Source organism: Thermosynechococcus sp. M3746_W2019_013, from assembly GCF_015296045.1.
In the GTDB taxonomy this organism is placed as follows: domain Bacteria; phylum Cyanobacteriota; class Cyanobacteriia; order Thermosynechococcales; family Thermosynechococcaceae; genus Thermosynechococcus.
The window spans coordinates 1-56,181 of record NZ_DVDW01000012.1 but is presented as its reverse complement, the minus strand read 5'-3'; the positions used below and the strand labels follow the sequence as shown (position 1 = coordinate 56,181).

The following is a 56,181-nucleotide window of genomic DNA, read 5'->3' as shown; positions in this document are numbered from 1 at the left end:
AATAGTTCAGTATTGGATATTACAATTTGCCAATTCTGACTCCTAGGGTCTCTTCAGCCAAACGAGGATGTTATGGTTCAATCCCTTCAATACTCCATTGAACTCGTCAAAGATGAAGCACGACGATTGGTGGCCAAAGGTGTGGTCAGTCGGCAGCAGCCCATTTACACCCTCTGCCAGTTTGTGCCCGTTCGGGAGTGGCCCCTCATTGAGGCAGAGTTAGAGCGCTGTGATTTTATGCTGCGCGATCGCATTGGCGACCTCATTGGTCGTGAGTGCTGGGACAACGATTAAAACGATTAAAGAACAATCATTGAGGGCACCTCCTTCCCCTAATGCGCAAATCCTAGGACGTGGGTGCGTCTAAGTCCTGCTGTAGGTCTTGGCGAAGGGCTCGCAGGGTTTCCAAAAGCGTCTGAATATCTGCGGCCAAGTCGGCACTTTCGCGAGCAGCAGGCTCAGGGGTTGAAGGGGATTGCCGCTGCTGAGCAATAAAGGCTTGAATTAGTTCCCGGGCCTGGGCTTCAGTGAGTCGGCCTTTCTCAGCGCAGACCGTGGCCAGGTGCCGGGCATCCACTCGCAGCTGCGTCAGGTATTCTTGGCGCTTGGCTTCATCCTGTAGCGATTCAATGGCGGCAGCCGCAGCTCCAATACCGGTGTAGTAGAGTTGCTGGACGATTTCGAGGGGATTGCGATCCATAGAGTTCATCCCGAAGCAGACTATCCCTTTTACTCTACGGGAAATCTCTCTTGCTCTTCAAGGTTGAGGAAAGCGGCTGCGGTAGAGGTGGACAATTTTACTCACTACCTCATCGATCCCCAAGTTGTCAGTGCAAACTTCTATCGCATCGGCCGCTTTACGAAAGGGGGCGTAGGTGCGTTGCTGATCCGCTGTGTCGCGAGCGGTCATCTGAGCAAGCAATTCTTCATAGGAGAGGTCGCATTGTCCCTGCTGTTGTAATTCCTGCCAGCGGCGCTGGGCACGCTCTTGGGGGGAGGCCGTTAGGAAAATTTTCAAGCCCGCCTCTGGAAAGACATGGGTGCCAATATCACGACCTTCAGCAGCGATTCCCCCATTGGCTCCGATCGCCCGCTGTTGTTGTACCATTAGCCGCCGCACACCGCGCAGGGCGGCAATCTGGGATACCCGCTGCGTCACCTCTAGGGAGCGAATCGCTTGGCTGACCTCGCGATTGTTGATCCACACTCGCGTTGGTTGATGGGGATCACGGCTCTCAAGATGCAACTGACAATGGGCGATCGCCTCTACGATCGCTGGCTCATCGTGGAAATCTATATTATTTTCCAAGCACCACCAAGTTACCGCCCGATACATGGCACCGGTGTCAAGATACTGCAACCCTAGGGCTTGGGCAGCCAGTCGCGTCACGGTTGACTTCCCAGCACCGGCAGGACCATCCACCGCCAGAATCGGCAGGCGGCGATCCAGTAGACAATTGTCAATGAGGCGCGTTTGCCCCACCCAGCCAGCGATCGCCAACAGACCCACGGTCTCAATGCGTTCCAAGGGCACAAGGGTCTGGGGATGCACCAATTCGGCATAGTCGAGGCGCAACTGGGGAAACTGGCGCAGATGATCTTGCACTTGGGCTAGAAGCAGACTCGCTTCCAAGCAGCCCTGACGGAATGCAGCCTGAGCCACCTCTAGGCTTTGGCTTAAGGCAAGGGCAGTGGCGCGCTCCTCAGCATTCAGGTATTGATTGCGGGAACTCAGGGCAAGGCCGTCGGCATCGCGGACAATCGGGCAGCCAATGATCTCCACCTCCAGATTCAAGTCCGCTACACAGCGGCGAATAATCGCTAACTGCTGGGCATCCTTTTGCCCAAAGTAGGCGCGATCGGGCTGGACTAGATGCAACAGCTTCAGCACAATTGTTGCTACCCCGCGAAAATGGCCGGGGCGCGATCGCCCACAGAGGTGTTCCGTTAACTCCCTTGGCGGCTCCACCACGGTCAAGTGCTTCATCCCCGTTGGGTAAAGCTCAGCCACACTGGGCACAAAGAGCAGATCCACCCCTAACTGCTGACAGAGGGCAGTATCGGCCTCAAGGGCACGGGGATAGCGCTCCAGATCCTCTTGGGGACCAAACTGCAGTGGATTGACAAAAATACTGACAACAACCACATCACACTCTTGCCGTGCCCGCTGAATCAAGGCAGCATGCCCCCCATGGAGTGCCCCCATTGTCGGCACAAAACCAACCGTGGTTGCCGGAGAGAATGTGCCAAGGGCAGTCTGTAAACCCGCCGTGGTGGTTAAACGGTAAAACTTACCCATAAAGTGCTTCGGGGGCAATGGATGGAGTTTTGGTACAATCTGTCATATTACAGCCCTTTTCCCACGGCGAGAAGCCACTCAAGCTTGCGAAAACCAGGATTCAGATCAGAGAGATTTTTTAGGGTATCCCCATTGTAGAAAGGCTCTGTTTAGTGCCCGGGCCTGCTTTTTTTGACCAAAGTTTGTACATTTGTTGCAAAAGCTTTAATCTTGCGGGCAGGTTCTCTAAAATTCAAGTACTTTCGTTTTTCTATACTTGCAAACCCTGTAACACAGCTCCCACTTTCACCCCGCCTTAGTCAAAAGCTTGTTTTTTAACTGGAACTGTTGAGCATACGCCGCGAGGATAGCCCCTATGGCCAATGAACTACAAAACAGTTTACAAAAATACCGTTTCGTCTGCACCCTCACCTTCGGGGATATTTATGGCCAAGTCATTGTTTGGCTAATTGTGATCTTTATTGGTTTGGCCGCCTCCCTCACCCTCTACAACAATCCAGTGCAGGCGTTTCTGGTCGGGGGGCTAATTTTGGTCTTAACCTTGCCCTTTTTGCTTTTTGCCTTTGTCACGACCCTGCTCAACCATATTGAAATGCGACCTGTAACAGTGACAGAGAAGAAAAAACGTAAAGATGCCGCCGTGGCCTCAACCACCGAAGTGGCTGCTGCAAATTAAAAACCCTTAGAAACCCTTAAAAACAGCGAGCCATCGCTCCCCACACCGAAATTACCGCGCCGGCCTATAATGCTTTAGGTTCGCCAAGCCCTTGCCCCCAACCGGGGGTGATTGGCAATGCCAAAATTTATGCTTTGCCAATGGCGGCAGCACCGCTGATTTTAATAAACTGCTCCTGTTCACCAGTGGGTTGGCCCTGGTGAATGCCCTTTTTGAGGAGGGGAAACCTGGCCAATTGTTAGCCCAAATTAAATCCCTTCTCCAAGACAGCACGTCCAACTCCTAAAAGGCGACTGCATACCCCTAGCTGCAGGAATGGATAACTCTTCAGTAGGGCGGGGGGGCGGAGGCATGCATAGAGGATTTATTGAATTCGTCTCTATTTTCAAAGTTCATAGAGCTTTGTCAATAAGGAAAATATAAAAGAAAGATTAAGAACCGCTAAAGGTCAGTGTTAGTATTCTGCCGAACAGATTTAGAAATGTTAAGATTCTTAATATATGTAATCTAGCTTTGCAAAAGCTGTTAAAGCACCGTTGGCTTGGCCGCGATCTTTAGCAGGGGCGATCGCCCATCCTATAGAGAAAACGATATTCCTAGGCTTTGGACGAATCACTGCTGTCAACCTTGAGAACGAGCGATAGGGACTATGGATACCTCAAAAGATTTAGTGCGCACTTACCTACGGGAGATTGGCCGTGTGCCATTGCTCACCCATGAACAGGAAGTGATCTACGGAAAACAAGTGCAGCAGCTCGCCGCCATGAACGAGATTCGCGAAAAGCTGGCGGCAGAACTCAACCGTGAACCCACCCGTGCTGAATGGGCTGCCGCCGCCAACATCAGTGAAGCAGAGTTGGAGACAATTATCGAGAATGGCGAGCGCGCCAAACGGAAAATGGTGGAAGCCAACCTACGGCTAGTGGTTTCGGTGGCCAAAAAGTACATCAAGCGCAATGTGGATTTGCTCGATCTCATTCAAGAGGGAACCATCGGGATGCAGCGAGGGGTAGAAAAATTTGACCCCACTAAGGGGTATCGCTTCTCTACCTATGCCTACTGGTGGATTCGCCAGGCCATCACACGGGCGATCGCTGAAAAGGGGCGGACGATTCGCCTCCCTATCCACATCACCGAAAAGCTGAACAAAATTAAAAAAGCCCAGCGACAACTGTCCCAACGCCTGGGTCGCGCTGCCACGATTAACGAACTGGCCGCAGAACTGGAGTTAACCCCCGCCCAAGTGCGGGAATACCTCGAACGGGCACGGCAGCCCCTCTCCCTTGATGTCCGTGTCGGCGATAATCAGGATACAGAGTTGGGGGAATTGTTGGAGGATTCCTCCATTTCACCCGAGGAGTTTGCAACTCAATCCTCATTGCGCAGTGACCTCGAACGGTTGATGGCGGATCTGACCCCACAGCAACGCCACGTCCTCTCCCTACGCTTTGGTCTAGAGAATGGTCAACCCCTCACCCTTGCCAAAGTGGGAGAACTGCTCAACATTAGTCGTGAGCGGGTACGGCAAATTGAGCGGGAAGCCCTCAGCAAACTCCGCAAACGCCGGGGCGATATTCACGAGTACCTTGCCAGCTAGCCCATGCTCACTGACGAACAGCACCGCCAAAAAATGCAGCAGCGCAAAGCCGTGCAGGCCCAACGCCTCGCGGAGCGCACCCGTGAAAAAGGTCTCATTATTGTCCATACAGGCAACGGTAAGGGCAAAACCACAGCGGCCCTTGGTATGGTGCTGCGTTCCCTAGGGCATGGCTACCGAGTGGCAATTATTCAGTTCATTAAGGGGGCGTGGGAGCCAGCGGAAAAAACCGTCCTTAGCCATTGGTCAGACCAATTGGCCTTCCATGCAATGGGGGAGGGCTTTACGTGGGAAACCCAAGACCGGCAGCGGGATATTGCCTGTGCCCAAGCCGCTTGGGAGCTGGCCCTCAGCTACATCACAAACCCCGCGTACCGCCTGGTGCTGCTGGATGAAATTAACGTTGCCCTCAAGCTAGACTACTTAAATGTGGCAGAGGTGCTCGAGGGGCTTGCCCGCAAGCCAGAAATGACCCATGTGATTCTCACCGGGCGCGGTGCTCCCCAGGCCCTGATTGAGACCGCGGATTTGGTGACAGAAATGACCCTTGTCAAGCATCCCTTTCGTGAGCAGGGGGTCAGGGCACAGCCGGGGATCGAATTCTAAAGCAGGAGTTCCCCGGCGAAGATGGTAACCGCCTGACCCAATAGCAGCAGGCGATCGCCCCCTTGGGGTTGCATTTTAATCACGCCGCCCCGTGCTGAAGCTTGATAGGCCACCAGTTCCCGTTGACCGAGCTTGGCTTGCCAGTAGGGATAAAGACTACAGTGGGCAGAGCCCGTGACGGCATCCTCTGGGATGCCCAATTGGGGGGCAAAAAAGCGAGAAATAATGTCATATCCATATTTCTCGCCACGGGCAGTTACAATCAGTCCCCGGCAGGGCAGGCGGGCAATCTGGTCAAAATCGGGTTTCAACTGGGCTACGGCATCGGCAGCGGCCAGCTCCACCAGCAGATCACTCCCTGCTTGTCCCATAAACAGGGGCGTTGTTCCCAGTGCTGTAATGATTGAAGCTTGCACCTGCTGATCCTCAAGGGGGGTTACGGGCTGCTGCGGAAAATCAAGGGCGATCCAATCCCCAAGGCGCTGGGCACGCAGGAGACCACTGTGGGTATGAAATTCTAGGTCCTCCACCACCCCCTGGTGTTGCCAGAGGACGTGGGCCGTTGCGAGGGTGGCATGACCACACAGAGCCACTTCCGCCACAGGGGTAAACCAGCGCAGGTGAAAGCCACTGGCCAGCGGTACGACAAAAGCCGTTTCTGAAAGGTTCATTTCACGGGCGATCGCCCTTAAGGTCTCATCCCCAGGAAATGCTTCTAGGACACAAACCGCCGCTGGGTTACCCTGAAAGGGTTCTTGAGTAAAAGCATCAACTTGGTACAGTGGTAGCGGCATCCGACCCCCGAAAACCGTAAGATCAATCCTGTAGATCGAGCAGAGGACATACTGCGTGGAACGGACATTTCTAGCCATTAAGCCCGATGGTGTGCAACGTGGGCTAGTGGGGACGATTATCCAACGATTTGAACAAAAAGGCTACACCCTGGTCGGCCTCAAACTCATGCGCGTCAGCCGCGAACTTGCGGAGCAGCACTACGGCGAACACAAAGACAAGCCCTTCTTTCCGGGGCTCGTGAATTTCATTACCTCTGGGCCAGTGGTGGCCATGGTCTGGGAAGGACGGGGGGTGATTGCCAGTGCCCGCAAACTCATTGGTGCCACCAACCCTCTCAATGCTGAACCAGGAACGCTGCGGGGCGATTTTGCCGTAGATGTGGGACGGAATGTGATTCACGGCTCCGACAGTCCCGAAAATGCGGAGCGGGAAATCAATCTCTGGTTCCAAACCCAGGAACTCGTGCCTTGGGAGCCGGCCCTTACCTCTTGGGTGTATGAGATGTAGGCTCATGGGTTGATTTGGAGAGGGTTGGGGGAGTGTCTGGCTCCTCCACCTCCCGCTTGGAAAAGCCCCACGTAAAGCAAAGGGCAATCAGGCTAATCATCACCCAGTCAGAGGGGACGAGTTGCGGATTGATGACACGAATCAGCAGCCGCAGGCCCACTAGCGTCACTGTGAAATAGCCCGCATCCTCAAGCCGAGAAAATTCTTTGAGCCAACGAATAAATAGCTCCGCCATAAAGCGCAGCATAATCACCCCAATCGTGCCGCCGAGTAATACCAGCCAACGCTCATCCGACAGGGCGATCGCTGTGGTCACGCTATCGAGGGAAAAGGCCAAATCCGCTAAGGCCAGCAGGGGGACTGCCTGCCAAAAAGAACGAATCACCCGCTCGTGTTCATGCTCTGGCTCAGTCGTAAAGAAAAAGTACTTTGCCGATAACCACAGCAGATAAAGGGCCCCCGCCAACTCAAACTGCCAGAACTGCAGGACCCAAGTGGCTGTGAGGATAAGCCCAATCCGAAAAACATAGGAAATGGCGAGTCCCAGATTGAGTGCCCGCCGCTGTTGATCTAAATCTTCGATGCCGCGCACCAAAGCTGCTAGGGCGATCGCATTGTCCGCTGAGAGAACTGCTTCCAATGCCAACAACACCACAAGTAACAACAGGGTATCTAGTCCCCAGTTGGGCGAGAGTTCCAGTAGTTCATCAATCATTGGGCGAGGGAAGTTCTCCAGATTTTTGGCTGCTTATCCTTATCGTCGCACACTAGCGGTACAGCCTTTTTCCCAAGGATGGCACCCCTGACGTCAGTATTGGATTCCGTATTGGAAACCCAAGGAGTTCCTTTGTCGGAGCGAGTACCCTAGCCCTGAGGTAGGATACGGCGGCTAAACTGCTGAATCTCCTCGCGAATGCCTCGTGGCAATTGGTTTTGTTTGGCAAGGGCCTGCTGGAAGTATTGCTGCGCCTGCGATCGCTTGCCACTAGCGGCTAAAATTTGGGCTTTCAGATAAAACAGTTCTGGATTGTTGGGCGCAAGTGCCAAGGCTTGATCAACGGCGTTTAAGGCTTGGGGCCATTGCTTGCGATCGCGATAGGCCAAGGCTAACCCCCGATATCTCAGGTAATCAGGAGCAGCGTAGGTTTGCAGGGTTTGAATCGCCCGATCCATGCTGACAAAGCTGACATTACTAGCAATGCCCCACTCCATAAAGCCACGGATAAGATTCAATTCCGGATCGCGAGGATTGACAGCTTCGGCGCGGCCCACATGATCGAGAACCCGCTGTACCCGCAACAGAGCGGCTGGCGTACCCATTACAGGACCGGATCCCGCATCGGAGATTTCATAGCCAGCCATCAAGAAGTGACCGACTGCTTGGTAAAGGTTACCCCGCAGGGGATCGCGGCGCGTGAGGGCTTGGGCAGCGCGGAGGGTTGCCTCAGCATAGCGTTTGTACTCTGCCCAGTCTTCATTGAGATAGGCAATGGCGGCAGCCAACGTCAGCGTTAGGGGTTCTTGGCGATCGCGCTCTAGGGCAGCGGGCAGTAACTCCTTACCTTTGACATAGTCACCATCGCGAAAGAGGGCAACAAAGACGGCTTCCGTTGCATCCGAAATGGGTCGCGCCTGGGGGCCTTTCCGGAAAGGATCTCCAGCAAGGGCAGCCGTACTCAGTACCCAGGGAGCGATCGCTCCACTAAGATAGAGAGCAAAGTATTGCCATAGGCGCCATTGACGTCTTTGCACAGTCGTTACCTCCGGAGTCTGCATCTTGTTTTCGGTTCGCCATCTCAGCTACCATCCCGCCGCCACCCCTCAACCCATTTTGCGGGACATTAATTTAGACTTGGGTATGGCTGAACTGGGATTGATTATCGGACCCAGTGGATGCGGCAAGACCACCCTACTGGAAATTTTAGCGGGCTTGGCCACCCCTAGTCGGGGAATCATTCGATGGCAGGATCAGGTTCTCACACCGGATCATTTACAACAGTTGGCCGGATTGGTCTTTCAGTTCCCAGATCGCTACTTCTGCGGCAGCACCATTCTTGAAGAGTTGCGCTTTGGCCACCCAGAAATTCCCTACGAAAATTTTTACCGTGCTCTTGCCGATGTTGGCCTCGATCACCTGCCTTTGCACACCCGCCCTGAATCCCTCAGTGGTGGGCAGCAGCGTCGCCTTGCTCTCGCTGTGCAACTGGTGCGTCAACCCTACCTGCTCTTGCTCGATGAACCCACAGCGGGTCTGGATTGGTCCATGCGCCGCCAATTGGTACAGCTACTGGGCCGCCTCAAGGAACACTGGAGTCTTCTTGTGGTGACCCATGAGGCCACCGAACTGCAGGAGATGAGCGATCGCAGGTGGCGATTGGAAAACGGTTGTCTAGTACCACTGACTTCCCCTCAGTCAAGTCCTGTAATAAGTTTTAATACTTAGGTAGCAAAACTTTGCAATTTGTTACCGCAGGGACGCAAAGTCGCTCTACAGCTTGATTTTCTGCTACAACCACAAGAGGTACAGCCCTTCTTGCAAGGATGGAAAACCCGCAGCACTGTGAAGGCCCGTGGGGGATAGTACCTCCTCGATGTGCTCCATGGTTTTAGCAAAAGGGCGTATATCCCCCACTTGGGGTTTGGTCTCGATCGTTACAAGGAGTTTGAACGCATGTTCACCCACGTCAAGTCCACAATTCGGCATATCGCGCCAGCGGCGTTAAATGGGCGATCGCTGTTGCGAGTGGTGTATGTGGTACTTGAAGCCCAATACCAGAGCGCGCTGTCGGCAGCGGTTCGCAGCATTAACGATACCCATCCACAGGTGGCCATTGAAATCAGTGGCTATCTCCTTGAGGAACTGCGCAATCCTGAAAACTATGCCGCCTTCTGTGAAGATGTGGCACGGGCGAATGTGTTTATTGCCTCCCTCATTTTTATTGAGGACTTGGCGGATAAGGTGGTCGAGGCCGTTCAGCCCTATCGCGATCGCCTCGATGTAGCGGTTGTCTTCCCCTCACTGCCGCAGGTGATGCGCCTCAACAAAATGGGCAGCTTTTCCTTAGCTCAGATTGGCCAATCTAAGAGCGTGATTGCCAATTTCATGAAAAAGCGCAAGGAGAAGTCAGGGGCCGGCTTCCAAGATGCCATGCTCAAACTCCTGCGAACCCTGCCCCAAGTCCTGAAGTACCTCCCCATTGACAAGGCACAGGATGCCCGCAACTTCATGCTCAGCTTCCAGTACTGGCTGGGGGGCTCGCCGGAGAACCTAGAAAACTTTCTCCTGATGCTGGCCGATCGCTATGTCTTCAAGGGGCAATACAGCAGCAATCTCAAGTACCAAGAACCCGTCACCTACCCCGACACGGGCATTTGGCATCCCCTAGCCCCTCAAATGTTTGAGGATCTCAAAGAGTACCTCAACTGGTTCAACAGTCGTCGCGATATTGGCGCCGATCTCAAAGATCCTCTGGTGCCGACCATTGGCCTGCTGTTGCAGCGCACCCACCTTGTCACAGGTGACGATGCCCACTATGTCGCCATTGTGCAAGAGTTTGAATCCCAAGGGGCGCGAGTAATTCCCGTCTTCTCCGGCGGTCTGGACTTCTCAACGCCCCTGGAAAAATTTTTCTACGATCCCCTGCACACCGATAAACCCCTTGTGGATGTGGTGGTTTCCCTAACAGGCTTTGCCCTTGTGGGCGGCCCCGCCAAGCAGGATCATCCCAAAGCCGTGGCGGCACTGAAAAAGCTCAACCGTCCCTACATGGTGGCACTGCCCTTGGTGTTTCAAACCACCGAAGAATGGGAGGAGAGTGATCTGGGGTTGCACCCGATTCAAGTGGCACTGCAAATTGCCCTACCGGAACTGGATGGCGCCATTGAGCCAATTATTCTTTCGGGTCGCGATGGCATGACTGGTAAGGCGATCGCCCTCCAAGATCGCGTCGAAATGATTGTGCAGCGAGCCTTGAAGTGGGCCAATCTGCGCCGCAAACCCAAGGTAGAAAAGAAAGTTGCCATCACCATCTTTAGCTTCCCACCCGACAAGGGCAACATTGGTACAGCTGCCTACTTGGATGTCTTTGGCTCCATCTACAAAGTCATGGAAGCCCTGAAAAACAATGGCTATGATGTGCAGGACATGCCGGAGAGTCCTGAAGCTCTGATGCAGGAAATTCTCCACGACGCCCGCGCCCAAGTGGGCAGTCCTGAACTCAACATTGCCTACCGCATGAGCGTGCCCGAATACGAGCGCCTCACCCCCTATGCCAAGCGCCTTGAAGAAAACTGGGGCAAACCCCCGGGACACCTCAACAGCGACGGCCAAAACCTGCTTATCTACGGCAAAATCTACGGCAACGTCTTTATCGGCGTGCAGCCCACCTTTGGCTACGAGGGGGATCCGATGCGGCTACTCTTTTCTCGCTCCGCCAGTCCCCACCATGGTTTTGCTGCCTACTACACCTTCCTCAACCATATTTGGCAGGCGGACGCGGTCCTTCACTTTGGCACCCATGGCTCCTTGGAGTTTATGCCCGGCAAACAGATGGGGATGTCCGGCGATTGTTACCCCGATAATCTCATTGGTTGTATTCCCAACCTTTACTACTACGCCGCCAACAACCCCTCCGAGGCCACTATTGCCAAGCGCCGCAGCTACGCCAACACAATTAGCTACCTCACACCGCCGGCGGAAAATGCCGGCCTTTACAAAGGGCTACGGGAACTCAGCGATCTCATTGGTTCCTACCAAAGCCTCAAAGATAGCGGTCGGGGTGTCCAGATTGTCAACACGATCATGGACAAGTGCCGTATGGTCAATCTCGATCAAGATGTCGCTCTCCCCGACAAGGACGCCGCGGATCTCAGTGCCGAGGAGCGCGATACCCTCGTGGGCAAGGTCTACATCAAGCTGATGGAGATTGAAAGCCGCCTCCTGCCCTGTGGTCTGCACGTGATTGGTAAACCACCAACAACGGAAGAAGCAGTGGCCACCTTGGTGAATATTGCCAGCTTGGATCGCGCTGAGGACGGTATTAAGAGTCTGCCGCGCCTGATTGCCGAAAGCTTAGGCCGGGACATTGACGACATTTATCAGCAGAGCGATCGCGGCGTACTGGCGGATGTCGAATTGCTACGCCAGATTAACGAAGCCACCCGCGCCGCCGTCAGTGCCCTCGTCCAAGCCCAAGCTGATGCCGACGGTCGTGTGTCGCGGGTCTCGAAGCTGAATTTCTTTAACATGGGGCGCAAAGAGCCGTGGATTGAATCTCTCCATGGTGCAGGCTATACCCAAGTGGATGCCGCTGCCCTCAAGCCCCTCATGGAATATCTCGAATTCTGTTTGCAGCAGATTGTCGCTGACAATGAACTGGGGGCACTGTTGCAAGCCCTTGAGGGCGAGTACATTCTCCCGGGTCCCGGTGGCGATCCAATTCGCAATCCTGAGGTCCTGCCGACCGGCAAAAATATCCACGCCCTAGATCCCCAAGCCATTCCTACAGCCGCTGCGGTGCAGTCTGCCAAAGTTGTGGTCGATCGCCTCCTCGCGCGGCAAAAAGCAGAAAATAACAACCAGTGGCCAGAAACCATTGCCATGGTGCTCTGGGGCACAGATAATATCAAAACCTATGGCGAGTCCCTGGCCCAAGTGCTGTGGCTAGTGGGGGCACGTCCTTTACCCGACTCCTTGGGGCGCGTCAACAAGGTGGAACTCATCCCCCTCGAGGAGCTGGGGCGGCCACGCATTGATGTGGTCGTCAACTGTTCGGGCGTCTTCCGCGATCTCTTTATTAACCAGATGGCGCTTATTGACCGTGCCATCAAAATGGCTGCCGAAGCCCATGAGCCCCTTGAGCTAAACTTTATCCGCAAGCACGCCTTGCAACAGGCCTCAGAACTAGGGATTGACCTGCGCCAAGCGGCCACACGAGTCTTTACCAATGCCTCTGGTTCCTACGCCGCCAATGTCAACCTAGCGGTGGAAAATAGCTCCTGGGAACAGGAGTCGGAACTTCAAGATATGTATCTCTCCCGTAAGTCCTTTGCCTTCTCGGCGGATTCTCCGGGGACGATGCAGCAGGCCCGGGAACTCTTTGAAACGGCGCTCAAAACCGTGGATGTGACATTCCAAAACCTCGACTCCTCAGAAATTAGCCTCACGGATGTCAGCCACTACTTTGACTCGGATCCGACCAAGCTGGTGGCAGCACTGCGGGGGGATGGCAAGCAACCCAAGGCCTATATTGCCGATACCACCACCGCCAATGCCCAAGTGCGAACCCTCTCGGAAACCGTTCGCCTCGACAGCCGTACCAAACTCCTGAATCCCAAGTGGTACGAAGGAATGCTCGCCCACGGCTACGAAGGGGTGCGCGAAATCTCGAAGCGGCTCGTGAACACGATGGGCTGGTCGGCCACCGCCGGGGCCGTGGATAACTGGGTCTATGAAGAAGCGAATGCCACGTTTATTCTCGATGAGCAGATGCGGCAGCGGCTTTTGAATACCAACCCTCACTCGTTCCGTAAGATGGTCAGCACCTTCCTAGAGCTCCACGGACGTGGCTACTGGGAGACCAGTGAGGCCAATCTGGAACTGCTACGGCAACTCTATCAAGAAGTGGAGGACAAGATTGAGGGAGTTGAGTAAACAACGTTAACAGAATCGGGGGAAACTCTCCCCCTTTTTATTTGGGCGCAGGTGTGGTGGAACCCTCCCTATAGATTGAGCATCAGACCCCGCAGGACGTTTTTTCTGTGGCGGAGTTGAGGATGTTGACAACACTCCAAGTAGTTGGCCTATCTTCCTTGACTGGTTTGACCATCCTTTCCTTTGCGGATACAACCACCCCTTAATTGCCCTTAATTGAATGTCAATGTGGAGCTCGGTGGTTGCCGTCAGCTGGTGTATGTGGTGCCCATTCCTCAGACGCAACCCGTGTATGGGCTACCGCTAAGAGGGGTCAGTGTTCCGCCAACCTCCTGGCGATCGCGCCATCACCGAAAACGCCCCATCGCAATCAACCGCAATGAGTGATTCCCACCCATCCTAGACAGGTGCTGATCACGTTTTAAGCATTTCAGCTAGAATCACCCCCCTTCTGCTAAGATGGATTTGCATATCGGTATTCCGATCGATTTATGGTAGATTAACGGTAGAATGGTGAGTTGGCGGCGTTTTAGGATTGGGTTAAGCTTATTCTTACTAGCGGTAGGCCTCAGTGGTCTCACCGCTGCCTGTCAATTTCAAGCCACCTTACCGGATGGTCGTCCTGCCCAGGTCAACTTGACCTTGGTGTCCTTTGCGTTGACTAGGAAAGCCCACGAGGCAATTATTCCCCTATTTGCCGCTCAGTGGAAACGGGAACATCAACAAGAAGTCCGCTTTCGCACCAGCTATGGTGCCTCTGGGAGTCAAGCCCGAGCAGTCATTGATGGCCTAGAGGCCGATATTGTGCATTTATCCCTTGGCTTAGATGTGGATCGCATTGCCCAGGCAGGTTTAATCCGCCCCGATTGGGCGCGTCAGGCCCCCCACAACAGTACTGTCACCACCTCTGTCTGTACCCTGATCACCCGTGAGGGTAACCCGAAAAACTTACAGACCTGGCAGGATTTAACCCGTGAGGGCGTGACCTTTGTGACGGCCAATCCCAAAATCTCTGGAGCCGCCCGCTGGAACTTCCTTGCCCTGTGGGGATCAGTAACGCAGACGGGGGGAACCCCTCAGGAAGCCAAAGCCTTTGTTACTGAGGTCTTTCGCCACGTAGCGGCTCTCCCCCGCGATGGCCGTGAGGCCACCGATGCCTTTTTGACGCAGGGACAGGGGGATGCTCTGATCAACTATGAAAGTGAAGTGATTTTGGCCCGCAAGCAGGGGAAGCGCCTCTCCTATCACATTCCTAAGGTAAATATCCTCATTGAAAACCCAGTTGCGATTGTGGACAAATACGCCGATCAGCACGGTACTCGTGAGGTTGCCCAAGCCTACCTTCAGTTTCTTTACACACCTCAGGCTCAAGAAGTTTTTGCTCAATATGGCTTTCGGCCAGTGGATGGGACAGTTCTGGCTGCCCATGCCCAAGAATTTCCACGGGTACCCACTCTGTTTACCGTTAGGGATCTCGGGGGATGGGAGAGGGTGCAGGCTCAATTTTTTGCCCAGGGTGCCCTGTTTGATCAAATTCAGCGGGAGAATCAAGCCTGATGAGTGCTACCCCCCCCATTTCTCAGAAACGGCGCTGGCGGTTCCCTTGGGTTTGGAAAATCACTGTCTTTTACTTGCTGGTGATGCTGGTTGTGCCCGTAGCTGCCCTCTTTAGTCGCGCCAGCAGTGCCGGGCCATTGCATTTTTGGCAGGTAGCGACGCGGCCGATCGCCCTATCGGCCTATGAGGTAACCTTTGTAACTGCCCTAGTGACAGCTCTGATCAATGGCCTCTTTGGGACCCTGATTGCTTGGGTGCTGGTGCGCTACTCCTTTCCGGGGAAGCGCTTTTTTGATGCCGTGGTGGATCTGCCCTTTGCTCTGCCAACGGCGGTGGCAGGTTTGACCTTGGCAACGGTCTACAGTGAAAACGGCTGGATTGGCAGTTTACTGGCCCCCTGGGGAGTGAAAATTGCCTTTACCCGCTGGGGAGTTGCGGTGGCCATGCTCTTTATTTCCCTGCCCTTTGTCATTCGCACGGTTCAGCCTGTCCTCACGGAAATGGAAAAGGATGTAGAGGAGGCTGCATGGTCCCTGGGTGCCACCCATGGGCAGACCTTTTGGCGAGTCATTTTGCCGCCTTTGATGCCCGCGATTCTCACAGGCGTTGCCCTGGGTTTCTCACGGGCCGTAGGAGAATTTGGCTCAATTGTTATTATTTCCTCCAACACCTCGTTCCGGGACTTGACTGCCTCGGTGCTCATCTTTCAGAGCTTAGAGCAGTACGACTATGAGGCGGCAACCATTATTGGTACGGTGATGCTCTTGGTCTCCTTAGGGATTTTATTTCTGATTAATCTGCTGCAGGCATGGGGGCGGCGCTATGCGGAGCCTTAAACCCTCTCCCACCCAAGAAAAGCCGTGGCTGCATCTCCTTTTAATTGTCATTGCCATCGGCTACTTAGCCCTTGTGCTGCTGATTCCAGCGGCCAATGTTCTTTTCCAAGCGTTTCACAGGGGAGTCATGCCCTTTCTGGAAAATTTGCTGGAGCCCGATTTTCTCCATGCCCTGTGGCTGACGTTTGCCCTTGCCTTGGTGGTGGTGCCCTTAAACACAGTCTTTGGCCTTTGTGCCGCTTGGGCGATCGCCCGCCATCGTTTTCCCGGCCGCACCCTCTTGCTCAGCATTATTGACTTACCTTTTTCCATCTCCCCCGTTGTTGCTGGACTGATGCTGGTACTGGTCTATGGCCGCAATGGCTGGTTCGGGAGCTGGCTGCAAGCGCTGGATATGCGCGTTATTTTCTCCTTTCCGGGGATGGTGCTGGCAACCGCCTTTGTTAGTTTGCCCTTTGTGGCGCGAGAAGTCATTCCTGTGCTGGAAGAAATCGGCACCGAGCAGGAGGAGGCCGCAAAAACCCTTGGAGCCAATGAGTGGCAAACTTTTTGGCGAGTTACTTTACCCAATATCCGCTGGGGGCTGCTCTACGGTGTCTTGTTAACCAATGCCCGCGCCATGGGGGAATTTGGTGCCGTGATGGTGGTCTCTGGCAATGTGGCTGGCCTCACCCAAACCCTGCCCCTCTTTGTGGAGGACGCCTATAAAAATTACAACACCGAGTCTGCTTACGCGGCAGCGGTCATCCTTGGCCTGCTGGCCTTAGTGACACTGGTGGTGAAGGAAATTTTAGAGCGCAAGACAGGCATCAAGCCCAATGCCTAGGACATGCCCAAGACCCGTAAAACAGAGGGCACTGCTTCAATGTCTGCCATTTGCGCAATCTCGGCCATCGCCTGGCGAAACTCGCCCTCGCGCACGTGGTGGGTGACAATCACAATTTCTGCTAGCTCGTTATGGCTGCCAATTTGAACTAAGGATTCCAGGCTGACATGATGCTGACCAAAGCAGGTGCCCAGTTTTCCCAGCACCCCCGGATGATCTTGGGCATGGACACGAGCATAGAAGCGACTATCCACCTCTGCCATCGGTAGCAGCGGCATAAACTGATTGTGCTGGCAGGTGAGCAAAGGATGGCTGGCACGTCCTTGGGGGAGAAGAGCAGCAATGTTAATTAAATCTGCCACGACGGCACTGGCGGTTGCCCCTGCACCGGCACCGGGACCATAGAACATCACCTGTCCTAAGGGCTCTGCCTCTAGGAGAATGGCATTATAGACGCCATTGACACCCGCAAGGGGATGATCGAGGGGCACGAGGGTGGGATGAACGCGCACTTCGAGGGGCTGACCGCTTAGTTGGCGGGCGATCGCCAGCAGTTTAATGCAAAACCCCAGTTTTTCAGCGTAGGCAATATCCACCGCTGTGATCCCACCAATGCCCTCGGCATACACTTCCTCGCGGCGAATTCGTCCTCCAAAGGCAAGGCTGGCCAGAATGGCAATTTTATCCGCTGCATCCCAACCTTCAATGTCGGCACTGGGATCAGCTTCAGCATAGCCTAGGCGCTGGGCATCGGCAAGGATGGGGGCAAGATCCCCCTGCTCCTGCTGCATGCGGGTCAAAATGTAGTTGGTGGTGCCATTGAGAATGCCGCTAACACTGTGGATACGATTGGCCCCTAGGCTCTGTCGCAGGGCTTGAATGACGGGAATGCCACCGGCTACGGCAGCTTCGAGCATCACATAGACCCCTTGGGCATTGGCAGCATCAAAAATTTCGGCACCATGACGGGCAATGACGGCCTTGTTGGCGGTAACAATGTGCTTGCCATGGGCAATGGCCTTGAGGATCAGCGATCGCGCCGGTTCAATACCGCCGAGGACTTCCACCACAATGTCAATGGCTGGGTTGGTGACAATGCTTTCCAAATCCGTTGTCAAAAGTTGCTGATCAAGGGCAACGGCACGGGGCTTATGGGGATCCCGTACCCCCACTTGGGCGATCGCCAGTTCCTTGAGCAGGGGATGGCGCCCCGCTGGATCTACCAAAATTTGCGCCACAGCGCCACCGACCGTGCCTAACCCTAGTAAACCAATGTGATACATCAGACCCGTCCTATTGCTCTGTTCCTATTATCAGTTGCCCTCGTCCTAGTCACACACATGGCGAACGTAGGGCTCCTCCTCAGGCAAAAAGGATTCAAAACTGGCCACTTGGGCAGCAATCAGATCAGGGGTGGCCTCGGCAATATCCCCTTGGCGATCGCTCAAGCGACGGCGCAGTTCCTCCGGGGGGGCACTACAGAAATGAATCTCTAGGGGGACACGCAGTTTCTTGGCTAAGGCAATCACCGGTTGGCGCAGCGCCACGCGATCGTACTTCGCATCCAAAATCACCGTTTGTCCCTGACGCAGCAACAATTCCGCATAGGCCAAGAGCTGATCATAGGTTTTTTGGGTCATGGCATCGGAATAGAGATCCACCTCAGGGAAATCCGTACTGCGGCGATCTAGGGGTAAGCCCGCCAAGTGTTTGCGCACCGCATCGGAGCGAATTTGTATTGCCTGCTCCCCTTGAGCAAGACCTCGTCCCCGCGTACTTTTGCCTGCTCCCGACAGACCAGACATGACATAGAGCTTGGCTTGGCGGGGTTGGGTGTAGCGATAGGCAGCCCCATAGTAGGCCGCAGCAGTGGCTTGCAGCTGTGCCTTTTCGGCCTCGCCAATGGCGGGATCATTGAGGGCTAAGGCATTGACATTGCCCCGAATATAGGCTCTCACACACAGGTACAGGGGCAAGAGCACCGCCCCCTCATAGTCACCACTCCATTCCAAGTAAGTGTTGAGGAAAAGATTGGCCAAGTCGCCGCGCCCGCGAAACTCCAAATCCATCAGCAAAAAGGCGGCGTCATAGATGCCGTCAATATTGCGAAATTCTTCGTTGAACTCAATACAGTCAAAAATTTGGACCCTGCCCCTGTATAGACAGATATTATTCAGGTGCAGATCGCCGTGGCACTCCCGAATTTTGCCCCCTGCCTGCCGCCGCACAAACCACTCTTGATGACGGCTCAAAAAGTCATCGGTAAAGGCATGAATTGCCGCGTACTGCTCTGGGGATTGACACCGACCGACAAACTGGGCAGCCAAGGCATGGCAGTTGTCAATCACTTGGGCGATCGCCCGCGGCGAACCAAATTTAGCAATGTGGGGACTCGTAGCAGCGCTGCGGTGGAAGCGGGCTAGTTCTTTGCCAAGGGATTCAATCAGGTGAGGGGTGACTTGGTTAGCCGCAAAGAGGTGAGAAAACAGTTGCGACTGATCAAATTGGCGCATTTGCACAGCATAGTCAATGACCTCAGCCCCCACGGGTAAGTCTTGGGGATCCGCCACACAATAGCGATCGCCCACCGCCACAATGGGCACCACCCCCAAGTAGAGATCGGGCGCCAAGCGGCGATTAAGCCGCAACTCCTCCTGACAGTAAAACAGCCGCTTTTCTAGAGTTGTAAAGTTCAAAAAACCAAAGTCCGCCGGCTTTTTCACCTTATAGGCATAGTCCCCCGTCAGAAACACATAGGAAATATGCGTTTGCAGCAATTGAATCGGACTGGTGACCGCATGAGGGTAAGCAGCAGGGGTTAATAGGGCTTCAACAAAGGCAGGCAAAGACATGTGTACTATGGGTGAACGACCCCCGACTCTCCTGTTCACTGAATAAACACACCTCAGATGGAGAGCGGACTTCACGTTTCATCGACATCTTTATACAGAGGCCTCAGCCTGCTGCCACTGCAGGACCCAGGGCGCAGACATACTGAGACCCATCAGGGAAACTCTCCAGAGATTCCACATCTGTTTCATCAATCATACCCTATACAGCTCTGACCTCGACACTGAATTTATGTTTGAGTGAACAGAATCCGCAATGGGGGGCTTCCTGCTGATAAAGCTCAATTGACGTTTTCTCTGTTCCTTTAGAGGATGGGGATACAACCCTCTTGAATATGGCCATGGTGCGTCGCCCTGTAACATTACCCCAACTCCAAGAAAAAAAAGCGCTGGGAGAACCCATTACCATGCTCACGGCTTGGGATTATCTGTGGGCCCGCCTGTTGGATGCGGCGGGGGTGGATGTGATCCTTGTGGGGGATTCCCTGGGGATGGTTGCCCTTGGATATCAAACCACGTTGCCTGTGACCCTTGACCAGATGATTCACCATGCCCAAGCAGTGCGCCGAGGCGTTACCCATAGTTTCCTGGTGTGTGATCTGCCCTTTTTGAGCTACCAAGAAAGCCCTGAACAGGCTCTGAGATCGGCGGGGCGCCTAATCAAAGAGGCAGAAGTGCAAGCTGTGAAAATGGAAGGTGCCTCCCCTGTGGTGCAGGCAGCAACGCGGTGCTTAGTGGAGGCTGGAATTCCAGTGCTGGGTCATGTGGGTCTATTGCCCCAACGGGTACATCAGTTGGGGGGATGGCGACAACAGGGGAATACTCCCCAAGGCGCAGAAGCGATTCTAGCGGGTGCCCTTGCCCTTGCTGAAGCCGGTGCCTTTGCGGTGATTTTGGAGCATATTCCTGCGGCTTTGGCGCAGCAGATTACCGCCCAGTTGAAGATTCCCACAATTGGAATTGGCGCCGGCCCCCACTGTGATGGTCAAGTACTGGTGACTGCAGATGTTTTGGGCTTGAGTTTCCAGGTGCCCCCCTTTGCTAAGGTGTATGCCGACTTGGGAACACAGGCGATCGCCGCCATTGAAAATTACTGCCAAGCCGTCAAATCGCGGCAATTTCCCTGACTTAGATCGACTCAGATCGGCCAATGGGCACGGGGATTAAAGGTACGGAGCGATCGCAATTTTTCGTAGAGTTCTTTTTCTTGGGCACTCAGGGATTTGGGGGGCACAATTTGCACCTTGGCCAGGAGATCGCCAGCAATGCCGCCACTACTGCGCCAGCCTTTGCCCCGTAACCGGAGCGATTGCCCCGATCGCGTTCCCGCAGGCACATTCAAAACCACATTCCCCGAGGGTGTTGGCACCGTCACTTGCGCACCCAAAGCAGCTTCATCGGGAGTGATAGGCAAATCAATCACCAGTTGATCATCCTCAAAGCGGAAGAGGGGATGGGGCGCCACCTGTACCGTGAGATATAAATCTCCCCGCTGTTGACTGTAGGGGTTATATTGACCTTTGCCCCGCAGCCGCAACTTCGTCCCCGGCTTAATGCCAGCGGGAATCGTCACGGTTACCTGTTCATTACCAATGGCGAATGATTTTTGGCAGCCCTGAAAGGCCTCTTGAAAGCTAATTTGGATCTCTGCTTCTGCATCGGCACTGCCAAATCCTGAGGTATCAAACCCAACCGTGCTCCAAGTGCGGGTACGCCCTGTGCCTGTGGCAAATCGCCCCAGCAATTCATTGATAAAGTCTTCAAAGTTGGCAAACTGACTAAAATCAGCGCCAAAATCGCCCACATTGACATTAAAGCCACCCGCCTCCGCTGCACTGGCCTGTTGCCAATACTGACCAAATTGATCGTATTTGCGTCGTTTTTGCGGATCTGAAAGAACTTCGTGGGCTTCGTTAATTTCCTTAAAACGAGCTTCTGCCTCTTTATCCCCCGGATTCAAGTCCGGGTGATATTTGCGAGCAAGGCGGCGAAAGGCCTGCCGAATTTCAGCCTCCGTGGCATTTTTGCTGACCCCGAGGATTTGGTAGTAATCTTTGAAGTCGGTACGCGCCATAGGAACATTCGCCTCTACGTAGTCAAAAGATGGAGATTGAGTGTCAGGGCTGACAGCAAATTAGGGCAAAAAGCTCAGTGCTATTATAGTTGAATCCCTTTATACTGTCTTGGCATGGCGACGTTTCTTCGTCCAGAACTGAGCAACTTTCGCGCCTACTCCACCCCCACGAGCGACTCCCTACCGCTAGAACTGGACTACCTCGATACCAATGAGTTTCCCTGGGATTTGCCCACTGCCCTTAAGGAGGCGTTAGCTCAGCAGTACGTCAGCACCCTAGGCAGTCATCGCTATCCCGATAGTCACCACTGGCCGCTGCGGCAGGCGATCGCCCGCTACGTCAGTGAACACAGCCCAACTGAAATTTCCCCACACCAAATTGCGGTTGGCAACGGCTCCGATGAGCTGATTCGCTCCATACTGCTGGCTACGGCGATTGGGGGCTACGGTTCTATCCTAGTGGCAGAACCAACATTTTCCATATACGGGATCCTCGCCCAAACCCTAGGGATTCCCGTCCATCGGGCAACCCGCGATCCTGACACGTTTGCAGTGCAAATTGCCGCCGCCAATACCCTCATTGCCCAAGCGGCGCCACCGGTGCGCGTTCTCTTTATGCTGCAACCCAACTCGCCGACGGGAAACCCCCTAACTGCAGCTGAGGTGGACTGGCTACGGCAGCTTCCTGAGGATATTTTAGTGGTGATTGATGAGGCCTATTTTGAATTTTCCGGCAAGACACTGGTGGGGGACTTGGCAGCCCATCCTAACTGGTTGATCCTGCGGACGTTTTCCAAGGCCTTTCGACTGGCGGCGCATCGGGTCGGCTATGCCATTGGCAATGCAGAGGTGATTGCGGTTTTAGAAAAGGTTCGTCTGCCCTATAACCTGCCTACATTTTCTCAAGTGGCGGCGCAAGTTGCCCTTGACCATCGTCAGGCGCTGCTAGCAGAAATTCCCACGGTGCTAGCGGAGCGAGATCAGCTCTATGCACGGCTTCAGTCATGCCCCCAACTGCAGGTGTGGCCAAGTGTGGCCAATTTCCTCTTTTTCCGCTTGCGCGAACCCCAACACACCCCGCCCCTGTGGGATGCCTTGAGGAGTCAGGGCACCCTTGTGCGGGCGATCGCCGGCGGCATCCGGGTAACCATTGGCACCCCTGCGGAAATGGAGCGCTTTTGGCAACGGCTGCAAGCCTATTTGAACCAACACGATCAATCCGACAACGAATCTGACAACTAATCCGACAACCGGCCATTGGGGAGGACTGTGCCCCGCAGGGTTGCCGTGGCCAAGGAAGTATGGGTGAGTTTAGCACCTCGCAGATTAGCTCGACTAAGATTCGCCTGGCGCAGTTGCACATCCGTGAGTTCAGCATTGATCAGCTGAACCTCAATCAGCTTGGCATCAGTCAAATCTACATTGATGAGTGTGGCATTGCTTAAATCCGAACCACTGAGATTTGCCCCTGCTAAATTCACGTCTTCTAGGGTGATGCCACGCAAATCAAGCCGCCGAAAGTCACGCCGCCCCTTGGCATAGTCCGCCAGCATTTGATCGGCTCTATTTTGATTAATAATGGCCGGGGCGTAGCGACTGAGAAAACCATGCTTATCAAAGGAGTCTGAAGATCGCCCCGAAGAAGCAGACATTACTAAAGAAAGTTAGGATCAAGATTCCAATGATTTTACTATAGCTTAAGCCCAGGGCAGCAAGCGTTTTTGAGACTTGTGGCCAAAGAATCTGAAGAAAGTGGCATACTGCTATAGATAAGGAACCAATAGGGAGATAACGCTGTGGGACTATTTGATCGCGTCAGCCGTGTGGTTCGCAGTTGGCTCAATGCGCTGGTGGGTGCTGCTGAAGATCCCGAAAAAATTCTCGAGCAGACCATGATCGAAATGCAGGACAATCTGGTAACACTGCGGCAAGCCGTTGCCCAAGCGATCGCCTCCCAAAAGCGGTTAGAGCAACAGTTCAACCAAAACCAACAGCAGGCGGCTGAGTGGGAACGCCGTGCCAAAATTGCCCTGCAACATGGGGATGAGCAACTGGCGCTGGAGGCCTTGAGTCGCAAAAAAACAGCACTCAATGCAGCCATGGCCCTCAAAGGGCAACTGGAGCAGTCTGTGACCCAAGTAGAAGCTCTCAAAAAACAAATGCAACAGCTTGAAAGCAAGATTGCTGAAGCGAGAACCCGCAAGGAAATGCTAGTGGCACGGGCACGGGCAGCCAAGGCCTCAGAGCAACTGCAACAAACCTTTAGCAGTATGAACATCAACGCCCCAATGGCCGCCTTTGAGCGCATGGAAGAGCGGGTTCAGGAACTGGAGGCTCGCTCCCAAGCGGTGGCTGAACTCAATAGCGATACCCTCGAAGCCAAGTTTGCTGCCCTAGAAGGGGGCAGTGTGGAGGAGGACTTAGCGCGGCTGAAGGCGGAGTTAGCCAATCCGCAACTGTCCCCCAGTAGCACCCCTGCCTACGATCCAGAATTGGAAGCCCTGCGGCGACAACTGGAGAAAAACTAGCGATTTTCCATGGATTTGCTGCGATCGCTCCCCCTAGGGCTATACCTTGAACAACCCATCACTTGGCTGCACCGCCTTGATCCACGGGTCAAGTTGGCATGGTTGATGACGTTTCTGTTGGCCCCTATTTTAGCGGATGTCTTTTGGCGGTTGGGGCTAGTGGTCAGCTTAATTCTCCTGACGCTCGTAGGGGGCATTCCGGCACGGGTATGGCGGCGGCAACTGCTGTGGCTTCTCCTGGTGGGTAGTTTAATTCTGGTGATCACAGCTTTGATGCCCGATGGGATGGCTGTAACCTATCAACCCCGCCGTCCCTTGGCAGCGACAGTTCCGGCCACGAGTTACCGCTATATCCTGTGGCAATTTCACGCCCAAGTGGGTCAGTTTCCCATTCAGCTGCAAGTCTCCCAGCGATCGCTGGATTTAGGCATCCGCCTGAGTACCCTCCTGTTTACACTCCTGTACAGTACGCATTTGTTTTTGCTCACCACTGCTCCTGAGGAAGTGACCGCTGGCTTAGAAAATCTCATGCAGCCCCTGAAACGCTTTAAGCTGCCGGTGGCCGAAATTGCCCTGACCTTGACGCTTTCACTGCGGTTTATTCCCTTGGTCTTGGAAGAAGTGCAAAACCTGAGCCGCTCGGTGCGGACTCGTGCCATCAATTGGCGACTTGTGGGCATTAAAGGCAGTATCAAGCTGTGGCTCACCTTAGCGGTACGGCTGTTGGAAAATTTACTCCTGCGGGCAGAACAGGTGGCCTGTGCGATGCAAGTGCGGGGCTTTCAAGAACCGGAAACCTACGATAACCCGTGGCACCATCTGCGATTGCAGCGGCGCGATTGGTTAGCCTTGGGGGGTCTGGGGCTATTTTGGTTAATTCGCTTGGGTTGGTTGGGGGTTGAGCACTCGTGATGCGCCCCTGTGAGCCGTGGCTTTGGCGTTGTTTGCCCCTGCGTGGGCGCACGGGTCGCGCTATTTTTCAGCAGTTGTTTTTGAGGGAGCCAATTGCTGTCCTACTGGAAAGTCCAGCCCAAGCCCCCACACCCCAAGCTCGCTATTCCATTTGTGCGGGGTCACCACGGCGCGATCGCCAGTGGGTTTTATCCCTCGGTGAGGTGCTGCCAACATTACAAACATTTCCCCAAGCAACCGCTGTGCCCGAAGAAGTCAGCCATCTGCCCTTTGCAGGAGGGTGGTTGGGATGGCTGGGGTACGAATTGGCATGGGAAATTGAAGCGCTACCCCCGCCCAAGCCCGATCCGCTCCCTTTTCCAGTGGCCTTTTGGTATGAGCCTCAAGCCTTTGCTGTCTTGGATCATCAGGCGGATCGCCTGTATCTGGCGGCTTCGAGTGCGAGTCAACTGGCGGCGCTGCAACAAACTCTTGAAGATCCCGCCCCTGAGCAGTTCCTCTTATTACCGGATCGCCCCGGCAACATTGAACTCGCGGCGGGCTGGCAGTCCGAGACCTACCAAGCAGCCGTTGAGCAAATTCTCCGCCATATCCGCGCTGGCGATATTTTTCAGGCCAATCTGTCGGCGCGCTTTTGCCATGATGGCCGCGTTGATCCGTGGCAACAATACCTGCGGCTACAGCAGATTAACCCCTCTCCCTTTGCCAGCTTTTGGCAAACCCCTTGGGGCTACATTGTCAGTTGCTCACCGGAACGCTTGGTGCAGGTTCAGGGAGATTGGGTGCAAACACGACCCATTGCCGGTACCCGTCCCCGCGGCCAAACCCCTGCGGCCGATCGCGCCCACGCCGAGGAACTCCGCAGCAATACCAAGGAACAGGCAGAACACATTATGCTTGTGGATTTAGAGCGCAACGACTTGGGGCGAATCTGCCAATGGGGCAGTGTGGTGGTGGATGAACTCCTCAGTTTGGAGTACTACAGCCATGTGATGCACCTCGTGAGCAATGTGCGCGGCAAGTTACAGCCGAGGAGATCCCCCGTGGATGTGATCCGTGCCCTCTTTCCCGGTGGCACCATTACCGGCTGTCCCAAGGTGCGCTGCATGGAGATTTTGGCAGCTCTTGAACCCTTTCCCCGCAATTTGTTCTACGGTTCCTGTGGCTACTGGGATCAGCGAGGGCATCTGGACTTGAATATCCTCATCCGTACCCTCTTGGTGGGGCGCGATCGCCAGAAAACCTGGGGACAAGTAGGTGCCGGTATTGTGGCCGACAGCGATCCAGAACGGGAATGGCAAGAATCCCTGAGCAAAGCCCAAGCCCTGCTCCTTGCCCTCGGAACACCAACGCCCATTGCCACCCGTTCCTAAACTTCCGCCATCAGGGCGTGCCACTCAATGACCACAGCGGCAGGAACAGCAATCTCAATCCCCTGCTCCTCTAGGGGTGGACGCAGAACCAAGGGCTCACTCCTCGGCAGTTGCGAGGCAAGGGGCAACAGATCAAACTGTCCTACATTGGCAACGGTGTCTGCCTTGGGAAAGTCATCCGCAGCTGTGAGGGTTTGACCGCTGGACGTGATCAACACCAAGGGATCGGGATGGCGAAAATGGTACTGCTCTGGAAACCCCACCAAGCGCAACTGCAACTGGTCGGGACGCGAAAAGAGAATCACCTGCCACGTAAAGCCATGATTATCGCGCAACGAATGCCGCGACTGCACCACCACTTGGTTGGGAGCCTCTTCAATGGTGCGAATCATGGCATCGCTACTGGGGGACACCGCCAGCCACAGGGGAATGACTAACAGAATCAAAAGTAAACAACGTTCCCAACGGGCCATGGGAGGACCTCCTTAGGGTGAGGTTTGGAGTGCCTGCTGAATTTGCGGAATCGTTACAGCGTAAATGCCCCGCAGATCGCCAACACGGAAGCCATAGGCGCGATCGCTGGGATATTTTTCCTGAATAAAGGCAGGACGGCGATTTTTAGCGCCATGGCAGGCAAGGCAACTGGCTTGGACATCAATGCGACGGAAGTAGTGCACCCCTTCGTTATCGGTTTGCCAAAAGGCTTGCAGTTGGCGGTTGTTATCAAACTGATTGAAGGCTTGCACTTCCAGGGCTGTGCGCGGGGCATGGTTGGGGTTGCGATACTTGAGGGCCACTTGACGCACTTGCCAGCCATTGGCAGCAGCAATTTCCTTGGCTTGCTTGCCCACGGGGGCACAGACGGCCTTAAAGGTGTCAAGGGTCGGTTCGCCAGTACCCCCTTCTAGGGTAGAGGCAAGGCCAATGCGCATTTGATCCAACTGTTCAATGGCTGTGACCACTTTCCCCAGCTCATCAGGATTCACACTGGCCAAGGTGGGCGGGGAAGCCTGGATCCATAGGGACGCCATCAACAGAGCCATGAGAAAGATGCGCACCATAGAAGTTACTCCTTTATTAAATTTTGTCAATGTTTGTCTGTCAAACTTTTATGATGGGTTGCTGCTCTGGAAACACCGTGGGTTGCAGGGGACGCACAAGGGAAAGGCCAAAGAATAGCCGCAGTCCCCACTGTTCAAACCAAGGGACACTCAGTCCCCACCACATTTTCAGCAGGAAGTAGCGTTCAAAGGCGGCCTTGACCCAACTGACCCACAATCCTTGAATGGCGTAGGCCAAGCGGCGGTTCCCCCCAGGGGGTTCCGGAATGACCGGAGCGGCAATATAGGCAATACCGGTATTGCCAAAGTCAGCAAAACATAGGGCATCCAGTGTCGGGACCACAGGGTCAGCCGCTAATTCCCCAAGGGCAACGGCAATGTTGTGGCTCGCAGCGATCGCCATCTCCTCCGTCATTTGACCGGTTTTGGGCACTCCCATAGGCACAGGGGTCACTTCTAAAGGTGGAAAGTGAACACTGATGCCCACCCCATAGATTTCAGGAAAGTTGGGATGCTGTAGGGTGGGCAGCAAGGGCAAAAACCCCTTCTCATTGCCAAGGCCAGAGGCGCGCACAAAGGCCACTCCGCGAAAAGGTGGCAAAATCATGCTGTAGCCAAAGGGGATCACCTGTCCATCCCGCAGCAGGATTCGATGCGGCTCGATAGCAGTTATCTCAGCGTTGGTAATTGTTTCAATGCCCCGTTTCTCTATCAGGTTGCGGGTGAGTTGATCGCCATTGGCCAACCCACCAATTCCCAAGTGGCCAACGTAGGGTTCAGGGGTAATGAAGGTGATCTTGACCTGATCGCGCAATCCATGACGCCGCAGGGCCTGCTCTGCCAAAAAGAGAAATTCATAGGCAGGCCCAAAGCAACTGGCGCCGGGAGCGGCACCCACAACTAAGTCCCCTGGCTCTTTGAGGAATTCTTGCCATGCTCTCTGGGCAGCTACTGCGTGGGCGGGAGTACACACGGAATGGCTGTAAATACCGAGCCCGGGAATCGTATCAAGTGCCAGTTCTGCCCCTGTGGCAATCACCAAATAGTCGTAGTCAAGGGTTTGTTCAGGCAAGTAAATTTTCTTTTCCTCAGGGGCAAGCCGCTGAACTTTCCCTTGCACCCATCTCAGCCGATGGCGCCGGCTGACCCTCTCTAGGGGCACTTGCAGGTGTTCGAGGGAATTGTATCCGAGGGCAACCGCCACTAATCCTGGGATAAACGTAAAGCGATCCACATCAGAGACCAAGATCACTTCATGGCGATCGCCGAAACGATGTTTCAATTCGTAGGCTGTGGGCAATCCACCAATGCCCGCCCCAAGGACAACCACCCGTGCCATGACTGTATCCTCTACAAATTTATTTAATTAACTATATGGTAGTATAAGAAGATACAATTGGCCACAGCCATCTGTGCTGAGAAAAACCCCAGAGTTGCACTGTTCATCTTGTGGCCTTGTTGCGGCAGCCATTGGGACTATACTGGAAAGAACATGAGCTGTTGGAAGCCCACAGATGAATAGTTGCGTCCTCTTTGCGGAAGTGATCCAAGCCCCAGAACTGCGCTACACCCAAGAAAATCAAATGGCAGTGGCGACGATGGTGGTGCAGTTTGCCAGCCTTCGCAGTGAAGAACCACCCATGAGTTTGCGAACAGTTGCTTGGGGGAATTTGGGACAAAAAATGCACGCAGAATGCAAGGTAGGCGATCGCCTGATTTTAGAAGGTCGGCTAAAAATGGACACCATTGACCGCCCCGAGGGCTTCAAAGAAAAACGCGCCGAGTTAGTGGTGAGCCGTTTCTACACAGTTGAGGGCAACATTGTGGACCACCCTGCACAGCCCGCCGCCACCGTACCCGTGACACCCAGGGTGGCCTCCCCACCCCCTGAACCTGAAGCCGGGGATATCAACTTGGACGAGGTGCCCTTCTAAGTTTCCAGCCGCAGGGTTACCACTTCCCATGGCTCCAGGGTCATTCGGTCTCCACGGTCTGTGGACCTCTCCAGGAGGGTTTGGCCGCCTTTGATCTGCCATGGGATGAGGGTTGAGTGCAGTTCCAAGGTGCCCCCTTCCCCAGTGACCTCTGCCACTCGCAATTGCCAGCCCTCTCCATCTTCAGCCTCCTTGAGAGCAAGGCATTGAATGCTAGCCTCCGACCAATGGAGCAGATGGGCGTGGGCGGGTAAGGTTCCTGGAGAGTGACCAAACAGCTTCGCTGCACCGTGGCCGATCGCGCTCCTGAGGGGATGATGAAACTGAGCCGCCCATTGGGAGACAGCCGCCGCCTGCCATGACCCCCTGTGGGGAAACACGCCATAGCTAAAGCGGTGCTGACCGCGATCGCTCGTCGGATCAGGCCATGTGGGGGATCGCAAGAGGGTCAAGCGCAGTTGATTGGCTTGGGCATCAAGCCCGTGCTTGCAGTTGCTGAAAAGACTCACCCCATACTCTGGCGTACTCAAATCCACCCAGGTGAGAAAGGGCACCTCCCATTTGGTTTGTTCATGGGGACTGAGGTGCGGATTCGGGAGTGTCGGGCGCACCGTAACGCCGCCGGGAGTTTCACAGGTGATCTGCTCAGCACTGATTGCCAAGGGAAAAGCTGCCTTGAGGAGAATATGTTCCTCCTGCCAGTCAATTACCGTATCAATGCGCAGCCAGGGGGTTTGATACTGCAACACATATTCCTGCTGAATCCCTGAGGACTGAAAGCGCCACCTTACCCGTAGGCGTTGCTCCAGTTGATGCCACGTCACCCATTCAATTGACTCTAAGATCGCGCCCGCCAGGCGGTGCTGCCCATAGTTGGGATCAATGTTCCAGGCATCCCAGTACTGCCCCTGATCACGGAAAAATTGCAGTTGATTGCCGCGCTCGCCCAAACAGGGACGATGATTCAACTTGTCGTAGAGGTTGGTGATTTCCCCCGTTGTCGGATCAATCTCAACGTGAAGATAGCTATTTTCCAAGACATAGCCCAAGGGCGGGGTGGGTAAGGGGTCAGGGCGCGATCGCGGGCAGAGCCACAGGAGTGTGTAGCCAATTCCCGGCACCTCAGGGGTACGAAAGGTCAGACACCCCTGGGGAGTATTCAACTGGGCTGGTAAATCGTAGTTACCCCGTGGACAATACACCCGCCAAGAGGGGATCTCCGGCGGTAGCTGCGCCAAATCAATGTGGACAACCCCGGCGCGATCGCCCACCCCACTATTGAAAATAACCACAGGAATTGCCCCTGCCACGGGGGGGGTGCCGTAGTCTATCGACGCACACAGAGCGGTTTGGGCCGCAGCCAGTAATGTTTCTGTGGTTTTCAGAAGCTGCTGCCATGTCGGATTGACCTCAGCATAGACCTCAGGAATTGAGGAGCCAGGCAGAATGTCGTGGAACTGGTTAAAGAGCAGTTGTTGCCAACAGGTTTTGAGTTCTTCCCTGGGGTAGGAAAAAGCAGTCGTAATTGCGGCGAGGGCACACCAGCGCTCTGCCTCTTGCAGTTGCCGTTGGGCGCGATCGTGGGCAGCCTTTTGATCACCATGACTGGTGTAGCAACCGCGATGGAATTCTAAATACAGTTCCCCCTGCCACTGAGTGGTCGGCGGTGTTTCTTGGCTCAACTGTTCCAAATACTGCCGCAGGGTTGTCCATTGCCACTGCGGCCCAAGGCCGTCAAGGCGTTGCCAGCGTCGCACCCGTTCCAACATTTCCGCCGTTGGTCCACCGCCATGATCCCCAACACCGGGGAGCCAGAGGCTGCGCCGCGATCCCGTTTGTTGCCACCACTGTTGGGCGTAGGTCGCCATTTTCACTGGATCAATCCCCTCGCCAATGGGCGCTGACATCAGGGCATTGATCTCAGCCCCCGCCACATCCCGCCAGACAAACCAACCGTGGGGAAAGCGGGTGGTGTCATTCCAGCGCAATTTTTGGGTGACAAAGTAGCGAATCCCCCCTTGGGCCAAGAAACTGGGCAAGCGTTCCGGAAAGCCAAAGGTATCGGGCAACCAAGCAATGGGGCTAATGTCACCAAAGACCTGCTGCACGTACTGCTGCCCATAGAGAATTTGACGGGCAATGGACTCGGCATTAATGAGATTGAGCTCCGGTTCCACCCAAAAACCCGCTGCCACATCCCACCAACCGGCGGCAACGGCTGCCTGAATTTGCCCAAAGAGTTCCGGGGCATGGGTTTGTAAATGGGCATACAAAGCTGGGGTGGAGTGGGTAAAGGTCAGCTCAGGGTAGCGTTTCTTGAGCCCCAAGACGGATTGAAAAGTGGACTGTGCCACTTGCCATGTTTCTGCGATTGGCCAGAGCCACGCCAAGTCTAAATGGGCATGGCCACACAGATGGATAGTGAACTCCCGTAAAGGGGTGGCGATCGCCAGCATTCTATCATGAATCTCCGCCAGCAACGGATCTAAAACGGGGCGCTGCCCTTGACTTTCTAGAATTTCCTTCAGCAGCAGTTCAAGGGGTTCTAGGTTGAGGGTGTCACCAAAAATCTCCAAAATGTTCAACTCAGCGGCAACAAAGTCGGGGTCAACTCCCGTGGGCGATTCAAACCGCAGGCAGGATCTCACCAAAGCACCGTCATCGTGGCTGGGACTGATGAGATGCAACACCACATCCCAGGTTTGGCCGGGGGTTACGGCTTCCCCTAGGCAAAGACTCACCGAATGATCGAATAAATCCCCCCGATGCATCGCCTGGCCATTGACATACACCGTGGCCTGATCTGCCCACCACGTGAGATCAAGGCGTAGAGTTAAGCCCGCCACGCTATAGCCTTGAACCATCGCCGGTACACTGATCCGCTGCCCCAACCACAGGGAGTGCCGACCCTTGGGCCACGCCAAATGACCTTTAACATTCACGGCATAGGGAGTCGTCCCTGCATCTTTGAGGGAGGGGGAGGTGAGGGGAAACCACTGGGAATGAATCTCGATGACTGCCAGTGAATGTAAATAGTTACGAGATTCTTTGATTAATTTTGTCAAGGCCATAAAAATTCGTTAATTTGCTGGCGATCGGCCTAGGCCAATTGCTATGCTGGAGGTGTGAGGAGCCGTCGTCATTCATTTAACCAAACTGTCAATAAAAAATTTTATTTAAGGGGAGTGACCTCATGGTAACCCGATTTGAGCCCGGGCGGGGCTTTTTGCTCTCCTCAGTCTGTGGGATACTGACCGCCCTCGCGATCGCCCCAGTGATGCTTGCCCAATCCCAACGACCCCCTGCCCCCGATCAACCTGTAGAAACTGTTGTGGCGGATCCCCTCCAGAGTTCCTTCCCGCTCCCTTGGAAATGGATTGAGGACGGCCACGCTGCCGCTGTAAAAGCCAAGAAACCCCTCCGCTTCACACAACAGACCCCCCAATATCTCTCTCCCGATGGCCGCTATGTAGCACAGGCCACCCTCTACTTTAGGGCTGATCCCGAGGCGCAACGGCAACAACTGGTGAGCGTTCTTGAAATTCGCGATCGCCAGAGCGGCAGCCAACAGCGGATTGAAAGTCTCAAGGAAATGCCGCCTGAATTTTTGGCAGAGGTGCCCCCAGGCCAAGGTCTGATTGCGGTGCTGGTTCCTGTCGGTTGGTCAGCAACGGGCAATCGTCTTTTGGTGCGACAGGTCGGTGGGCTTTTTGCCACGGATTTAATCAGCGACGGCGCATGGATTTGGCAGGCGGGGGTGGGTCATGTGGCCACAGTTTATCCTACCGCTGAGGAATACGACTTTGCCACCCTCCTCGGCTGGAGCACAACGGATCCGCAACGGGTGCTCTTTCAAACCCAAACAATGGGGAATCCCAAAGTTACGATTTGGGCAGTGGATACCCAAGGCAGCACCCAATTGGCCCAGGGCGATCGCCCCCGTGTCTATGGCACCACCCTACCCGCCACTGCTAATGCCCAGCGTCGGCCCTAGGTTTCCTTCCCTAGGGCAATTCAGGTATTGAGGGCAGTGGTATCCAAAATTCAAAGTGCCCCAGCGGGGAGCAGTTACCTCAATTGGCTCAGATAGCGATCGATGCAGCCAATCATCACCGCCGGGCACTCCAGCTGGGGCGTTAGTCCCACCTCTGGAATCACATCAAAGGCACGAATCGCCTCCCGGTTTAACTGTGCCAAGCGTTGACCTACCCTCAGAGGAGGGAGTTTTGCCTGCTCTCCCCAAACAATATAGGTCGGCACCGTCAAATGGGGCAAGAAGCGACTGAGATCGCAGCAGAGATCACCGCGCACAAAAGCCAGTGCCGCAAACTCTGCCCCCGGTGACTGTGCCACTTGGGTATAGGTGGCAACCATTTCGGGGCTGATGCGGCTAGGTCGGGCAAACTGCTGATGAGCCATAAAGGATTGCACACTCAGGGAATTGGCCACGCCAAGGCGATAAAAGACTATATCCACATAGGGTTGGCGTGCAATCTGGGCAAGGGGAGTTTGGCGGTAATCTTGGCCAAAATCACTCAAACCCGTTGGGCAGGTGAGAATGAGGCCACGGAAGCGTTGGGGATGGGCGATCGCCCCCTGGATGGCAAAGGCTGCCGTCAGTGAAGACGTGATCACCACCGCCGGTTCTGCCGTCAATTGGCCAAGGCACTCCAGCAAGTGATCCACATAGGCCGCCACCGTATAGGGTTGATCGCGATGCTCAGAGGCTCCCCAACCGGGCAAATCCAAAGCAAAAAGGGAATACTCGGCTGCAAAGGCTGGATAAACCGCCGACCACTCATAGCGGCTCGAGCCACCGCCAAAGCCATGCCAAAAAAATAGAGGCGGCCGGGCAGGGTTCGCCGGGCTGAAATCATTCGTCACGTAGGCCACCTCACCCATAGCCGTTGTGAGGGTGCGCGATCGCAAGCAGTCAAACATGGGGATTTCCTAAAGAGAAGAAACCTGCTATGATGATAAATCGCGCTGAATTAAACGGGTAGCAACGGGCTGCCCCGCCCCAATGGAGTGCCGCCGTGAGCAAGAGTACCGAAGGCGAAAAGCCCACTAGTGGCTTTAATCTAACCGAGTTTTTCCGCGAAACCAAGGAAGAACTCAGCAAAGTGGTGTGGCCCGATCGCCAGCGCCTGATTGGCGAATCTGCCGCAGTCATTCTCATTGTTTCCCTTTCCGCTGCTGTCATCTACCTAGTGGATGAACTCTTTCGTTGGCTGGCCACACTGATTTTTTAGACAGCCAAAGATTTCTACGAGTACGCGCCTATGGTGAGTGAATTTACTGATCATTCTGATCTAAGCGATCCTCTTGACGATACCGTTGAAGTGTCCGAAGAGGAGCAAGCTGGTAAGGTCAAACGATTTTGGTATGCCGTCCAAGTCGCCTCTGGCTGCGAAAAAAAAGTGAAAAGCACCATCGAGCAGCGGCTCCATACGCTGGATGTGGCCGATCGCATCTTTCGCATTGAAATTCCCCAAACCCCGGTCATCAAAATCAAAAAAGATGGCTCGCGGCAAACCATTGAGGAAAAAGTTTTTCCCGGCTATGTGCTTGTCCAAGTACGGGCCCAGCAATCTCCCGAAACCGGCGAATGGCAAATTGATGATGAAGCTTGGCAGGTGATTAAAAACACCCCCAATGTGATTAACTTTGTCGGTGCCGAGCAGCGCCGCAGTACAGGCCGGGGACGCGGTCACGTCAAGCCTATGCCCCTGAGTCCAGCCGAAGTGGAGCGCATCTTCCGCAAAGCCCAAGAACAAGAACCGGTTCACCGCATTGATCTCAACAGTGGTGATAAGATCAAAGTTCTCAATGGTCCCTTTAAGGACTTTGAGGGAGAGGTCATTGAAGTCAGTGCTGAGCGCAGCAAACTGAAAGCATTACTCTCGATTTTTGGCCGCGAAACACCGGTCGAACTCGAAGTCACTCAAGTGGAAAAAGTAGATTAGGACGCGAACTTACTATGGCGAAAAAGGTCGTCGCAGTTATTAAACTTGCCATTCAAGCAGGTAAAGCCAACCCTGCTCCCCCCATTGGCCCAGCCCTTGGTCAGCACGGTGTGAACATCATGATGTTCTGCAAAGAGTACAATGCTCGCACCGCCGATCAAGTGGGGATGGTGGTTCCCGTTGAAATTTCAGTCTATGAAGATCGCAGTTTCACCTTTGTTCTCAAAACCCCACCCGCTTCCGTACTGATTCAAAAAGCCGCTGGCATTGAAAAGGGCTCCGGCGAACCCAACAAGAAAAAAGTGGGCAGCATCACCCGTGCCCAACTGCGGGAAATTGCTGAGAAGAAAATGCCAGATCTCAATGCCAACGATATTGAAGCGGCCATGCGGATTATCGAAGGCACGGCCCGCAATATGGGCGTGACCATTACCGACTAAAGCTTTCTGAGTGTGTTCCTATTGAGCCCTTTGTTGTGTTGGGGGAGAAACTTTGTTTCGTTGGTACCCCGTGGAGGTAAATTCTGATGCGTAAACTCTCGCGACGACTGCGCGAACTCTATGCCAAGGTGGAGGATCGTCCCTACGCTCCCCTTGAGGCCTTACAATTGCTCAAGGAAACGGCCACAGCCAAATTTCCTGAATCGGCCGAGGCCCACATCCGCTTGGGCATTGATCCGAAATATACAGATCAACAATTGCGTACTACCGTGGCGCTCCCTAAGGGCACCGGTCAAACCATTCGCGTGGCGGTGATTGCCCGTGGTGAAAAAGTGACCGAAGCCAGTGCCGCCGGTGCCGACCTTGTGGGCTCAGAGGAGCTGATTGACGAAATTCAAAAGGGGCGGATGGACTTTGACCTCCTCATTGCCACCCCCGATATGATGCCCCAAGTGGCCAAAGTGGGTCGGATTCTGGGTCCGCGGGGGCTCATGCCCTCCCCCAAGGCGGGTACGGTGACTTTTGACTTGCCCCAAGCAATTCAGGAGTTCAAAGCGGGGAAAGTGGAATTCCGCGCCGATCGCACCGGGATTGTCCATGTGCTCTTTGGCAAAGCCAGCTTCAGCGCCGAAGACCTGCTCGTTAACCTCAAGGCACTGCAAGAAAGCATTGACCGCAACCGCCCGAGTGGTGCCAAGGGGCGCTACTGGCGCAGTGTCTATGTGGCGGCGACAATGGGGCCGAGCATTCAGGTGGACATTAATGCTCTGCGGGAGCTAAAACTGGCCGAAGCCGTCTAAGGAGGACTTGCCTATTGCCCAATACTTGACAACTCAAGACTAAAACCGAAGACCGCAGGGGTCTGGCTGAGACATAATCTTCCTGCCGAGGTTTGCGAAGTCCATCCGTTGCGATTGGGCGATCGCCCCGGCACCACTGCTGGGGTTTTTCTTTCACTGACTAGAGGAGGTGATGCGCGTGGGACGCACGCTAGCAAACAAAAAAGAAATTGTGGCGGAGCTCAAGGAACGCCTGAGGGAGTCACAAATGGCATTGGTGATTGACTACCAGGGTCTCACCGATGCCGAGATGAAGGATTTGCGGCAACGCTTGCGCAAGTGCAATGCCAGTTGCAAGGTTACGAAAAATACGCTGATGGAATTGGCGGTCAAAGAAAGTGACACTTGGCAACCCATGACCCAATTCCTCAAGGGACCGTCAGCGTTCCTCTTGGTCAAGGAGGACATTGGAGGCGCAATTAAGGCCTACCAAGAATTCCAGAAGGCCACAAAGAAAACCACCCTCCGCGGTGGGGTCATGGAGGGACGTGCCCTTGACGAAGCGCAAGTGAAGGCCATTGGTGATCTGCCCTCAAAAGAACAACTCATGGCCCAGATTGCCGGTGCCCTCAATGCCGTCACAGCGAAGATTGCCATTGGCATCAAGGAAGTTCCTGCTTCCTTGGCGCGGGCAACGCAGGCGATCGCCGACAAAGGTGCGGAATAGATCGATCCTGTTTTCGGTTTCCCTCGGGAAGCCACCTGTTCTTGTTTTCCAACTTTGAAACGATAGGAGTTTACAATGTCTGCTGCAACCGATGAAATTCTCGAAAAGTTGAAATCCTTGACCCTGTTGGAAGCGGCCGAGCTGGTCAAGCAAATTGAAGAGACCTTTGGCGTCAGTGCCGCTGCGCCCGTCGGTGGGATGATGGTGGCCGCGCCCGTCGCTGGTGCTGCGGCTGCTCCCGCAGAAGAAGTCGAAGAGAAAACCGCCTTTGATGTCATTCTTGAAGAAGTCCCCGCCGACAAGAAGATTGCTGTGCTCAAAGTGGTGCGCTCTTTGACGGGCTTGGGTCTCAAGGAAGCCAAGGAAGTGGTGGAATCCACACCCAAACCCGTGAAAGAAGGTGCTACCAAAGAAGACGCCGAAGCCGCCAAGAAAGAACTCGAGGAAGCCGGCGCCAAAGTCAGCATCAAGTAATCTTTGGTATCCATTTGTTTGCAGGGTGGTGTTCTGGCCACCCTTTTTTAGTATTTGGGGAATCTAGAGACCCATGACCTATATTCGTGCCATCTATACCGATGGTGCCTGTGAAGGCAATCCAGGACCGGGGGGGTGGGGCGTGGTTATTTACTTTACCGATGGCTCTGTGCAGGAGCTTGGAGGACACCACCCGGCCACTACGAATAATCGCATGGAATTACAGGCTGCTATTGAAGCCCTCAAGGCATGGCACCAACTGGCGCCTGGGCGCGCGATCGCCCTTTACACCGACAGCGAGTATGTCCTCAAGGGAATTACTGAGTGGATCCACAACTGGAAACGGCGGGGCTGGAAAACAGCCGCCAAAAAGCCGGTTCTCAACCAAGACCTGTGGCAGGAGTTAGATGCCCTCAATGATCCCTTAGTCCAATGGCGCCATGTACGCGGCCATAGCGGCGATGTCGGGAATGAACGCTGCGATCTTATTGCCCGCAGTTTGAGTCGTGGGCAGCCAATTGCCCTAAGAACGCTGCCACCACCGTTGGGGTAATGTCGCGGGTGCGTTCAAAGACTGCACTGGCTCCCGCTGAGCGCAGGCGATCGCCATAGCGTCGCCGATCTTCGGGCTTGACATGGGGAGGAATCACTCCGAGGGCAATCCACGGCGTTGTTGCTTGTTCTTTGCGAGCATTGACAACGGTTTGCATATCCGCCACGGTATCCCCCACATAAAAGGCGGGAATCGTTTCTTGATCACTGGCCTGACGGTAGGCCATGCAGAGTCCTGTGGGGTCAGGCTTGCCGGGGGCATCTTCCATGGCGATCAACAGGGGCTGATCCAAACCCAAACGGTGTTTCAGGACATATTCTGCCGAGTCCCGCGTGGCACCACTGACAAACCCCCAGTGGATCTGGGCTTGATCGAGGCTCTGAAAATAGGCAACATCCACCAGTAGGGGCTCATCTTGAATATAGCCTGACCAATTTTCACCGCTATAGCGCTCTTCAAAAAAGATCACCAAGCGTTTGTAGTCCAAGGGCACTTGGGAACGGGGTTTTCCTTGACGTTCAAAGTAGCGATAAATGAGTTCGCGGGATCCTTCCCAGTCGTTATTCCAGCAGCCTTCCGCCTTGAGGTCGTCAATTTCCTTTTGACTGGGACGATAGGCACCCCCCGTAAAATGCTCAACGGTATCCGCTAGGGCACGGCGATAGGAACGACTGACGTCGCGAATCACCCCGTCAATATCAAAAAAGACACAGGCACAGGGGGTACTCAACTGTGGCTCTCCAGAAACTTGTATGCAGTTGGTCTGATTGGTTATTATAGAGGATGGTCTTTTGTGAAAAATCAGTTCTAGGAGGTTAGAGTTGTCCCGTTTTACCCTAAGAGTGCTTTGGTTAGAGAAAGACGTGGCGATCGCTGTCGATCAAATTGTTGGCAAAGGGACAAGCCCCCTCACCTCCTACTTCTTTTGGCCGCGCACCGACGCTTGGGAACTCCTCAAGGCGGAGTTAGAGAAGAAATCTTGGATTACGGAAGCCGAGCGCATTGAACTCCTCAACCGTGCCACCGAAATCATTAACTACTGGCAAGAGGAGGGCAAAGATCGTCCCGTCAGTGAGGCGCAAAAACGATTTAGTGATGTTAGTTTTGTAGGCACAGCCTAGGGTGCTCTTCATCCTAGGGTCAATTATTGCAACTTGAGGAGAAACAGAATGGGAGTCGTTTTGTACTTTGTCACTGTTGCTGGTGCGATCGCCCTGGCGACGATTTTGTTTCACACCCTACGTACCGTGAAGCTCATTTAGCTGCATCCTACCCTTTTGGTATCTCTGGATTGAAGTTCTGCATAGGGAGAGAAAATTCGTGTCCCACGCTGTCACCTTAATTCGCGGCGACGGTATTGGTCCTGAGGTTGCCGCTGCAGCTCGCACCGCCATTGATGCCACCGGCGTCAAAATTGACTGGGTAGTGGTGGATGCCGGCGTGGATATGATGGAACGCTACGGTACTCCCTTGCCCGAACAGGTTCTCGAGGCCATCAAAAGTACGAAAACTGCCATCAAAGGCCCGATTACCACCCCCGTGGGTACAGGCTTTCGTTCTGTCAATGTCGAGATCCGCAAGCGGCTCAATCTGTATGCGAACCTACGGCCTGCTAAATCCATTGTGGGGGTGAAAAGCTATTTTCAAAACATTGACCTCGTCATTGTTCGCGAGAATACCGAAGACCTCTACGCCGGGATTGAGTTTGAATACACCAGTCCCGCAGCAGCTAAAGCCCGCGCCTTTTTAAGTGATCTATCGGGCAAGCCAATTCGGGAGGATGCAGCCATTGGTGTCAAGCCCATTTCCGTCCTAGGGAGCGATCGCATCCTTGAGTTTGCCTTCAAATATGCCAAGGCCAACGGCCGCAAGAAAGTGACAGCTGTTCACAAGGCCAACATCATGAAATTTACCGATGGCCTCTTCCTTGAGCGCGCCCGCGAAATTGCCACCCGCTACCCCGATATTGCCTTTGAAGATCGCATCGTCGATAACATGTGCATGCAGTTGATGCAGAAACCCGAACTCTACGATGTGATGGTGATGCCAAACCTCTACGGCGATATTCTTTCAGACCTTTGTGCAGGGATGATTGGCGGTCTGGGGGTGGCTCCCGGCGCCAATATTGGCGATGAATATGCGGTTTTTGAGGCGATTCATGGTTCAGCCCCCAAATATGCGGGTCAAAACAAAGCCAATCCCACGGCCTTGATTCTCTCAGGGGTATTGATGCTGCAACACCTGGGTGAAATGGAGGCAGCCCAGCGTCTGCAAGGGGCTGTGGAAAAAGTAATTGCTGAGGGGCGCTTTGTCACCTATGATTTGGCGGCGCCGGGCAAAGAACCCGTAGGCACCCAAGAGATGGCTGCTGCGATTGCCGAGTACGCCGCCCCCTAACCCACCAGCAGATTTTCCTCGGGATATTGAACGTTAGAAGGCTGAGGATCACCGATAATTGCCGCCATCAGTAGCAGGATACCCACCCGGCCGGCATACATTGTTACAATCAAGACCAACTTAGAAAAGATGCTTAGATTACTGGTAATACCGGTGGAAAGCCCAACGGTGGCAAAGGCAGAAACAGTTTCAAAGAGGATATTGATGAAATTCTCTTCCGGGTCAGCGATCGCAATCAGGGTGGTTGAAACCAGTACCGTAAACATTGAGCCAAAGGCGACGGCGACGGCTTTCATGATGAGGGAGGGGGGCACTTGACGGCGGTAGAGCAGTACCACCTCTTTCCCTTGGAGCGCTGACTTGGTAATCCCTGCCAGAATCCGTAACGTAGTTGTTTTAATGCCCCCTGCCGTGCCACCGGGGCTGCCGCCAATAAACATCAGGGCAATCATAATAAATAGCCCGCTATTATTGAATTCCCCAATGTTGACCGTATTAAAGCCCGCTGTGCGCGCTGTAACCGACTGAAACCACGCCAAGAGGAGCTTCTGATCCCAGGAAAAAAGACCAAATCGCTCGGGCGATCGCATCTCCGTCAGGAAGAGCATGACTGTTCCCAAAATTAGGAGAATCACTGTTGTACTTGTCACAATTTTGAAATTGAGGCTAAACGTCATCTGGCTGGCTTTGCGGATCAAGTAGGCGGGTTTGCCCCAGTAGCGCAGATGCTCCCGTAGCCAAAGGTAGAACTCAAAGATGACCTCATAGCCAATACCACCAAAAATAATCAGTAGGGAAATCACCAAATTCAAGGGCACTGAGGTTTGATACCCCATTAAACTGTTGCTAAAGAGGCTAAACCCGGCATTATTCCAAGCACTGATACTGTGAAACACCGCAAGCCACAGGGCCTGTGGCTCCCTAAAGTCTTGGCGAAAAATTAGCCACAGCAAAAAGGCACCCGTCAATTCAAAGAGAAAGGTCAAGCCCAAAATCGAGCGCACCAGTTGCCGTGCCCCCTGGATGCCCCGCCGATCCAAGGCCTGCTGGACCGCTATTTTTTGCCGTAGGTTAAACTTGCGCCCTAGTAAAATAATCAAAAACGTCGTGGCCGTCATGTACCCCAGACCGCCCACTTGAATCAGCAGCAGAATCACCAGTTGGCCAAAGGGGGAAAAATGGGTGGCCGTATCAACAATGATGTGACCTGTCACACAAACCGCTGAGGTGGCTGTAAATAGGGCAATAACGAAGGGATTCCAATGCCCATTACTGGTGGACCAAGGCAGACACAGTAGGAGCGTCCCCACCATAATCACTGCTAAAAATCCAAGGCAAATTGTCCGTGGAACCGTCAACATCAATGAATGCGTATCCAAAAGCCCTGAGGCTAATCTATCGCAGGATTGTATGGGCAACAATCTTCTAGGTTTAGAGTTCCCAATCGGGATGACAGGATTTGAACCTGCGACCCTCTGCTCCCAAAGCAGATGCGCTACCAAGCTGCGCTACATCCCGGCAGTTAATCTCTATCGTACCACTGAATTCTCAGCACAATAGGACAGGGACCCTTAGAATCAAGAAAGGAGTTTTTCATTTTGTTAAGGTTGCCCTCGCTGGTATGACCGACGTCCCCGTTTCCCACATTCGCAATTTCTCGATCATTGCCCACATTGATCACGGCAAATCGACCCTTGCCGATCGCCTGCTGCAATTTACGGGCACGGTGGATCCCCGTGAAATGAAGGAACAGTTTCTGGACAATATGGAACTGGAGCGGGAGCGGGGAATTACGATTAAGCTGCAAGCCGCCCGCATGACCTACACCAGTCGCGATGGCGAAACGTACATCTTGAATTTGATTGACACCCCCGGCCACGTGGATTTTTCCTATGAGGTGTCGCGATCGCTGGCGGCCTGTGAGGGGGCGCTGTTGGTAGTGGATGCCTCCCAAGGGGTAGAAGCGCAAACACTGGCCAATGTCTATCTGGCGTTGGAGCACAATCTAGAGATTATTCCTGTTCTCAATAAAATTGATCTGCCGGGAGCTGAACCCGATCGCGTGAAGGCGGAAATTGAAGAGATTATTGGCCTCGACTGCTCCCAAGCAGTTCTAGCCTCTGCTAAGGAAGGGATTGGCATTGAGGAGATTCTGGAATCCATTGTGCATTTGGTGCCACCCCCGCGCGATACGGTGGACCAACCCCTGCGGGCGCTGATTTTTGATAGCTACTACGATGCCTACCGCGGGGTGATTGTCTATTTTCGCGTCATGGATGGCGTGGTCCGCAAGGGCGATCGCATTCGCTTGATGGCCTCCGGCAAAGAGTACGAAATTGATGAACTAGGTGTGCTTGCCCCCAACCAAAAACCTGTGGAGAGTCTCCATGCCGGGGAAGTCGGCTACCTCGCCGCCGCCATTAAGGCGGTTGGCGATGCCCGTGTCGGCGACACGATTACATTGGCACAAAACCCGGCCAAGGACGCCCTCCCCGGCTACGCCGAAGCCAAACCGATGGTCTTTTGTGGCCTATTTCCCACGGATGCGGATCAGTTTGAGGATCTGCGGGAGGCCCTGGAGAAATTAAAACTCAATGATGCCTCACTCCACTACGAGCCGGAAACCTCCAGTGCCATGGGTTTTGGGTTCCGCTGTGGCTTTTTGGGGCTGCTGCACATGGAAATTATCCAAGAGCGGCTAGAGCGGGAATACAATCTGGATTTAATCATTACCGCTCCTTCGGTGGTTTATCGCGTCACCACGATCAAAGGGGAAGTGCTGATGATTGATAACCCCAGCCTCCTGCCGGAACCCCAATACCGCGAAAAAATTGAGGAACCCTACGTGCAACTGGAGATGATTACCCCCGAAACCTATGTAGGCACCCTCATGGAATTGGCACAGTCGCGCCGGGGCGTCTTTAAGGATATGCGCTACCTCACCCAAGGGCGTACCACCTTGGTTTATGAAATGCCCTTGGCGGAAATTGTGACGGACTTTTTCGATGAAATGAAGTCGCGATCGCGGGGCTATGCCAGTATGGAGTATCACCTCATTGGCTACCGTGCCAACGACTTAGTGAAACTGGATATCCTTATCAATAACGACCCTGTGGATTCCCTAGCGGCCATTGTCCACCGCGATAAGGCCTACTATGTGGGACGAGCCTTGGTTAGCAAACTCAAGGATCTGATCCCACGCCACCAGTTCAAAATTCCCATTCAAGCGGCCATTGGTTCGCGGGTAATTGCCAGTGAAAGCATTCCCGCCCTGCGCAAGGATGTCTTGGCCAAGTGCTACGGCGGCGACGTGACCCGCAAACGCAAGCTCCTAGAAAAACAAAAAGCGGGTAAAAAACGAATGAAGGCAATCGGGCGGGTGGATGTGCCCCAAGAGGCCTTTATGGCGGTGTTGCGACTCAAAAATGAATAGGAGGCTCAGGATGTCTCAACGATCATCGGGCAAATGGGTGGCGATCGCCACCGGTGCTATTTCCCTACTGTTGGGAATTGGCTACTTGGTGTTAGTACAGCTTTTGGATTGGCGCGGCGATTGGCAGCCGGCTCCCTTGGGAGTCCTGCGATTGCTCTTGCCTTAGAACTTTTAGATAACCGGGGACAGTTCACTGTGAATGGTAAATCGCACATGGTTGAGGGCTAAATCTCCGAGGCGTAGCCCGCGATCGCGATAATTGGTGGTCTCAAAGCGAATGCCTTTGCCCACTTCCACGTGGTACCAAGGCAGTGCCATAAAGAACCGCGTTGGGTAGGGACCGCGCTCTACCACATCATCGGGATTAGACTCCATGGGCAGCCAGCCCACCCCCGGCACATAAAACTCCAACCAGACATGGTTGTAGGTGGGCTGGAGGGGAATACCGCGCTTTTGAGGATGGGGGGGACATTTATAGCGACCCACCGTACGGCAGGCAATGCCGTTCAATCGTGCTAAGGCCAGCAGCACACCCACGTACTCGCCACAGGACCCAGTTCCCCGCTTCAAAACCACATCGGGCGTGTCAATAGTGGGGCGCATAGCATAGCTGAGGCGATCGTACACATAGTTACGAATCTTGAGCATCTTGCGCAGGATATGGGTCTCTGTGCCCACGGCTTCCCGTGCCGCCTCTCGGACAATGGGTTGATCCATTGCCAACTCATCGTTATCCACCAGATACTGCGCTGCAAATTCCGGCGGCAGCGGTAGCGTCTCGTCAATGTCGTCAAAGCCAAGATGGTACTTTATACCTCTCACTTCTAGCCAAGCCCGCCAACCAAAAAGGCGGGCTTCATAGGGACGCACCTCAGGAAAATCAAACACCGCCACCTGCTGATCCACCACCGTTTCCAAGCGAAAGGGGGTACCCACGGGTTCGACCCGCAGTAGTTTTTGGCGTAGGGAATTGGCCGGCAGCGCAATCCGCCATTCTAGGTTATCTAGGTGCAGCGCATCAAGGGGAGACATTTCCTCTACGTAGGCCATCTCAATCAGATAGCCATTGGAGACCGTGTAATGCTCCTCCCGATGGGTGTGGTAGAGCAGCGGATGAATCAGGCAAATATCGCGATAATCAATTTCGAGGGGGGCTGCGCGGTTGTTGGGGTTATCCCGCAGATAGGGTTCTTCACCGCCATAGGCCACCCACAACTGGCCCGTCGCATCAAAGGTGAAAGCCGTTGGCTGGGCAAAGGGGGTCAAGGCCACCCATTCAACACCGCCACTCTGGCGATCGAGACAATAGATGGATTGCTCTAGGCGATCGCTCACCCACAAATAGCCATCCTTGAGGGCTAAATTTTCACAGCCAATGCCCGGGGCACTGAGGCGATACTGCTCTCGACCGGTCTCATCAAAACAGTGGATGTAACCGGATTTTTGACAGGCTACATAGATGCCTGTGTCATCCACCGCCACACCGTAAATGGGATAGCGGCACTCCAGCACCTTTTCTACGTGCCAGTCAGGGAGATGACAACGATAGAGCCATGTGTCCCGACAAAACCAGAGGGTCTCGCGATAGAGACAGAGGCCATGGGCATCAAGAAATGGCTCTAGATCGTAGGGATTGAGAATCTCGCTGTGGTCGTTTTCGCCGTTAATGAGCAAAATAAAGCCCCGCACCCGATCCAAGGCCAAAAAGTTGGCGCCAAGGGTTGCTTGGCAAAAGGGTAAACGGGGCAATTGACGTAACCACAGGGCTTGGGGATTGACCCATGCCAAACCGGAGAGTTGGTAAGCACCTAGGGGATAAATAGTGCGCCAATTGTGATCCAGGGCTCGGGAGTTGAGGGAGTCTCCATAACCCTGTGCCGGTATATCTGGCATAGGCAGCAAATACCCTACTCAACCGCCTGGGGCAATAGCTCACGCCGAGGTTGAGCTTGGATCTTCACTTGACCGGATTCATCCACATCAATGAGGGCAGTGTCACCTTCGCGGATGCGGCCAGAGAGCATTTCCTCAGCCAAGGTGTCCTCCAAAAGGCGCATAATTGCCCGCCGCAGGGGCCGGGCTCCATAGCTGGGGTTGTAGCCCTCATCAATGAGCCGTTCCTTGAAGCGTTCAGTCACCTCCAAGGTAATGCCTTTTTCTGTGAGGCGCGAGAACACTTCCTTGAGGAGAATGTCGGCAATTTGCTTGACTTCGTCCTTCGTCAATTGACGGAAGACAATAATCTCATCAAGGCGGTTGAGGAATTCAGGGCGGAAGTATTGCTTCAGTTCCTCATTCACCAAGGAGCGAATGCGATTGTATTGGGATTCAGCCGCATCCTCAGTGCCAAACTCAAAGCCAAGGCCAGCCGCCCCCTTCTCAATCACCTTCGAGCCAATGTTCGAGGTCATGATCAAGAGGGTATTCTTGAAGTCAACGGTACGCCCCTTGGAGTCAGTCAGACGGCCATCCTCCAGGATTTGCAGCAGTAGGTTAAAGACATCGGGGTGAGCTTTCTCGATTTCATCGAAGAGCACCACCGTATAGGGACGCCGCCGCACGGCTTCGGTGAGCTGACCGCCCTCGTTGTAGCCAACATAGCCGGGGGGCGAACCGATGAGCTTGGAGACGGTATGCCGCTCCATGTATTCGGACATATCCAAGCGGATCATCGCCTCTTCAGAGCCAAAGAAGTAGGCCGCCAAGGCTTTCGTTAACTCGGTTTTACCGACACCGGTTGGCCCAGAGAAGATAAAGCTGGCAATTGGACGATTGGGATTTTTGAGACCGACACGGGCACGGCGAATGGCGCGGGAGATCGCTTTTACTGCTTCATCTTGGCCAATGACCCGCTGGTGCAAGGTCTCCTCCATGTGCAGCAGTTTTTCCGACTCGCTTTCGGTGAGCTTGCTAACGGGCACGCCCGTCCAAGAGGCCACAATGTGGGCAATGTCCTCTTCGGTGACGACGGGGGTTTCCTCTTCACCGTTGGCGATTTCGGCTTTTTTCTGCTGGGCAATGGCGCGGATTTGCGCTTTTAGTTCCATCTCGCGATCGCGCAGTTCACCCGCTTTGTCAAAGTTTTGGGCCCGCACGGCATCGTCTTTTTCTTTGAGCACCTGCCGCAATTCGCGATCCAGTTCCTTGGCCGCAGGCGGTAGTTGCGAGTTAATCAGGCGCACCCGTGAGCCCGCTTCGTCAATGAGGTCAATGGCTTTGTCGGGTAGATAGCGATCGCTAATGTAGCGATCGGACAGCTTCGCTGCCGCCTCAAGGGCTTCATCGGAAATTTTCAGTTTGTGGTGCTTCTCATAGCGTTCCCGCAGGCCGTAGAGAATCTCAATGGTTTCCTCAACGGAGGGCTCACCCACCATTACCGGTTGGAAGCGCCGCTCCAAGGCAGCATCCCGCTCAATGTGTTTGCGGTACTCATCCAAAGTGGTGGCCCCAATGCACTGCAACTCACCGCGCGCCAGGGCGGGTTTGAGGATATTTGCTGCATCAATGGCACCCTCAGCCGCCCCAGCCCCAATTAACGTGTGCACCTCGTCAATCACTAAGATCACGTTACCGGCTTGGCGGATTTCATCCATGATCTTTTTCAGCCGCTCTTCAAATTCACCCCGGTACTTCGTGCCTGCCACCAAAAGACCGATATCGAGGGTGACCACCCGCTTGTCTTCAAGAATGTCGGGGACATCTTTGTTGGCAATGCGCTGGGCAAGGCCTTCAGCAATCGCGGTTTTACCCACCCCCGGTTCACCGATCAGCACGGGGTTATTTTTGGTGCGACGACCCAAAATTTGAATCACCCGCTCAATTTCTTTTTGCCGACCCACCACGGGATCTAGCTTGCCCTCAATAGCCATCTGGGTGAGGTTTGCACCAAATTCGTCCAGCGTCGGCGTTTTGGTACGTCCTTGGCTAGCCCCAGCGGTCACTTCTGCGGTTTCACCCAGCATCCGAATCACTTGAGTGCGCACTTTCGAGAGATCAACACCCAAATTTTCAAGGACGCGGGCGGCAACCCCTTCCCCTTCGCGAATCAGTCCCAACAGGAGGTGTTCGGTACCAATGTAGTTGTGACCCAGTTGGCGGGCTTCTTCAAGGGAGAGTTCTAACACTCGCTTGGCACGGGGGGTAAAGGGAATCTCCACGGCGACAAAACCAGACCCGCGGCCAATAATTTTTTCCACTTCGATGCGGGCATCCTTGAGGTTCACGCCCATGGAACGTAGAACCTTGGCAGCCACACCGGTACCTTCACCAATCAGTCCGAGGAGAATTTGTTCGGTACCGACAAAGTTGTGGCCGAGGCGGCGAGCCTCTTCCTGTGCCAGCATGATGACTTTAATGGCTTTTTCTGTAAAGCGTTCAAACATGACCCTTCCCCTAATGGCTCCTGCGTGCTGGTAACACTCATCTTAACACGTCCACTTTGGCGTGTTTTTGTATGCCAATTTACAGCCCTTTTTCCAAAATATGGACCCGACTCAGAACCGTCAAATCCACTCTTAAACAGGATCAACGTCCCTTGACCTACCCTATGGCATAGCCCAGATACAGGGCTGTACTCTTACTATACTCTTACTATAGATGTTGACTTATTTTTTTGCAGGTGTGGTTGCCCGTATTTTAATTGAGATTTTGTGGGCTGTCCTGCGGCAATATTCCATTGATGAATTGGTCAGCCTCCCTAGGCTCAAAAGGCGATAGACTACACTTGCTGATGCCCAAATTTTCCACAATGGCTAATTTTTCCCAGTTTTTCGCCGTTGAACCCTCCCAGCGTGCCCTGATTTTCGACATGGATGGGGTCATCTGCCATACGATGCCCTATCACCTGGAGGCTTGGCGCGTCTATGTGGATCGCACCCCTGAACTGCGGCAGCACATCAACCTAGAACACCTGCGGCATATGGGGGGCAAACGCAATGCGGAACTCTTGCCAGAACTTCTAGGGCGATCGCTGAGCGAAGCGGAAATAGAGCGTTGGGGCGCGGGGAAAGAGGCGGTCTTTCGGGAACTGCTAGCACCCCATTTGGAACTGTTGCCGGGGTTATTGCCCTTTCTCAAAAGTGCCAAGGAAAAAGGCTACCGCTTGGGCTTGGGCACCTCCGCCTGTGCCGCCAATGTGGAATTGGTGCTCTCCTGTGAAGGGGTGGGTCACTTTTTCGATACGGTGGTGATGGAGCAGGATGTGCAGCGGGGCAAGCCCGATCCAGAATGCTATCTACTGGTGGCGGAGCGGTTACAGGTGGTGCCGCAGCATTGTCTTGTCTTTGAGGATGCCGTGGCGGGCGTTATGGCAGCGGTGCGGGCAGGGATGCTCTGCTGGGGAGTGTTGACAACGCAATCGGCAATGACCCTTCAAGCCGCAGGGGCAGAGGTCTGTATTGAGGACTTTACCGATCCACGCCTTCAACGGCTATTGTCCTAGGGAATTTTCGGCGATCATGGGTACTGGCGCGTTAGGAATCCACCACATTGGGCGTTGATCTGCGCAGTTATGTCTATCTCGATTCGATCCAACCGCAACACGCGGCCTATTTGGGAACCGTGGCCCAGGGGTTTTTGCCGTTGCCGGGGGACTGCTCCCTTTGGGTGGAGATTTCACCGGGGATTGATGTGAACCGCCTTTTGGATATTGCCCTGAAGTCTGCGGTGGTGCGGCCGGGAGTCTTATTCATCGAGCGACTCTACGGACTACTGGAGGTGCATTCGGGCAATCAGGGGGAAGTGCGGGCAGCAGGACAGGCCATTTTAGATGCCATTGGCGCTCGGGTCCAGGATTGCTTGCGGCCACGGGTGATTTCGAGTCAAGTGATTCGCAACATTGATGCCCACCACACCCAACTGATTAACCGCTCCCGCCGGGGCAACATGATCCTGGCAGGACAAACCCTCTATGTCTTTGAGGTGGAACCGGCAGCCTATGCGGCACTGGCAGCGAATGAGGCTGAAAAGGCAGCACTGATTAATATTTTGCAGATTTCCGCTGTGGGCAGCTTTGGTCGTCTCTTTTTGGGGGGGGCAGAGCGGGATATTCTGGCGGCGGAACGGGCAGTCTTGGCCGCCATGGAACGCTTACCGGGGCGCGATAGTTTTAGCGATCGCCGGGAGTAGCTGCTGCATGGGCCTTTAACTTTCTCTGAAGGTCTTCGATAAAAGGACAAGGGGGACTGTCCTGCAGTTGATAAAACCCTCGCCAATTAAAGTTTTGCCAGTGAAAGGGAGCTTGCTGGGCAGCCGCTAGCCACAGGAGGCGCTTGGCACGGGTCATGGCGACGTAGAGCAGGCGATATTCCTCGGCGGTTTTGGCGGCTGTGGCTTTTTTGTAGGCAGTTTGCCAGTTGGGCAGTGGCTGTTTATGGCCGTAGGCCCGCAGTTGCGATCGCACCACGTCTATAAAATCCACGTCAGAACTGAGGAACTTAGCATTGGCAGCAACCCAACTCTTACCGGGGAGGGTTGTTTCCTCTAAAAAGGGGACAAAAACCGCATCCCAATCCAGACCCTTGGCGCGATGCATCGTCATAATGGTCACCTGACCCGATCGCACTAAGCGGCTATGGAGATCTTCCATCTCCACCGCTTGAAAGCGATCCGCTGCCACCAATTCTTGCCAACGGGGATAGATACGCTCCCACAGTTGCGTTGGTTCCTGCTGGGTCAATTCCCAGATCAGGCGATCGGCAGTGGCCAATTCAGCGGCGTCATAGCCCAATTCCTGAGCGCAGTAGGTGATCAAGGGAAATAGAGACAGCTCTAGGCGGGCTTTGAGGAGGCGTTGGCAGTGTTGGCGTGCCTTGAGCACCGGTTCCTCGGCAGGGGGGTCTAAAGGACCGGGGTAGAGGAAGACCTCTGGCTGAGCTGCCAAGCGATCCAAATTTTGGGGTGGAATGCGTTTGCGCTCCTGAAGCACCGTTAGGGCTGCCTTGACCGCTGCGGGAGAATAGGGACAGTGGAGAAAGTAGAGAATGTCCAGCAATTCCTTGGGCACCTGCGATCGCCGTTCGATGCCGGCCACATCCAGCAGCGGAATTCCTTGCGCACAAAGGTCAATATCAAGGTTGAAGTCAGTGGGCGATCGCAAGACATCGGCAACAAATTCAGCCTGGCGGTTAGTGCGCACCAGCACCGCCACTGAAGCCTCTGGATGCGCCGCCAACACCTGAGAAATGCGCTGCGCCAGATGTTTAACCGTCTCAACAACCGTTGGCGGTCGGACAATTTCTACCCCTTGTCCCCAGGGGGGTGGGTTGGCCCCCGGTTCCAAACCCGGCGGCGACACACACTGAATGGCTTGGTCACGGAAGGGGGGTTCTTGATCTTTGAGTGCCCAATTCGCCCATCGCACCAAATAGTTAGCGACGCGAATGATCAAAGGGGTGGATCGCCCCGCTTGGGTCATTTCATAGAAAGCCCTCTTCTGGGCACACTCGTTACAAAATTCATTGAAAAATAGGGGATCGGCAGCCGTAAAGGTGGAGTTAATGGCTTGGTTCGGATCCCCCACCCGCACAAAATGAACTTGTCCGGTGGTGGGGTCCTCGGCTAAAAGCCGCAGTAACCGCGATTGCAGGGGGGTTGAGTCTTGAGCTTCATCCTCAAAGACGGCATACACTCGCTGTTGCCATTCGTGGCGGTACTGGCGATCGCCCTCTAGGAGTTGAACAGCTGCCAAAATCATTTCATCGTAGTCAATTTGCCCCCGCTGCGCCAGATGGTTCTGGTACAGTTCCAAAAGGTCGGCACCAATCTCTAAAAAAGGGTAGGGTCCTGCTTCGGCTGCACCTTGGGAGCACAACTGCTGGGACAACTGCCGCAGATCATGGGGCATCAAAGCCATACTGCGGGCACTGCTAATAACGGTCTGCGCCAACTTCACCAAGATGTCGGTCAACAGTGCACTTTTGCGGCCATCGTGTTCAACGTCGCTCAGGGGACTGGTATCGCAGCCTCGGATGAGTTGCTCGAGGATATCGGGGTGCGATCGCGCCCACTCCTTGACACAGGTGACACAGAGGCGTCGCTGCTCATGCTCACTCATTAAGTTTTCACCCCTCAAACGCAGACCCGCTGTGGGGTGGCTGGTGGCAATTTTCAAGGCCAAACTGTGGAGGGTCTGCACACTAAAACCATTGCGGGGCAGCCCCATTTCCCGTAGGTACTTGCGGATGCGCACCTTGATATTGGCGGCAGCCGAACGACTGTAGGTGACTACCACCAGTTGCCGCTGTTGATGGAGCTTTTCCCGAGCGATAGCGATCGCTGCCCCTACCGCCATGCCGTGGGATTTGCCCGCTCCCGGCACTGCCGCGACGGCCAGCATTCCCCCTTGCCATTCACTGATTTCCCGTTGACCCGGACGTAGTGTCCCTAGGAGGTGAGTCACCGTGGGGGAGAGTGGCAACAAGTTCATAGGAAAACCATTAGGAGAGCAAAAGATTTATTAAAAAACTGGCGTTTACCGGATGAATACCGAAAAATCGTATAATAGAATACAGAAAGTTAGGGACAGGTTGTTCCTTCAGATAGACCACCTAAACGCTTAAAGACAAGTCAATAAGACGCACCGAGGAGCCTTGATTTAATTATGCAACTAATCTATCGCGGCGCTAAATACGAAACTTCTGAGCAGCACATTCCCCTTATTGAATCAGGGGCCAAGGGTCTCTACCGAGGCGCCCAATGGGTGGGGCAGAAGGCGGCTGAAACTGTTCCTCAACCCAATCATGTTCTCTGCTGGCGGGGGGTGACCTACCAAACCAACCGGGAGCCAGTGGCCACAACCGCTCCAAGGGTGAGTGCTGCCCCTTCTGCACTGCCGCAGCGTAAGCGCGAGTCCTGGGTCGAAGCCCATCGCCATGCGATTCTGAAAACCCTGGAGCGGCGGCTGCAAGTGGCCCGGAGTCAGGGCAACAAAGAGCTCATCAGGCTGCTAGAAGAAGAGTGGCAGCAATTTGCCTAAGGTTTGGATCACCGAAACCCAAACGGTGGTGCCGTTGGTCACAGCGGCACTTTTTATTTTTTAACTGTTTTGTTTTTTATGGGTGATCCTCCTTCCCCTGGCGAAAGGCTGCTGCTTGGGCAAAGGCCGCCGTCGCCCGCTCGCGATCGCCCAAGGCTTCATAGGCATGCCCCAATTGTTCGGCGGCAATTTCCCGCACATAACCCAAAGGAAAAATCATCTGTTTGCTGTAGCTATTGGTGCGCCCCAGTTCAAGGCAATACTGAAAGTAGGCCGTTGCCCCCAAAGGAAATCCCAAGGTCATCAGCCAGCGACCGGCCAAATCATTGAGGGGAGGATAGGTGGGAAACCAAGCCAAACCTTGCTGACACAGCAGTTGCAAGGTATCGTGATCCCCTGTGGCCAAGAGGCGCCGTCCCAGTTGATTGAGCATTTCCGGCAGGGCACCGGGGGCATTCTCAGGCAGTTGGCCGCTGAGGAGGTGAGGCAGTAGGCGGTCAAAGAGTTCCTGGTAGCAGTTCTCCGCCCCAGCAGGATTATTCACCGCCTGGTACATATCTGCCAAGGCAAAAAGGAGATTCAAAGGCAGACCTTCGCTGGCACGGATGCGCTCCAAAATCGGGATGTTGCGATCGCGCATCTTGGCCTGAATTTGGGCAGGTTGATAGCCATAGTGATCAATGCGCAGGGTTTCCAGAGTACCAATGGTCAGGGATGCTGTGGCTGTGGAAACCAACTGCTCATGGAAGCGCCCCTGATAGCGCAGGGTTGGCAAATTGCGAAAGAGCCGCACAATGGCAAAGTCCGAAAATTGCTCCCCCGTGCCGATTTCCCGCCGTAGGAGTTGGTAGGCGGTGAAGGTACTGCCCTCCAATTGCTGTCCGAGGGGCACAGGCGGCTCCTGCAATGTCACGAGCACCTCATCGGCATCCATCACTAAAATCCAATCGCCCGTCGCCTGTTCTAGGGAGTAATTACGAGCGGCGGCAAAATCATCCTGCCAAGGAAAAGTAAAGATGCGCTCCGTAAACTGGCGAGCGATCGCCGGCGTCTCATCCCTGGAGCCAGTGTCCACAACAACAATTTCATCCACCCAGGGCTGAACACTGCCCAGACAGCGTGCCAAATGGGCAGCTTCATCTTTGACAATCAGACAGGCAGAAACCCGCACCATCTACAGGAGCTTTTCAAATTGTTGACGCAGGCGATTCAGCTCACTTTCGGAGAACTCACTCTCCGCAGCGGGCGGCACGCGATTTTCCAGTTCCCAGTCGGTTTCTTCAACATTGCGTTCGGGGGGCGCCAAGAAGAGACGCTCAGCCTCGTTTGTTGGCACAAATCCCTCGGGAACCAAGTGACAGCTATAGCCTGAGGATTCACAAAAGTCCTCAACCTCCTTGGCATCAATGGGAACGACGCTGGGGGGATGAAAATCCTGTGCCTCTAGGAGCATGGCGTAGCGATTGGCATCGTCTTCGCTTTCAAACATCAGAATAAGGTTGCGATCGCCCAGTTGCAGAGAATGAATGCCCTCATTTTCAGTCCCGGGATTATAGAGCAACACGTAAACGCGCATGATGCCTCGCCAATGAAATCTCAACAGCGATTATAACGATTTTAGTTCACCCTACCCGTAGGATTTTTAAGTTGCGGGTAATCCAAATGCAAAAATAGACCTTGAGTTAGAACAATGTTTTTTCAGGTTCCCCTTTGATCCGCTGCTCAAGCCATGCTTGGCGATAGGTGAGTTCTAATTCATTGCCAGTGCGACGAAAAATTTGTGCCTGCTGCAACAGAAAAGCTTGAAAGAGCCGCTGAAAGGCAAGGGCAATAATCGCGACCACCAAGCCAGAGGCGGTACTAATTAAGGCCTCACTAATGCCGAGACCTACCCCCATGGTTGCGGGTGTGCCAATATCCCCCAAGCGAATAGAACTGAGGGCATTAATTAGACCTAGCACTGTTCCCAATAAACCCAGTAGAGGTGCCATCGTAATCGTTGCCTCTAGGACCTTCTCGCCCCGCCGCATAGCACTTAGTTCCTCATCAGCTGCAGCCTCTAGAGCCAAGCGAAACATTTCTGGGTTGGTGTCAATCAGTTGTAAAGGAGTGTAGAGGAAGCGCCCAATGGGTTGATCACAGGCATTTGCCGCTAACTCAAGCGCCTCTTGCCAATCGTGGCGAGCGGCATCCAGAATTTGCTCCGCCAGTTTGGTTTCTCCTCGGAGAACCATACCCCAAAACCAAAGCCGCTCAAAAATGGTGCCTAAGGTCAAGATCGAGAGGATGAGTAGTGGCCACATGGCCAAGCCACCACGGTTAAAAATTTCAGCGATATTCACGGCCAGTTCCCTGTCAGAGCATCCGACGTTTAGTATAGTCCAGCCGGTGGCGGCAATTGTTTCCCAAATTCTAGCAAACCCTACTGCCAAGGGTTTTGAACCACTGTTGCTGATGTCCTGTCTAATACAGTGATTGCGTTAATGGAGCGATACCTCGCATGAGTGTATCTTTACCCCTATCAGCGGCAACCGCATCAACAGATATCGGGACCCGACCGCAAGTGAACGATCCCGATCGCCCCCTGATTGAGCAGTGCCTTGCCGGGCATCCCAACGGCTTTCGGGAGCTGTATCAACGGCATCAGCAACGGGTGCGATCGCTCCTGTTTCAGTTGTGCGGTGCAGTTGCCCTTGATGATTTGGTGCAGGAGGTTTTCCTGCGGGCATGGAAGGGGCTCAAGGGTCTCAAACACGAGGCAAAGTTTTCGACATGGCTCTACCGGATTGCTTGGAATGTGGCTTGCGACTATCGCCGTCAATTGGCAATGCGCAAATCGCGACATCAGCAATACTTGTATCACAGGGAGTCACTCACCCCTGGACTAGATCTACGGCAATTGCACTATGAAGATTTGGTACAGCGAGGGTTGGCTACATTGCCCTTAGAGTATCGCAGCGTTTTGGTCATGCACGATCTCCAGGGCTTACCCCAAAAAGAAATTGCTGAAATTCTGGGGATTCCAGTGGGTACTGTAAAATCCCGCCTCTTTCGCGCCCGTGGCACCTTGCGGACTTACTTTACCGAAGCCGGAGTCAGCCTATGAAACGTGAACCCCCACCTACGGAGGATAAAAATTTGGTTGAGTTTGTGCAGATGTACGCGGGAACGCCCCCGCTACCGCCTCCCTACTTGGAACAGTGTATTGTTGAAGCCGGTTTGCATCAATATCAGCTGAATAAGCGACGTTGGCAGGTCGTGTCTATTTTGGGGGTTGGCGCGATCGCCGCCACCACCGCCAGTGTGTGGTTCCTCAAACCTGCGGCTCAAGTGGCGCAGCAGACACCTGCCGATGG

At 54.2% G+C, this 56,181-nt stretch carries 55 protein-coding genes, 1 tRNA gene and 1 other annotated feature; of the genes, 33 read left to right on the top strand and 23 right to left on the bottom strand.

The window, feature by feature from the left end; all coding sequences use genetic code 11:
- The first annotated feature begins 72 nt into the window (after positions 1-72).
- Positions 73-294, top strand: coding sequence for a DUF4327 family protein (locus IGQ16_RS01770; protein ID WP_024123956.1), 222 nt, complete (start codon positions 73-75; stop codon positions 292-294).
- Between the two features lie 52 nt (positions 295-346).
- Here IGQ16_RS01770 and IGQ16_RS01765 read toward each other — a convergent pair whose 3' ends face one another.
- Together IGQ16_RS01765 and IGQ16_RS01760 are read right to left on the bottom strand one after the other, a co-directional pair.
- The gene (locus tag IGQ16_RS01765) at positions 347-700 is read right to left on the bottom strand and encodes a hypothetical protein (RefSeq protein ID WP_297060016.1); all 354 of its coding nucleotides are present in this window, start codon (positions 698-700) and stop codon (positions 347-349) included.
- Positions 701-757: 57 nt separating this feature from the next.
- Positions 758-2,299: a bifunctional pantoate--beta-alanine ligase/(d)CMP kinase gene (locus IGQ16_RS01760; protein ID WP_297060014.1), complete on the bottom strand. Its 1,542-nt coding sequence runs from the start codon at positions 2,297-2,299 to the stop codon at positions 758-760.
- Positions 2,300-2,654: 355 nt separating this feature from the next.
- On the opposite strand from IGQ16_RS01760, the gene IGQ16_RS01755 reads away from it, so the two are divergent.
- The 3 genes from IGQ16_RS01755 (at position 2,655) to cobO (ending at position 5,178) form a co-directional block, all read left to right on the top strand.
- On the top strand, positions 2,655-2,975 hold the full coding sequence (locus IGQ16_RS01755) for a hypothetical protein (protein WP_024123953.1): 321 nt from the start codon (positions 2,655-2,657) through the stop codon (positions 2,973-2,975).
- A gap of 640 nt (positions 2,976-3,615) precedes the next feature.
- Positions 3,616-4,572, top strand: coding sequence for an RNA polymerase sigma factor, RpoD/SigA family (locus IGQ16_RS01750; protein ID WP_041428862.1), 957 nt, complete (start codon positions 3,616-3,618; stop codon positions 4,570-4,572).
- 3 nt (positions 4,573-4,575) lie between these two features.
- Positions 4,576-5,178, top strand: a complete 603-nt coding sequence (gene cobO, locus IGQ16_RS01745) for a cob(I)yrinic acid a,c-diamide adenosyltransferase (RefSeq protein ID WP_024123950.1) — start codon at positions 4,576-4,578, stop codon at positions 5,176-5,178.
- Here cobO and IGQ16_RS01740 read toward each other — a convergent pair.
- Complete coding sequence (locus IGQ16_RS01740) at positions 5,175-5,972, bottom strand: PhzF family phenazine biosynthesis protein (RefSeq protein WP_024123949.1); 798 nt, start codon at positions 5,970-5,972, stop codon at positions 5,175-5,177. The two genes, cobO and IGQ16_RS01740, sit on opposite strands and share 4 nt — an antisense overlap.
- A 55-nt stretch (positions 5,973-6,027) precedes the next feature.
- Here IGQ16_RS01740 and ndk point away from each other — a divergent pair, with 55 nt between their 5' ends.
- Positions 6,028-6,480, top strand: coding sequence for a nucleoside-diphosphate kinase (gene ndk / locus IGQ16_RS01735; RefSeq protein WP_024123948.1), 453 nt, complete (start codon positions 6,028-6,030; stop codon positions 6,478-6,480).
- Here ndk and IGQ16_RS01730 read toward each other — a convergent pair.
- Complete coding sequence (locus tag IGQ16_RS01730) at positions 6,455-7,195, bottom strand: tellurium resistance protein TerC (RefSeq protein WP_024123947.1); 741 nt, start codon at positions 7,193-7,195, stop codon at positions 6,455-6,457. The genes ndk and IGQ16_RS01730 overlap by 26 nt on opposite strands.
- A 149-nt stretch (positions 7,196-7,344) precedes the next feature.
- Positions 7,345-8,232 (bottom strand): Sll0314/Alr1548 family TPR repeat-containing protein, encoded by an 888-nt coding sequence (locus IGQ16_RS01725; protein ID WP_297060009.1) that lies wholly within the window; start codon positions 8,230-8,232, stop codon positions 7,345-7,347.
- Positions 8,233-8,257: 25 nt separating this feature from the next.
- Here IGQ16_RS01725 and IGQ16_RS01720 point away from each other — a divergent pair, with 25 nt between their 5' ends.
- The 5 genes from IGQ16_RS01720 to cysW all read left to right on the top strand — a co-directional run bounded on the left by IGQ16_RS01720 (position 8,258) and on the right by cysW (position 16,351).
- The gene (locus tag IGQ16_RS01720) at positions 8,258-8,923 is read left to right on the top strand and encodes an ABC transporter ATP-binding protein (protein WP_297060007.1); all 666 of its coding nucleotides are present in this window, start codon (positions 8,258-8,260) and stop codon (positions 8,921-8,923) included.
- 228 nt (positions 8,924-9,151) lie between these two features.
- Positions 9,152-13,132, top strand: a complete 3,981-nt coding sequence (locus IGQ16_RS01715) for a magnesium chelatase subunit H (RefSeq protein ID WP_024123944.1) — start codon at positions 9,152-9,154, stop codon at positions 13,130-13,132.
- A gap of 510 nt (positions 13,133-13,642) precedes the next feature.
- Positions 13,643-14,689, top strand: a complete 1,047-nt coding sequence (locus IGQ16_RS01710; protein WP_297060005.1) for a sulfate ABC transporter substrate-binding protein — start codon at positions 13,643-13,645, stop codon at positions 14,687-14,689.
- Positions 14,689-15,525 carry a sulfate ABC transporter permease subunit CysT gene (cysT, locus tag IGQ16_RS01705; RefSeq protein WP_024123942.1) on the top strand — a complete coding sequence of 279 codons (837 nt, stop codon included), beginning with the start codon at positions 14,689-14,691 and terminating at the stop codon, positions 15,523-15,525. Before IGQ16_RS01710 ends, cysT begins: the two co-directional genes overlap by 1 nt.
- Positions 15,512-16,351 carry a sulfate ABC transporter permease subunit CysW gene (gene cysW / locus IGQ16_RS01700; protein ID WP_297060003.1) on the top strand — a complete coding sequence of 280 codons (840 nt, stop codon included), beginning with the start codon at positions 15,512-15,514 and terminating at the stop codon, positions 16,349-16,351. The genes cysT and cysW overlap by 14 nt, the downstream gene beginning before the upstream one ends.
- On the opposite strand, the gene IGQ16_RS01695 is transcribed toward cysW, so the two are convergent.
- Positions 16,348-17,637 carry a homoserine dehydrogenase gene (locus IGQ16_RS01695; RefSeq protein WP_162147195.1) on the bottom strand — a complete coding sequence of 430 codons (1,290 nt, stop codon included), beginning with the start codon at positions 17,635-17,637 and terminating at the stop codon, positions 16,348-16,350. The two genes, cysW and IGQ16_RS01695, sit on opposite strands and share 4 nt — an antisense overlap.
- A gap of 42 nt (positions 17,638-17,679) precedes the next feature.
- Entirely contained in the window at positions 17,680-19,203 is a 1,524-nt protein-coding gene (locus IGQ16_RS01690; protein WP_024123939.1) for a bifunctional aminoglycoside phosphotransferase/ATP-binding protein, read from the bottom strand.
- A 338-nt stretch (positions 19,204-19,541) separates the two neighbouring features.
- On the opposite strand from IGQ16_RS01690, the gene panB reads away from it, so the two are divergent.
- Positions 19,542-20,327, top strand: a complete 786-nt coding sequence (gene panB, locus IGQ16_RS01685) for a 3-methyl-2-oxobutanoate hydroxymethyltransferase (protein ID WP_297039495.1) — start codon at positions 19,542-19,544, stop codon at positions 20,325-20,327.
- An 11-nt stretch (positions 20,328-20,338) separates the two neighbouring features.
- On the opposite strand, the gene IGQ16_RS01680 is transcribed toward panB, so the two are convergent.
- A complete protein-coding gene (locus IGQ16_RS01680) occupies positions 20,339-21,274 on the bottom strand; it encodes a DnaJ C-terminal domain-containing protein (protein WP_024123937.1) in 936 nt (311 codons plus the stop codon).
- Between the two features lie 114 nt (positions 21,275-21,388).
- Between IGQ16_RS01680 and IGQ16_RS01675 the strand changes: the two genes are divergently transcribed.
- Positions 21,389-22,516 (top strand): histidinol-phosphate transaminase, encoded by a 1,128-nt coding sequence (locus tag IGQ16_RS01675; RefSeq protein WP_024123936.1) that lies wholly within the window; start codon positions 21,389-21,391, stop codon positions 22,514-22,516.
- On the opposite strand, the gene IGQ16_RS01670 is transcribed toward IGQ16_RS01675, so the two are convergent.
- Complete coding sequence (locus IGQ16_RS01670) at positions 22,513-22,926, bottom strand: pentapeptide repeat-containing protein (RefSeq protein ID WP_071823286.1); 414 nt, start codon at positions 22,924-22,926, stop codon at positions 22,513-22,515. The genes IGQ16_RS01675 and IGQ16_RS01670 overlap by 4 nt on opposite strands.
- A 144-nt stretch (positions 22,927-23,070) precedes the next feature.
- Here IGQ16_RS01670 and IGQ16_RS01665 point away from each other — a divergent pair, with 144 nt between their 5' ends.
- Genes IGQ16_RS01665 through IGQ16_RS01655 form a run of 3 tightly spaced genes read left to right on the top strand, consistent with a single transcriptional unit; the run spans position 23,071 to position 26,087 of the window.
- Positions 23,071-23,802 (top strand): PspA/IM30 family protein, encoded by a 732-nt coding sequence (locus IGQ16_RS01665; RefSeq protein ID WP_024123934.1) that lies wholly within the window; start codon positions 23,071-23,073, stop codon positions 23,800-23,802.
- Between the two features lie 9 nt (positions 23,803-23,811).
- Complete coding sequence (locus tag IGQ16_RS01660; protein ID WP_024123933.1) at positions 23,812-24,714, top strand: energy-coupling factor transporter transmembrane protein EcfT; 903 nt, start codon at positions 23,812-23,814, stop codon at positions 24,712-24,714.
- Positions 24,714-26,087 carry an anthranilate synthase component I gene (locus IGQ16_RS01655; protein ID WP_297060001.1) on the top strand — a complete coding sequence of 458 codons (1,374 nt, stop codon included), beginning with the start codon at positions 24,714-24,716 and terminating at the stop codon, positions 26,085-26,087. The genes IGQ16_RS01660 and IGQ16_RS01655 overlap by 1 nt, the downstream gene beginning before the upstream one ends.
- On the opposite strand, the gene IGQ16_RS01650 is transcribed toward IGQ16_RS01655, so the two are convergent.
- From IGQ16_RS01650 to IGQ16_RS01640, 3 genes are read right to left on the bottom strand one after another with little or no spacing between them, the layout of a single operon-like run.
- Positions 26,084-26,560, bottom strand: a complete 477-nt coding sequence (locus IGQ16_RS01650) for a DUF3122 domain-containing protein (protein WP_024123931.1) — start codon at positions 26,558-26,560, stop codon at positions 26,084-26,086. The two genes, IGQ16_RS01655 and IGQ16_RS01650, sit on opposite strands and share 4 nt — an antisense overlap.
- 12 nt (positions 26,561-26,572) lie before the next feature.
- The gene (locus IGQ16_RS01645) at positions 26,573-27,148 is read right to left on the bottom strand and encodes a DUF3365 domain-containing protein (protein ID WP_024123930.1); all 576 of its coding nucleotides are present in this window, start codon (positions 27,146-27,148) and stop codon (positions 26,573-26,575) included.
- Between the two features lie 40 nt (positions 27,149-27,188).
- A complete protein-coding gene (locus IGQ16_RS01640; RefSeq protein ID WP_024123929.1) occupies positions 27,189-28,487 on the bottom strand; it encodes an FAD-dependent oxidoreductase in 1,299 nt (432 codons plus the stop codon).
- Positions 28,488-28,662: 175 nt separating this feature from the next.
- Between IGQ16_RS01640 and IGQ16_RS01635 the strand changes: the two genes are divergently transcribed.
- Entirely contained in the window at positions 28,663-29,082 is a 420-nt protein-coding gene (locus IGQ16_RS01635) for a single-stranded DNA-binding protein (RefSeq protein ID WP_024123928.1), read from the top strand.
- Here the strand turns inward: IGQ16_RS01635 and IGQ16_RS01630 are convergent.
- The gene (locus IGQ16_RS01630; protein ID WP_297059999.1) at positions 29,079-32,153 is read right to left on the bottom strand and encodes a glycoside hydrolase family 38 C-terminal domain-containing protein; all 3,075 of its coding nucleotides are present in this window, start codon (positions 32,151-32,153) and stop codon (positions 29,079-29,081) included. The two genes, IGQ16_RS01635 and IGQ16_RS01630, sit on opposite strands and share 4 nt — an antisense overlap.
- Before the next feature lie 122 nt (positions 32,154-32,275).
- Here IGQ16_RS01630 and IGQ16_RS01625 point away from each other — a divergent pair, with 122 nt between their 5' ends.
- Complete coding sequence (locus tag IGQ16_RS01625) at positions 32,276-33,076, top strand: hypothetical protein (RefSeq protein ID WP_297059997.1); 801 nt, start codon at positions 32,276-32,278, stop codon at positions 33,074-33,076.
- 74 nt (positions 33,077-33,150) lie between these two features.
- Here the strand turns inward: IGQ16_RS01625 and IGQ16_RS01620 are convergent, their stop codons facing one another.
- A complete protein-coding gene (locus tag IGQ16_RS01620) occupies positions 33,151-34,023 on the bottom strand; it encodes an alpha/beta hydrolase (protein WP_024123925.1) in 873 nt (290 codons plus the stop codon).
- 95 nt (positions 34,024-34,118) lie between these two features.
- On the opposite strand from IGQ16_RS01620, the gene secE reads away from it, so the two are divergent.
- From secE to rnhA, 7 genes are all read left to right on the top strand, one after another.
- Positions 34,119-34,334: a preprotein translocase subunit SecE gene (gene secE / locus IGQ16_RS01615; protein ID WP_024123924.1), complete on the top strand. Its 216-nt coding sequence runs from the start codon at positions 34,119-34,121 to the stop codon at positions 34,332-34,334.
- A 30-nt stretch (positions 34,335-34,364) separates the two neighbouring features.
- Positions 34,365-35,048: a transcription termination/antitermination protein NusG gene (gene nusG, locus IGQ16_RS01610; RefSeq protein WP_297059996.1), complete on the top strand. Its 684-nt coding sequence runs from the start codon at positions 34,365-34,367 to the stop codon at positions 35,046-35,048.
- Positions 35,049-35,062: 14 nt separating this feature from the next.
- Positions 35,063-35,488 (top strand): 50S ribosomal protein L11, encoded by a 426-nt coding sequence (rplK, locus tag IGQ16_RS01605; RefSeq protein WP_011056150.1) that lies wholly within the window; start codon positions 35,063-35,065, stop codon positions 35,486-35,488.
- An 83-nt stretch (positions 35,489-35,571) separates the two neighbouring features.
- Entirely contained in the window at positions 35,572-36,288 is a 717-nt protein-coding gene (gene rplA / locus IGQ16_RS01600; RefSeq protein ID WP_041428853.1) for a 50S ribosomal protein L1, read from the top strand.
- 27 nt (positions 36,289-36,315) lie between these two features.
- Positions 36,316-36,448, top strand: a sequence feature (ribosomal protein L10 leader region).
- An 18-nt stretch (positions 36,449-36,466) separates the two neighbouring features.
- Positions 36,467-36,994 (top strand): 50S ribosomal protein L10, encoded by a 528-nt coding sequence (gene rplJ / locus IGQ16_RS01595; protein WP_297041041.1) that lies wholly within the window; start codon positions 36,467-36,469, stop codon positions 36,992-36,994.
- A 75-nt stretch (positions 36,995-37,069) separates the two neighbouring features.
- Complete coding sequence (rplL, locus tag IGQ16_RS01590; protein ID WP_024123920.1) at positions 37,070-37,468, top strand: 50S ribosomal protein L7/L12; 399 nt, start codon at positions 37,070-37,072, stop codon at positions 37,466-37,468.
- A 73-nt stretch (positions 37,469-37,541) separates the two neighbouring features.
- Entirely contained in the window at positions 37,542-38,021 is a 480-nt protein-coding gene (gene rnhA / locus IGQ16_RS01585; protein WP_297041044.1) for a ribonuclease HI, read from the top strand.
- On the opposite strand, the gene IGQ16_RS01580 is transcribed toward rnhA, so the two are convergent.
- Positions 37,954-38,751 carry a TIGR01548 family HAD-type hydrolase gene (locus tag IGQ16_RS01580; protein WP_024123919.1) on the bottom strand — a complete coding sequence of 266 codons (798 nt, stop codon included), beginning with the start codon at positions 38,749-38,751 and terminating at the stop codon, positions 37,954-37,956. The two genes, rnhA and IGQ16_RS01580, sit on opposite strands and share 68 nt — an antisense overlap.
- Positions 38,752-38,842: 91 nt before the next feature.
- Here IGQ16_RS01580 and IGQ16_RS01575 point away from each other — a divergent pair, with 91 nt between their 5' ends.
- Together IGQ16_RS01575 and IGQ16_RS01570 are read left to right on the top strand one after the other, a co-directional pair.
- Positions 38,843-39,142: a 30S ribosomal protein PSRP-3 gene (locus IGQ16_RS01575; RefSeq protein ID WP_024123918.1), complete on the top strand. Its 300-nt coding sequence runs from the start codon at positions 38,843-38,845 to the stop codon at positions 39,140-39,142.
- 199 nt (positions 39,143-39,341) lie between these two features.
- Positions 39,342-40,418, top strand: a complete 1,077-nt coding sequence (locus IGQ16_RS01570) for an isocitrate/isopropylmalate dehydrogenase family protein (RefSeq protein WP_297059994.1) — start codon at positions 39,342-39,344, stop codon at positions 40,416-40,418.
- On the opposite strand, the gene IGQ16_RS01565 is transcribed toward IGQ16_RS01570, so the two are convergent.
- On the bottom strand, positions 40,415-41,779 hold the full coding sequence (locus IGQ16_RS01565; protein ID WP_297059992.1) for a TrkH family potassium uptake protein: 1,365 nt from the start codon (positions 41,777-41,779) through the stop codon (positions 40,415-40,417). The genes IGQ16_RS01570 and IGQ16_RS01565 overlap by 4 nt on opposite strands.
- 83 nt (positions 41,780-41,862) lie before the next feature.
- A tRNA-Pro gene (locus IGQ16_RS01560) sits at positions 41,863-41,936 on the bottom strand.
- Between the two features lie 103 nt (positions 41,937-42,039).
- On the opposite strand from IGQ16_RS01560, the gene lepA reads away from it, so the two are divergent.
- Positions 42,040-43,851, top strand: a complete 1,812-nt coding sequence (gene lepA / locus IGQ16_RS01555; RefSeq protein ID WP_024123915.1) for a translation elongation factor 4 — start codon at positions 42,040-42,042, stop codon at positions 43,849-43,851.
- Between the two features lie 10 nt (positions 43,852-43,861).
- Positions 43,862-44,017, top strand: coding sequence for a hypothetical protein (locus tag IGQ16_RS01550; RefSeq protein ID WP_024123914.1), 156 nt, complete (start codon positions 43,862-43,864; stop codon positions 44,015-44,017).
- A gap of 5 nt (positions 44,018-44,022) precedes the next feature.
- Here IGQ16_RS01550 and IGQ16_RS01545 read toward each other — a convergent pair whose 3' ends face one another.
- Positions 44,023-45,744, bottom strand: coding sequence for a transglutaminase domain-containing protein (locus IGQ16_RS01545; protein WP_024123913.1), 1,722 nt, complete (start codon positions 45,742-45,744; stop codon positions 44,023-44,025).
- Between the two features lie 14 nt (positions 45,745-45,758).
- Positions 45,759-48,233 (bottom strand): ATP-dependent Clp protease ATP-binding subunit, encoded by a 2,475-nt coding sequence (locus IGQ16_RS01540; RefSeq protein WP_024123912.1) that lies wholly within the window; start codon positions 48,231-48,233, stop codon positions 45,759-45,761.
- A gap of 347 nt (positions 48,234-48,580) precedes the next feature.
- Here IGQ16_RS01540 and IGQ16_RS01535 point away from each other — a divergent pair, with 347 nt between their 5' ends.
- Both IGQ16_RS01535 and IGQ16_RS01530 read left to right on the top strand, forming a co-directional pair.
- Positions 48,581-49,291 (top strand): HAD family phosphatase, encoded by a 711-nt coding sequence (locus tag IGQ16_RS01535; protein ID WP_297040908.1) that lies wholly within the window; start codon positions 48,581-48,583, stop codon positions 49,289-49,291.
- A gap of 47 nt (positions 49,292-49,338) precedes the next feature.
- Positions 49,339-49,977 carry a carboxysome structural protein gene (locus IGQ16_RS01530; RefSeq protein ID WP_024123910.1) on the top strand — a complete coding sequence of 213 codons (639 nt, stop codon included), beginning with the start codon at positions 49,339-49,341 and terminating at the stop codon, positions 49,975-49,977.
- On the opposite strand, the gene IGQ16_RS01525 is transcribed toward IGQ16_RS01530, so the two are convergent.
- Positions 49,958-52,276, bottom strand: a complete 2,319-nt coding sequence (locus IGQ16_RS01525; protein WP_297059990.1) for an ATP-dependent helicase — start codon at positions 52,274-52,276, stop codon at positions 49,958-49,960. The two genes, IGQ16_RS01530 and IGQ16_RS01525, sit on opposite strands and share 20 nt — an antisense overlap.
- 174 nt (positions 52,277-52,450) lie before the next feature.
- Here IGQ16_RS01525 and IGQ16_RS01520 point away from each other — a divergent pair, with 174 nt between their 5' ends.
- Positions 52,451-52,825, top strand: a complete 375-nt coding sequence (locus tag IGQ16_RS01520) for a DUF4278 domain-containing protein (protein ID WP_297059988.1) — start codon at positions 52,451-52,453, stop codon at positions 52,823-52,825.
- Between the two features lie 76 nt (positions 52,826-52,901).
- Here IGQ16_RS01520 and IGQ16_RS01515 read toward each other — a convergent pair whose 3' ends face one another.
- The 3 genes from IGQ16_RS01515 to IGQ16_RS01505 form a co-directional block, all read right to left on the bottom strand.
- A complete protein-coding gene (locus IGQ16_RS01515) occupies positions 52,902-53,999 on the bottom strand; it encodes a glycosyltransferase family 2 protein (RefSeq protein WP_024123907.1) in 1,098 nt (365 codons plus the stop codon).
- Positions 54,000-54,401 (bottom strand): DUF3110 domain-containing protein, encoded by a 402-nt coding sequence (locus IGQ16_RS01510; protein WP_041428848.1) that lies wholly within the window; start codon positions 54,399-54,401, stop codon positions 54,000-54,002. It abuts the gene before it with no gap.
- A gap of 106 nt (positions 54,402-54,507) precedes the next feature.
- Positions 54,508-55,167 (bottom strand): MotA/TolQ/ExbB proton channel family protein, encoded by a 660-nt coding sequence (locus tag IGQ16_RS01505; RefSeq protein ID WP_297059985.1) that lies wholly within the window; start codon positions 55,165-55,167, stop codon positions 54,508-54,510.
- Between the two features lie 158 nt (positions 55,168-55,325).
- Here IGQ16_RS01505 and IGQ16_RS01500 point away from each other — a divergent pair, with 158 nt between their 5' ends.
- Entirely contained in the window at positions 55,326-55,931 is a 606-nt protein-coding gene (locus IGQ16_RS01500) for a sigma-70 family RNA polymerase sigma factor (protein WP_024123904.1), read from the top strand.
- Positions 55,928-56,181: hypothetical protein (locus IGQ16_RS01495; RefSeq protein WP_297059983.1), on the top strand; the 254-nt coding region annotated here is incomplete at its 3' end. The genes IGQ16_RS01500 and IGQ16_RS01495, both read left to right, overlap by 4 nt.

Excerpts from the sequence above, each read along its gene's own strand:
- IGQ16_RS01760 (WP_297060014.1), bottom strand. The coding sequence starts at position 2,299 with ATGGGTAAGTTTTACCGTTTAACCACCACGGCGGGTTTACAGACTGCC.
- IGQ16_RS01770 (WP_024123956.1), top strand. The coding sequence starts at position 73 with ATGGTTCAATCCCTTCAATACTCCATTGAACTCGTCAAAGATGAAGCA.
- IGQ16_RS01545 (WP_024123913.1), bottom strand. The coding sequence starts at position 45,744 with ATGCCAGATATACCGGCACAGGGTTATGGAGACTCCCTCAACTCCCGA.
- IGQ16_RS01690 (WP_024123939.1), bottom strand. The coding sequence starts at position 19,203 with ATGTCTTTGCCTGCCTTTGTTGAAGCCCTATTAACCCCTGCTGCTTAC.
- IGQ16_RS01500 (WP_024123904.1), top strand. The coding sequence starts at position 55,326 with ATGAGTGTATCTTTACCCCTATCAGCGGCAACCGCATCAACAGATATC.
- IGQ16_RS01740 (WP_024123949.1), bottom strand. The coding sequence starts at position 5,972 with ATGCCGCTACCACTGTACCAAGTTGATGCTTTTACTCAAGAACCCTTT.
- IGQ16_RS01655 (WP_297060001.1), top strand. The coding sequence starts at position 24,714 with ATGCGCCCCTGTGAGCCGTGGCTTTGGCGTTGTTTGCCCCTGCGTGGG.
- nusG (WP_297059996.1), top strand. The coding sequence starts at position 34,365 with ATGGTGAGTGAATTTACTGATCATTCTGATCTAAGCGATCCTCTTGAC.
- rplK (WP_011056150.1), top strand. The coding sequence starts at position 35,063 with ATGGCGAAAAAGGTCGTCGCAGTTATTAAACTTGCCATTCAAGCAGGT.
- IGQ16_RS01525 (WP_297059990.1), bottom strand. The coding sequence starts at position 52,276 with ATGAACTTGTTGCCACTCTCCCCCACGGTGACTCACCTCCTAGGGACA.
- IGQ16_RS01565 (WP_297059992.1), bottom strand. The coding sequence starts at position 41,779 with ATGTTGACGGTTCCACGGACAATTTGCCTTGGATTTTTAGCAGTGATT.
- cysT (WP_024123942.1), top strand. The coding sequence starts at position 14,689 with ATGAGTGCTACCCCCCCCATTTCTCAGAAACGGCGCTGGCGGTTCCCT.
- IGQ16_RS01620 (WP_024123925.1), bottom strand. The coding sequence starts at position 34,023 with ATGTTTGACTGCTTGCGATCGCGCACCCTCACAACGGCTATGGGTGAG.
- IGQ16_RS01650 (WP_024123931.1), bottom strand. The coding sequence starts at position 26,560 with ATGGCCCGTTGGGAACGTTGTTTACTTTTGATTCTGTTAGTCATTCCC.
- IGQ16_RS01765 (WP_297060016.1), bottom strand. The coding sequence starts at position 700 with ATGGATCGCAATCCCCTCGAAATCGTCCAGCAACTCTACTACACCGGT.
- IGQ16_RS01625 (WP_297059997.1), top strand. The coding sequence starts at position 32,276 with ATGGTAACCCGATTTGAGCCCGGGCGGGGCTTTTTGCTCTCCTCAGTC.
- IGQ16_RS01510 (WP_041428848.1), bottom strand. The coding sequence starts at position 54,401 with ATGCGCGTTTACGTGTTGCTCTATAATCCCGGGACTGAAAATGAGGGC.
- IGQ16_RS01630 (WP_297059999.1), bottom strand. The coding sequence starts at position 32,153 with ATGGCCTTGACAAAATTAATCAAAGAATCTCGTAACTATTTACATTCA.
- cobO (WP_024123950.1), top strand. The coding sequence starts at position 4,576 with ATGCTCACTGACGAACAGCACCGCCAAAAAATGCAGCAGCGCAAAGCC.
- rplL (WP_024123920.1), top strand. The coding sequence starts at position 37,070 with ATGTCTGCTGCAACCGATGAAATTCTCGAAAAGTTGAAATCCTTGACC.
- IGQ16_RS01670 (WP_071823286.1), bottom strand. The coding sequence starts at position 22,926 with ATGTCTGCTTCTTCGGGGCGATCTTCAGACTCCTTTGATAAGCATGGT.
- IGQ16_RS01635 (WP_024123928.1), top strand. The coding sequence starts at position 28,663 with ATGAATAGTTGCGTCCTCTTTGCGGAAGTGATCCAAGCCCCAGAACTG.
- IGQ16_RS01645 (WP_024123930.1), bottom strand. The coding sequence starts at position 27,148 with ATGGTGCGCATCTTTCTCATGGCTCTGTTGATGGCGTCCCTATGGATC.
- rnhA (WP_297041044.1), top strand. The coding sequence starts at position 37,542 with ATGACCTATATTCGTGCCATCTATACCGATGGTGCCTGTGAAGGCAAT.
- cysW (WP_297060003.1), top strand. The coding sequence starts at position 15,512 with ATGCGGAGCCTTAAACCCTCTCCCACCCAAGAAAAGCCGTGGCTGCAT.
- IGQ16_RS01660 (WP_024123933.1), top strand. The coding sequence starts at position 23,812 with ATGGATTTGCTGCGATCGCTCCCCCTAGGGCTATACCTTGAACAACCC.
- IGQ16_RS01730 (WP_024123947.1), bottom strand. The coding sequence starts at position 7,195 with ATGATTGATGAACTACTGGAACTCTCGCCCAACTGGGGACTAGATACC.
- lepA (WP_024123915.1), top strand. The coding sequence starts at position 42,040 with ATGACCGACGTCCCCGTTTCCCACATTCGCAATTTCTCGATCATTGCC.
- IGQ16_RS01640 (WP_024123929.1), bottom strand. The coding sequence starts at position 28,487 with ATGGCACGGGTGGTTGTCCTTGGGGCGGGCATTGGTGGATTGCCCACA.
- IGQ16_RS01675 (WP_024123936.1), top strand. The coding sequence starts at position 21,389 with ATGGCGACGTTTCTTCGTCCAGAACTGAGCAACTTTCGCGCCTACTCC.
- IGQ16_RS01515 (WP_024123907.1), bottom strand. The coding sequence starts at position 53,999 with ATGGTGCGGGTTTCTGCCTGTCTGATTGTCAAAGATGAAGCTGCCCAT.
- IGQ16_RS01755 (WP_024123953.1), top strand. The coding sequence starts at position 2,655 with ATGGCCAATGAACTACAAAACAGTTTACAAAAATACCGTTTCGTCTGC.
- IGQ16_RS01715 (WP_024123944.1), top strand. The coding sequence starts at position 9,152 with ATGTTCACCCACGTCAAGTCCACAATTCGGCATATCGCGCCAGCGGCG.
- panB (WP_297039495.1), top strand. The coding sequence starts at position 19,542 with ATGGTGCGTCGCCCTGTAACATTACCCCAACTCCAAGAAAAAAAAGCG.
- IGQ16_RS01710 (WP_297060005.1), top strand. The coding sequence starts at position 13,643 with ATGGTGAGTTGGCGGCGTTTTAGGATTGGGTTAAGCTTATTCTTACTA.
- IGQ16_RS01550 (WP_024123914.1), top strand. The coding sequence starts at position 43,862 with ATGTCTCAACGATCATCGGGCAAATGGGTGGCGATCGCCACCGGTGCT.
- IGQ16_RS01535 (WP_297040908.1), top strand. The coding sequence starts at position 48,581 with ATGCCCAAATTTTCCACAATGGCTAATTTTTCCCAGTTTTTCGCCGTT.
- IGQ16_RS01540 (WP_024123912.1), bottom strand. The coding sequence starts at position 48,233 with ATGTTTGAACGCTTTACAGAAAAAGCCATTAAAGTCATCATGCTGGCA.
- IGQ16_RS01520 (WP_297059988.1), top strand. The coding sequence starts at position 52,451 with ATGCAACTAATCTATCGCGGCGCTAAATACGAAACTTCTGAGCAGCAC.
- IGQ16_RS01680 (WP_024123937.1), bottom strand. The coding sequence starts at position 21,274 with ATGGCGCGTACCGACTTCAAAGATTACTACCAAATCCTCGGGGTCAGC.